The 57,671-nt window shown below is 46.8% G+C and carries 43 protein-coding genes (1 of these 43 only partly in view); 34 read left to right on the plus strand and 9 right to left on the minus strand.

The genetic code is table 11. The features are described from left to right. Positions 1-63 precede the first annotated feature (63 nt). From DFK18_RS01385 to DFK18_RS01520, 27 genes are all read left to right on the plus strand, one after another. Positions 64-1,500 carry a mannose-1-phosphate guanylyltransferase/mannose-6-phosphate isomerase gene (locus DFK18_RS01385; protein ID WP_114416406.1) on the plus strand — a complete coding sequence of 479 codons (1,437 nt, stop codon included), beginning with the start codon at positions 64-66 and terminating at the stop codon, positions 1,498-1,500. Continuing rightward, positions 1,497-2,861 (plus strand): phosphohexomutase domain-containing protein, encoded by a 1,365-nt coding sequence (locus tag DFK18_RS01390; RefSeq protein ID WP_114416407.1) that lies wholly within the window; start codon positions 1,497-1,499, stop codon positions 2,859-2,861. Before DFK18_RS01385 ends, DFK18_RS01390 begins: the two co-directional genes overlap by 4 nt. 14 nt (positions 2,862-2,875) lie before the next feature. Further along, the gene (locus DFK18_RS01395; protein ID WP_114416408.1) at positions 2,876-3,667 is read left to right on the plus strand and encodes an ABC transporter permease; all 792 of its coding nucleotides are present in this window, start codon (positions 2,876-2,878) and stop codon (positions 3,665-3,667) included. Further along, a complete protein-coding gene (locus DFK18_RS01400; protein ID WP_114416409.1) occupies positions 3,667-4,887 on the plus strand; it encodes an ABC transporter ATP-binding protein in 1,221 nt (406 codons plus the stop codon). The genes DFK18_RS01395 and DFK18_RS01400 overlap by 1 nt, the downstream gene beginning before the upstream one ends. Then, on the plus strand, positions 4,887-6,212 hold the full coding sequence (locus DFK18_RS01405; RefSeq protein ID WP_114416410.1) for an FkbM family methyltransferase: 1,326 nt from the start codon (positions 4,887-4,889) through the stop codon (positions 6,210-6,212). Before DFK18_RS01400 ends, DFK18_RS01405 begins: the two co-directional genes overlap by 1 nt. Before the next feature lie 273 nt (positions 6,213-6,485). Beyond that, complete coding sequence (locus DFK18_RS01415; RefSeq protein WP_218563867.1) at positions 6,486-10,145, plus strand: glycosyltransferase family 4 protein; 3,660 nt, start codon at positions 6,486-6,488, stop codon at positions 10,143-10,145. A gap of 25 nt (positions 10,146-10,170) precedes the next feature. After that, on the plus strand, positions 10,171-11,994 hold the full coding sequence (locus tag DFK18_RS01420; RefSeq protein ID WP_114416412.1) for a hypothetical protein: 1,824 nt from the start codon (positions 10,171-10,173) through the stop codon (positions 11,992-11,994). 68 nt (positions 11,995-12,062) lie between these two features. Further along, positions 12,063-13,004: a glycosyltransferase family 2 protein gene (locus DFK18_RS01425; protein WP_114416413.1), complete on the plus strand. Its 942-nt coding sequence runs from the start codon at positions 12,063-12,065 to the stop codon at positions 13,002-13,004. A 625-nt stretch (positions 13,005-13,629) separates the two neighbouring features. Beyond that, a complete protein-coding gene (locus tag DFK18_RS01430) occupies positions 13,630-14,865 on the plus strand; it encodes an oligosaccharide flippase family protein (protein WP_162299648.1) in 1,236 nt (411 codons plus the stop codon). A gap of 15 nt (positions 14,866-14,880) precedes the next feature. Further along, complete coding sequence (locus tag DFK18_RS01435) at positions 14,881-15,978, plus strand: glycosyltransferase family 4 protein (RefSeq protein WP_114416415.1); 1,098 nt, start codon at positions 14,881-14,883, stop codon at positions 15,976-15,978. After that, on the plus strand, positions 15,978-16,841 hold the full coding sequence (locus DFK18_RS01440) for a glycosyltransferase family 2 protein (RefSeq protein ID WP_162299649.1): 864 nt from the start codon (positions 15,978-15,980) through the stop codon (positions 16,839-16,841). Before DFK18_RS01435 ends, DFK18_RS01440 begins: the two co-directional genes overlap by 1 nt. Before the next feature lie 36 nt (positions 16,842-16,877). Continuing rightward, positions 16,878-18,044, plus strand: coding sequence for a nucleotide sugar dehydrogenase (locus DFK18_RS01445; protein WP_114416417.1), 1,167 nt, complete (start codon positions 16,878-16,880; stop codon positions 18,042-18,044). Between the two features lie 2 nt (positions 18,045-18,046). Beyond that, positions 18,047-18,922, plus strand: a complete 876-nt coding sequence (locus DFK18_RS01450; protein ID WP_114416418.1) for an NAD-dependent epimerase/dehydratase family protein — start codon at positions 18,047-18,049, stop codon at positions 18,920-18,922. Positions 18,923-19,004: 82 nt separating this feature from the next. Further along, positions 19,005-20,039 carry a GDP-mannose 4,6-dehydratase gene (gene gmd / locus DFK18_RS01455; protein ID WP_114416419.1) on the plus strand — a complete coding sequence of 345 codons (1,035 nt, stop codon included), beginning with the start codon at positions 19,005-19,007 and terminating at the stop codon, positions 20,037-20,039. After that, positions 20,039-20,941, plus strand: a complete 903-nt coding sequence (locus tag DFK18_RS01460; RefSeq protein WP_218563868.1) for a GDP-mannose 4,6-dehydratase — start codon at positions 20,039-20,041, stop codon at positions 20,939-20,941. Before gmd ends, DFK18_RS01460 begins: the two co-directional genes overlap by 1 nt. A 7-nt stretch (positions 20,942-20,948) precedes the next feature. Next, a complete protein-coding gene (locus DFK18_RS01465; protein WP_114416420.1) occupies positions 20,949-22,106 on the plus strand; it encodes a glycosyltransferase family 4 protein in 1,158 nt (385 codons plus the stop codon). Continuing rightward, complete coding sequence (locus tag DFK18_RS01470) at positions 22,103-23,209, plus strand: glycosyltransferase family 4 protein (RefSeq protein ID WP_218563869.1); 1,107 nt, start codon at positions 22,103-22,105, stop codon at positions 23,207-23,209. Before DFK18_RS01465 ends, DFK18_RS01470 begins: the two co-directional genes overlap by 4 nt. Positions 23,210-23,680: 471 nt before the next feature. Continuing rightward, positions 23,681-24,958 (plus strand): sugar transferase, encoded by a 1,278-nt coding sequence (locus DFK18_RS14615; RefSeq protein WP_114416421.1) that lies wholly within the window; start codon positions 23,681-23,683, stop codon positions 24,956-24,958. 136 nt (positions 24,959-25,094) lie between these two features. Next, positions 25,095-26,486, plus strand: a complete 1,392-nt coding sequence (locus DFK18_RS01480) for an MBL fold metallo-hydrolase RNA specificity domain-containing protein (protein WP_114416422.1) — start codon at positions 25,095-25,097, stop codon at positions 26,484-26,486. Positions 26,487-27,264: 778 nt separating this feature from the next. After that, positions 27,265-28,953: a glucose-6-phosphate isomerase gene (gene pgi, locus DFK18_RS01485; RefSeq protein ID WP_114416627.1), complete on the plus strand. Its 1,689-nt coding sequence runs from the start codon at positions 27,265-27,267 to the stop codon at positions 28,951-28,953. Further along, positions 28,950-30,230 carry a nucleotide sugar dehydrogenase gene (locus DFK18_RS01490; RefSeq protein ID WP_162299650.1) on the plus strand — a complete coding sequence of 427 codons (1,281 nt, stop codon included), beginning with the start codon at positions 28,950-28,952 and terminating at the stop codon, positions 30,228-30,230. The genes pgi and DFK18_RS01490 overlap by 4 nt, the downstream gene beginning before the upstream one ends. 437 nt (positions 30,231-30,667) lie before the next feature. Beyond that, on the plus strand, positions 30,668-31,528 hold the full coding sequence (locus DFK18_RS01495) for a UTP--glucose-1-phosphate uridylyltransferase (protein WP_114416424.1): 861 nt from the start codon (positions 30,668-30,670) through the stop codon (positions 31,526-31,528). A gap of 84 nt (positions 31,529-31,612) precedes the next feature. Continuing rightward, positions 31,613-33,382, plus strand: a complete 1,770-nt coding sequence (msbA, locus tag DFK18_RS01500) for a lipid A export permease/ATP-binding protein MsbA (protein WP_114416628.1) — start codon at positions 31,613-31,615, stop codon at positions 33,380-33,382. Between the two features lie 21 nt (positions 33,383-33,403). Continuing rightward, positions 33,404-33,799, plus strand: coding sequence for an FAD synthase family protein (locus DFK18_RS01505; protein WP_218563870.1), 396 nt, complete (start codon positions 33,404-33,406; stop codon positions 33,797-33,799). A gap of 1 nt (position 33,800) precedes the next feature. Then, a complete protein-coding gene (locus tag DFK18_RS01510) occupies positions 33,801-35,126 on the plus strand; it encodes an O-antigen ligase family protein (protein WP_114416426.1) in 1,326 nt (441 codons plus the stop codon). Beyond that, positions 35,116-35,715, plus strand: coding sequence for a LicD family protein (locus tag DFK18_RS01515; RefSeq protein WP_114416427.1), 600 nt, complete (start codon positions 35,116-35,118; stop codon positions 35,713-35,715). The genes DFK18_RS01510 and DFK18_RS01515 overlap by 11 nt, the downstream gene beginning before the upstream one ends. Beyond that, positions 35,715-36,665, plus strand: coding sequence for a glycosyl transferase family 90 (locus DFK18_RS01520; RefSeq protein ID WP_114416428.1), 951 nt, complete (start codon positions 35,715-35,717; stop codon positions 36,663-36,665). Before DFK18_RS01515 ends, DFK18_RS01520 begins: the two co-directional genes overlap by 1 nt. Here the strand turns inward: DFK18_RS01520 and DFK18_RS01525 are convergent. Genes DFK18_RS01525 through DFK18_RS01535 form a run of 3 tightly spaced genes read right to left on the minus strand, consistent with a single transcriptional unit; the run spans position 36,660 to position 39,405 of the window. Further along, positions 36,660-37,475 carry a glycosyltransferase gene (locus tag DFK18_RS01525; RefSeq protein WP_114416429.1) on the minus strand — a complete coding sequence of 272 codons (816 nt, stop codon included), beginning with the start codon at positions 37,473-37,475 and terminating at the stop codon, positions 36,660-36,662. The genes DFK18_RS01520 and DFK18_RS01525 overlap by 6 nt on opposite strands. A 3-nt stretch (positions 37,476-37,478) precedes the next feature. Further along, a complete protein-coding gene (locus DFK18_RS01530) occupies positions 37,479-38,564 on the minus strand; it encodes a CDP-glycerol glycerophosphotransferase family protein (RefSeq protein WP_218563871.1) in 1,086 nt (361 codons plus the stop codon). Then, the gene (locus DFK18_RS01535) at positions 38,548-39,405 is read right to left on the minus strand and encodes a lipopolysaccharide kinase InaA family protein (protein WP_114416430.1); all 858 of its coding nucleotides are present in this window, start codon (positions 39,403-39,405) and stop codon (positions 38,548-38,550) included. Before DFK18_RS01535 ends, DFK18_RS01530 begins: the two co-directional genes overlap by 17 nt. A gap of 96 nt (positions 39,406-39,501) precedes the next feature. On the opposite strand from DFK18_RS01535, the gene DFK18_RS01540 reads away from it, so the two are divergent. Together DFK18_RS01540 and DFK18_RS01545 are read left to right on the plus strand one after the other, a co-directional pair. Beyond that, positions 39,502-40,317 (plus strand): phosphatase PAP2 family protein, encoded by an 816-nt coding sequence (locus tag DFK18_RS01540; protein WP_114416431.1) that lies wholly within the window; start codon positions 39,502-39,504, stop codon positions 40,315-40,317. 77 nt (positions 40,318-40,394) lie between these two features. Next, a complete protein-coding gene (locus tag DFK18_RS01545) occupies positions 40,395-43,319 on the plus strand; it encodes an insulinase family protein (RefSeq protein ID WP_114416432.1) in 2,925 nt (974 codons plus the stop codon). Positions 43,320-43,388: 69 nt separating this feature from the next. On the opposite strand, the gene DFK18_RS01550 is transcribed toward DFK18_RS01545, so the two are convergent. Together DFK18_RS01550 and DFK18_RS01555 are read right to left on the minus strand one after the other, a co-directional pair. Then, positions 43,389-44,390 carry a GGDEF domain-containing protein gene (locus DFK18_RS01550; RefSeq protein WP_162299651.1) on the minus strand — a complete coding sequence of 334 codons (1,002 nt, stop codon included), beginning with the start codon at positions 44,388-44,390 and terminating at the stop codon, positions 43,389-43,391. Between the two features lie 145 nt (positions 44,391-44,535). Continuing rightward, on the minus strand, positions 44,536-45,372 hold the full coding sequence (locus DFK18_RS01555) for a molybdate ABC transporter substrate-binding protein (protein ID WP_114416434.1): 837 nt from the start codon (positions 45,370-45,372) through the stop codon (positions 44,536-44,538). Between the two features lie 122 nt (positions 45,373-45,494). On the opposite strand from DFK18_RS01555, the gene DFK18_RS01560 reads away from it, so the two are divergent. Both DFK18_RS01560 and serS read left to right on the plus strand, forming a co-directional pair. Further along, complete coding sequence (locus tag DFK18_RS01560; RefSeq protein ID WP_114416435.1) at positions 45,495-47,933, plus strand: Lon protease family protein; 2,439 nt, start codon at positions 45,495-45,497, stop codon at positions 47,931-47,933. Positions 47,934-48,021: 88 nt separating this feature from the next. Continuing rightward, positions 48,022-49,293: a serine--tRNA ligase gene (gene serS, locus DFK18_RS01565; RefSeq protein ID WP_114416436.1), complete on the plus strand. Its 1,272-nt coding sequence runs from the start codon at positions 48,022-48,024 to the stop codon at positions 49,291-49,293. A gap of 278 nt (positions 49,294-49,571) precedes the next feature. Here serS and fghA read toward each other — a convergent pair whose 3' ends face one another. Both fghA and DFK18_RS01575 read right to left on the minus strand, forming a co-directional pair. Then, positions 49,572-50,429, minus strand: a complete 858-nt coding sequence (fghA, locus tag DFK18_RS01570; RefSeq protein WP_114416437.1) for an S-formylglutathione hydrolase — start codon at positions 50,427-50,429, stop codon at positions 49,572-49,574. 8 nt (positions 50,430-50,437) lie between these two features. Then, entirely contained in the window at positions 50,438-51,553 is a 1,116-nt protein-coding gene (locus DFK18_RS01575; protein ID WP_114416438.1) for an S-(hydroxymethyl)glutathione dehydrogenase/class III alcohol dehydrogenase, read from the minus strand. Positions 51,554-51,697: 144 nt separating this feature from the next. Here DFK18_RS01575 and DFK18_RS01580 point away from each other — a divergent pair, with 144 nt between their 5' ends. Continuing rightward, positions 51,698-52,603 (plus strand): LysR family transcriptional regulator, encoded by a 906-nt coding sequence (locus DFK18_RS01580; RefSeq protein ID WP_114416439.1) that lies wholly within the window; start codon positions 51,698-51,700, stop codon positions 52,601-52,603. A 7-nt stretch (positions 52,604-52,610) separates the two neighbouring features. Here the strand turns inward: DFK18_RS01580 and rarD are convergent, their stop codons facing one another. After that, positions 52,611-53,495: an EamA family transporter RarD gene (rarD, locus tag DFK18_RS01585; RefSeq protein WP_114416440.1), complete on the minus strand. Its 885-nt coding sequence runs from the start codon at positions 53,493-53,495 to the stop codon at positions 52,611-52,613. 313 nt (positions 53,496-53,808) lie between these two features. On the opposite strand from rarD, the gene DFK18_RS01590 reads away from it, so the two are divergent. Continuing rightward, positions 53,809-55,560, plus strand: coding sequence for an ABC transporter transmembrane domain-containing protein (locus tag DFK18_RS01590; RefSeq protein ID WP_114416441.1), 1,752 nt, complete (start codon positions 53,809-53,811; stop codon positions 55,558-55,560). A 90-nt stretch (positions 55,561-55,650) separates the two neighbouring features. Beyond that, positions 55,651-56,451, plus strand: coding sequence for a 3'(2'),5'-bisphosphate nucleotidase CysQ (gene cysQ / locus DFK18_RS01595; RefSeq protein WP_114416442.1), 801 nt, complete (start codon positions 55,651-55,653; stop codon positions 56,449-56,451). Positions 56,452-56,544: 93 nt separating this feature from the next. Here cysQ and acnA read toward each other — a convergent pair whose 3' ends face one another. After that, positions 56,545-57,671 carry the 3' portion of an aconitate hydratase AcnA gene (gene acnA, locus DFK18_RS01600; RefSeq protein WP_425451584.1) on the minus strand. The gene runs 1,609 nt beyond the window's last position, so 1,127 of the gene's 2,736 nt are visible here — the last part of the coding sequence; its start codon lies beyond the right edge, outside the window; its stop codon occupies positions 56,545-56,547.

Genomic DNA, 57,671 nt, shown 5'->3' on the forward strand with positions numbered 1-57,671 from the left:
ATAGCTTCAGGGGTATCAAACCAAGTACTAGAAAAAAGACTAATAAGATATAAGGACCCACCAATGAAATTGATTCCGGTTATCATGTCAGGGGGTGTTGGCAGCCGACTTTGGCCTGTATCACGTCAAACTCACCCTAAGCCATTTATGCAGTTGCCTGATGGTGAAAATTTGATCCGCAAAACATTTCGGCGGGCAGCAGATCTGGATAATGTTTCAGAAGTAATGACGGTAACAAATCGTGAGCTTCTTTTTAAAACTGAAGATGAATATAAATTAGCAGATCGAAATGTAGCTCAAAGCTTTATTTTAGAACCTTTTGGACGTAATACGGCTGCTGCAGTAGCTGCATCAGCTTTACTTGCTTCAAATACCTACGGTGGTGATGCCGTAATTTTAGTGTTGGCAGCTGACCACCTGATAAAAGATGAAGAAGCTTTCTCTAAAAGCGTTAATGAAGCAAGAAGGCTTGCTGAACAAGGTTGGCTGGTTACTTTTGGCATTCAACCTCAAGCACCTGAAACTGGGTTTGGTTATATTGAAGCTGATCAATCGAATCCTTTGGGTTTGGGGTTCAAAGTTAACCGTTTCGTTGAAAAACCCGATTTAAAGACAGCAACAAAGTATTTAAAGGCGGGCAACTACCTTTGGAATTCCGGCATGTTTTGCATGCGAGCAGATACCCTGATTAGTGAACTTGAGAAACACTGTCCCGAAGTATTGGAAACCACAAGAGCAACACTTGAAGTATCACGCCTCAGTGAAGCGCATAAACATAACACCCTAACACTAGATGCAGATGCTTTTGGCCTTGTTCCTGATATTTCAATTGACTACGCATTAATGGAACGTTCAGATCAAGTAGCAACGCTACCCTGTAATATAGGCTGGAGTGATATCGGTTCCTGGAATGCAATGAGTGAATTGACCAACGAAGATGATGATGGCAATCGCTTCGAAGGAGAAGTCTTAACCTGGCAAGCACGCAATAACTATGTACAAAGCTCAAACCGTCTAACAGCCCTAGTCGGAGTTGAAAATTTAGTTGTTGTGGATACGCCTGATGCTATTCTGGTTGCTGATAGAAATAACGCCCAGGATGTTAAGCATATTGTCAGCCAGCTTAAAAAGACGGGGCATGATGCACACTTACTTCACCAGACAGTTCATCGGCCTTGGGGAACCTATACCACCCTAGAAGAAGGCGAGCGCTTCAAGATTAAACGCATAGAAGTAAAGCCCGGCGCATCCCTATCATTACAGATGCATCATCACCGCAGTGAGCATTGGATTGTTGTGAGTGGCATGGCAAAAGTCATCAATGATGATAGTGAGTTTTATCTCAATACCAATGAATCAACTTTTATTCTTGCTGGCCACAAACACCGCCTTGAAAATCCGGGCGTGATTGATTTGGTAATGATTGAAGTTCAAAGCGGCGACTATTTGGGTGAAGATGATATTGTCCGTTTCGAAGATATCTATGGCAGAACACAATGACCTTAAACCCCATCGAAACTGAATGCTTTAAAGCTTACGATATTCGGGGGCAAGTACCCGAGCAGCTAAATAATGAGATAACTTACCGCTTGGGTCGAGCACTAGTCTGTGAATTAACAGCTTCCACAGTAGTCGTGGGCCAGGACATGCGCCTAGAAAGTCCTGAGCTTGCAAAAGCTTTGATTCGGGGGATCATTGAAGCCGGTGCTGATGTAATAGATCTAGGGCTTTGCGGAACTGAAGAAGTCTACTTTGCCACCAGCCACCTTAACGCCAGTGCAGGTATCATGATTACAGCCAGTCATAACCCCAAAGGTTACAATGGGATGAAGCTGGTTAGAGAAGAATCTCGTCCAATCAGCAATGACACCGGCTTATTGGATATCCGAAAAAGAGTAGAAAATGGATCTTGTGGTTCTCCAGCTCAAAAATGTGGTTCAGTCGTTATTTCAAGTGATAAAAAAACATATATAGAGCACTTGCTGAACTATGTAAACGTCGAAGAACTCAAACCACTTAAAATTGTGGCTGATCCCGGAAATGGAATGGCTGGGCCAGTTATTGAAGCCATCAAACCCCACTTGCCAATAGAATGGGTTGTCATTAACGGTCAACCGGATGGCCACTTTCCCAATGGGGTACCCAACCCTCTATTGCCATCAAATCGTAGTGTCACAGCCAAAGCTGTCATTGAAAACAAAGCTGACATGGGGCTAGCCTGGGATGGTGACTTTGATCGCTGTTTTTTCTTTGATGAAAATGGCCGTTTTATCGAAGGCTATTACCTGGTCGGGTTGCTGGCAGAATCACTTCTGGCAGAAAACGCTGGTGAAAAAATCATCCATGATCCCAGGCTAACCTGGAACACTCTGGATCAGGTTCAAAAAGCAGGTGGGCAACCCATCCAATCCAAAACTGGGCATGCCTTTATAAAAGAACGTATGCGACGTGAGAATGCTATCTATGGTGGTGAAATGAGTGCTCACCACTATTTCAGAGATTTTGCCTATTGTGATAGTGGCATGATCCCCTGGCTGCTTGTGGCAAAACTGATCAGTCAAACCGGTAAAAGCCTTTCGCAACTGGTTGATCTACGAATGGAAGCCTACCCCTGCAGTGGGGAAATTAACTTTACTGTAGATGATGCCAAAACAGTACTGGAAAGGGTTGAAAGCTATTTTCATGATGAAGCGCCTGTTATCGATCGTACAGATGGTTTGAGTATGGAATTTGAGAATTGGCGTATGAACCTACGCGCATCCAACACTGAACCCTTGCTGCGGCTAAATGTAGAAACTCGTGGTGATACAGAATTACTGGACCGTCTAGTCGATGAAGTAAGTTTACTGATCCAACACTAACATTTGAGGTCCTTGTGGAAACACTAAGAGCACTTTGGAGCTACCGTGGATTTATTATAGGTAGTGTTAAACGTGATTTTCAGTCAAAATATTTAAACTCTATCCTCGGGGTGGCTTGGACGATCATTCAACCACTCTCAATGATTCTTGTTTATACACTGATATTTACTCAAATAATGCAGGCCAAATTGCCAGGGGTTGATAATACCTTTGGTTACAGCATTTATCTCTGTTCAGGGATTTTAACTTGGGGGCTTTTTGCGGAAATTCTTAGTCGTGGTCAGAATATTTTTCTTGAACATGCAAACCTACTAAAAAAGCTCAGCTTTCCGCGACTCTGTTTGCCCATCACCTTGGTTGCAACTGCGCTAGTTAACTTTTCAATTATTCTGGCGCTTTTTTTGATTTTCTTGATAGTAACCGGTAATTTTCCTGGCTGGAACCTTTGGGCCGTAATTCCTCTGTTAATGCTCCAGGTGCTTTTTTCAGTGGGGCTAGCCATAACAGTGGGCGTTTTGAATGTTTTTTTTCGTGATGTGGGCCAAGCCATTGGCGTCATCTTACAGTTTTGGTTTTGGTTGACACCAATAGTATACCCCATATCCATACTGCCAGAAGCTATGCAAAATTTGATTAGCTACAACCCTATGGTGGGCTTGATGGCTGGTTATCAAACGGTATTTGTGACTGGTGAGCAACCGGAGTGGAGTAGGTTACTTCCTATTATTATCTTGACTTGCTTCTTTATTTATACGGGTATGCGTTTATTTAAAAAACATAGTGCAGAAATGGTGGATGAACTCTAATGGGAAGCATAACAGTAACTGATGTGGGCAAAGCCTACAAAAATTATCCTAACCGTTGGTCACGTCTAGCTGAGTGGTTGCTCCCCGGGAATAAAGTGCGCCATAAACTGACTTGGGTGCTTAAAAATATTAATTTTCATGTTAGCCCTGGAGAAGCTGTTGGTATTGTAGGTATGAATGGTGCTGGAAAAAGTACTCTACTAAAAATGATTACCGGCACTACCCAGCCGACCAAAGGTGGCATTGAAGTGAAGGGGCGTCTTGCAGCTTTGCTAGAGCTAGGCATGGGTTTTCACCCGGATTTCACTGGCAGAGACAACGTCTACATGTCAGGGCAGCTTTTAGGGTATACGGTGGAAGAACTTAATCAGTTAATGCCTGATATCGAAGCCTTCGCAGAAATCGGCGATTACATCGACAAGCCGGTGCGTATGTACTCCAGCGGTATGCAAATGCGACTGGCTTTCAGTGTTGCCACCGCACGCAGACCCGAAATCCTGATCGTTGATGAAGCCCTTTCAGTAGGCGATGCCTACTTTCAACACAAGAGCTTTGACCGCATACGCCAATTTCGTAAAGAAGGTACAACGCTACTCTTGGTCGCCCATGATAAAGCAGCCATACAAGCAATCTGCGACCGGGCCATTCTATTGAACCAGGGGACTATAGCGCGCGAAGGTGAGCCAGAGGCTGTAATGGACTTTTATAATGCCATGCTGGCTGATAAAGAAAATCACAAAGTTGAGCAGACGGTAAAAGATGGCGGTAAAGTGCAAACAGTTTCTGGTACCGGTGAGGCTACAGTAGAAGAAATTGCATTATTAAATGAAGCCGGAAAGGAAATTGAAGTGGCCGATGTTGGTCAGTCAGTAGTTTTAAGTATTAAAGTTCGTGCCCTACAGGACATCCCAAAGTTAGTTTTAGGTTACGGTATTAAAGATAGGCTAGGTCAAGTGATGTTTGGTACTAATACCTATCTGACAGAGCAGGTTATAGAGCACATAAAGGCTGGTAGTTCTTGTTGTTTTAAAATAAGTTTCCCTGCTAATTTTGGTGTTGGCAATTATTCAATACAAACAGCTCTTGTAAGCTCCGATACACATCTGGAAAACAATTATGAATGGCGCGACTTAGCATTGGTTTTTAATGTTGTGAATATTTCGAAACAACATTTCGCAGGATGCAACTGGCTGTCATCAAAAATTGAGATAATTAGATAATGAGTATTGTTTCCTACGCACAAAACTTTGAAGACATCATGTTGTGGCGTGCTTTAAAAGATGTTGAAAATGGGTTCTATATTGATGTCGGGGCTAATGACCCAATTGTAGAGTCTGTAACTAAACTCTTTTACGATAAAAAATGGACGGGAATTAATATTGAGCCCGTTAAAAAGCATTATGATGAATTGTGTTTGAATAGACCCAATGACATTAACCTTCACTGTGCAGTAGCTGATCAGTCGGGCACTCTAGACTTTTGGGAATGCAATATCCGTGGCTGGGCGACCGCTGATCAGGAAGTTATGCAAATGCATGAAGCCCAGGGTTATGAAGGTAAACGCTATGAAGTTCCTGTCAGAACTTTACAATCTGTGTGTGAAGAATATGTAACGAGTGATATCCACTTTCTAAAAATTGATGTCGAAGGTTTTGAGAAAGCTGTAATACAGGGGGTTGATTTATACAAATATCGACCGTGGGTATTGGTAATAGAGGCAACAATACCTAATACTCAAGACGAGAATTATGATGAATGGGAAAATTTGGTTCTGACAGCTAATTATAGCTTTGCTTACAGTGATGGTCTGAACAGGTTTTACTTGGCTAATGAACATATCAGATTACTGAAATATTTTCAGTACCCACCTAATGTATTTGATGAGTTTATCCGTATTGAACAACTGAACTCAGAATTGAGAGCACAAGTAGCAGAAGCCAAGGCAGACCGGGCAGAAGCCAAGGCTGAAGAGGCGAATTTTAAAGTTACCGAGGCAGAAGCCAAAGCAGAACAGGCAGAAGCCAAAGCAGAACAGGCAGAAGCCAAAGCAGAACAGGCAGAAGCCAAAGCAGAACAGGCAGAAGCCAAAGCAGAACAGGCAGAAGCCAAAGCAGAACAAGCGGAACAGCAGCTCGTAAATATGCTTGACAGTCGCTCTTGGAAGTTAACAAAACCCCTGAGGCTGATCGGCTCTCTGGCACGCAGGATAAAAGCTGCTATGCGGTCGGTTGCCAAGCAAATACTCAAACCACCATTGATCAAAGCGCAGCACTTTATAAATGCTCATCCACTATTAAAGTCTACATTGCTAGTAGTTCTAAACAGGTTTCCAACTTTTAAAGCCAGGCTGAGTAGGATAGGTCGACCGTGTGATGTGTCAGCACCTGATATTCTGGATAAATCTGCATTTGGTACTAACAACTCTGAGTATGATCACCTTACGCCCAGCGCTAAGCAAGTTTATGCTGAACTCCAAGAGGCCTTAACTAAGTACAGAGGAGCCACCAATGAAAATCCTCATAGACCTCCAGAGGGCACAGACTGAGAGTAGAAGCAGAGGCATAGGTCGATATGCCATCTCGATCACTCGAGCAATCATCAGAAATAAAGAATCTCATGAAGTCCATGTGCTGCTTAATAATATACTTCGGTTAAATATCCACCAGCTCTACAGCGAACTACGGGAACTCCTGCCCACAGAGTGCATACATGTCTGGACGGGCTATGGAGAGAGTGCGCATAGCCAGTCCACCGGCTCGAGAGAGCGGGGGGTTGGACGTTATCCGTTATCGCTTGCCAAACAAAAGGATCCAAGATAATGCGTATAGTTATCGACATGCAAGGCGCACAAACCGAAAGCCGCTTTAGGGGAATTGGTAGATATTCACTCTCTTTGGCAAAAGCAATAGCTAAAAATGCAGGTGAACATGAGATATGGCTAGCACTTAATGGTGCATTTCAGGAGAGCGTGCTATCTCTTAGAGATGAGTTCAGAGAGTTGATACCACAAGAGCGTATCCGAGTTTTTAAAGTACCGCTTCCAGTGGCTGAACTTGACCCTGCCAACTCAAACAGGGCAAGAGCAGCCGAGCTTATAAGAGAGTGCTTTTTAGAACAGCTCAATCCTGATGTCGTGTTGGTCACAAGCCTTTTTGAAGGCTTTGTAGATGATGCTGTGACATCAGTTGGTATGTTTGCGAAAAGTTATAAAGCTTATGTCACTTTACATGATCTTATACCTTTAATAAAAAAAGATATATATTTGAACGATCCAGCATTTCAGAAATACTATTATGAAAAACTAGAAAGTTTAAAAAAGGCTGATTTTTTATTATCTGTATCTAATTCATCCAAAGCTGAGGCGATAGATTACATAGGTTTTGATTCTAATAAAATTGAAACGGTCTATAATGCAGCCGATGAAATTTTTCAACCCAAAAAACTCTCAAGAAAACAGAAGCAAGCTCTTTTTGCAAAATATGGCATCACCAGAAAGATGGTAATGTACGCCCCAGGGGGCTTTGACATACGAAAAAACTTTGAGAATCTTATCATCGCTTTTAGTGAATTACCTAAAAAAATACGAGATACTCATCAGCTAGTCATCGTCAGTAAAGTAGAAGATAGCTATAGACTAAACCTAGAAAATATCGCAATAACAGCAGGTCTTGCAAAAGACGAGCTCATCATCACAGGCTATGTAAGCGATGATGAGCTTATCGCTTTTTATAGTAGCTGCACACTGTTTGTATTTGCTTCGTTTCATGAGGGCTTTGGCTTGCCAGTACTAGAAGCGATGGCATGTGGAGCTGCAGTTATCGGCTCCAATGCTACAAGTATCCCGGAGGTCATAGGCAGGGATGATGCGCTCTTTGACCCCGCAGACCCAGAATCCATGCTCACCAAAATCTTGGAAGTCCTCATGAATGAGCCTTTTAGACAGGCGCTTATACAGCATAGCTTGGAGCAGCACAAAAGGTTCTCCTGGGAGAAAAGCGCGCAAGCCCTTATCAAAGCCATAGAAGCAAGCAATCCATCCGCTCCAGCCAAGCCTATCAGTGCTGATGATGCGAAAGATGCGATACTGGCCTACCTGGCTGAAAATAGTCATCTCTACACGGATGTGGACTTTTTAAACTACGCACAAGCCATTGCGGATAATTTCTCACCGCACTGCAAAAAACAGCTTTTCTTGGACATCTCTGAGTTTATTCAGAGGGATGCTGCCACTGGGGTGCAGCGGGTAGTTCGGTCGTATCTCAAAGAGTTGCTAGAGAATCCACCTGAAGGCTTCAGGGTAGAGCCGGTGTATGCCACGCTGAACCACGGCTACAGATATGCCCGAAACTACAAAGCTAACTTCTTTAGTCTCGATGCTCAGGAGCAGCAAGACACACCAATAAAGCCCAATAGGGGCGATATCTTTTTCGCACTGGATATGCAACACCATGTCCAGCTGGCACATGAAGACTTTTTTCGGCAGATGAAGGAAAGCGGTGTTAATGTTTTCTTTTTAGTTTATGATCTGCTACCGATTCAGCTCAGTGAGTTTTTTGGAGAGTCTGATGCGAAAGCGCTGCATGAGCAGTGGCTCAAGATGATTGCTTTATGTTCCGGGGCGTTGTCAATTTCTAAAGCTACGCAGGATGCTTATTCTCAGTGGCTACAGGACGAAAAGCTATCAACCACTCAGCCTTTTGTGATGGACTATCTGCACATGGGCGCCGACATCGAATCTTCTCTTCCATCCAAAGGTGTGACAAAAAAAGAGGCCGGACTCCTAGAGAAGCTAGCCGGTAGCACGACGTTTCTTACTGTGGGAACACTTGAGCCCCGAAAAGCTCAAGAGCAGATTCTGGATGCTTTTGATCTCCTTTGGGAAAACGGCCAGGAAAGCAACCTCGTCATAGTGGGCAAAAGAGGCTGGAAGACAGAAGAGTTAATCACAAGGATAGAAAAACATTCCTTATTGAATCAGAGGCTTTTCTGGCTAGAAGGGGTAAGTGATGAGCTTTTAGACAGAATCTACAAACAAAGCTCCTGCTTGATCCAAGCCAGCATTAACGAAGGCTTTGGGTTGCCACTGATAGAGGCGGCTCAAAAAAAGATCCCCATAATAGCTAGAGATATCCAAGTTTTTAAAGAAGTAGCCGGAGACTACGCCTACTACTTTAAAGGCACTGCTCCAGAGGATCTGGCCGAGGCTATCACCCAGTGGCTAGAGCTACACCAAAATGGCCAGCACCCCAAGTCTGACGACATGCCCTATTGCACCTGGAGTGACTCAGCCCAAAAACTCAAACATTTGCTCATTGAAAAGCACTATGTAAACAAGCAGCTCCTGGTGGATGTCTCAGAACTGGTACAAAGAGATGCCAAGTCCGGGATCCAGCGGGTGGTTAGGGCGATACTCACGGAGCTGTTTAAAAACCCGCCCAAGGGCTACCGAATAGAACCTGTTTATGCTACCACCGACACGCTGGGGTATAGATATGCTAGGGAGTTTGCGGCCAAGTTTTTAGGCACCACAAGTGTGATCGAAGATGAGTACATAGATTACCAGGCTGGCGACGTTTTTTTAGGGCTGGATTACCAGCCAAGTGTGGTTCCATTTCAAGAGCCTATCTATGATCAAATGCTAATCAAGGGCGTGTCTGTATATTTCGTCATCTATGATTTGTTGTGCTACTTGCTGCCTAACTGTTTTGTGAGCGGTTCTCGAGAGACTCACGAGAAGTGGCTCAGTGTAGTGCTTAAATACAGTGGCGTGGTTGCCATCTCGGGCTCCGTCGCAGCAGAGTTAAAAAGCTACATTGGGACTAAAGGCATAGAGACCGCTAGGGATTTTTCTTTGGGGCACTTTCACTTGGGAGCAGATATCGACAGCAGCAGCCCTTCGACTGGGCTCCCTGAAGACGCCAGCCAGATTCTGGAGCAACTCAGTACGAAAAAAACCTTTCTCATGGTCGGTACTCTTGAGCCTCGAAAAGGCCATAGGCAGGTACTTAAAGCTTTCGAAAAGCTTTGGTCAGAGGGTGCAGAGGTCAATCTTGCTATAGTCGGAAAACAGGGATGGATGATGGATGATTTTGCAGCTCAGCTAAAAGATCACCCAGTCTTGAAGCAAAGACTTTTCTGGCTGGAAGGTATCAGCGATGAATTTCTGGAGAGAGTTTACAGTGCCAGCAGCTGTCTGATCGCCGCGAGCGAAGGCGAAGGTTTCGGTCTACCACTTATCGAAGCCGCCCAGTACAAGAAACCAATCATTGCCAGGGATATTCCTGTCTTTAGGGAAGTAGCAGGGGAGCACGCCTTCTATTTTGATAATACCAACGATCCCCAATCCCTAGAGAATGCTATCAAAGAATGGGTGGCTCTATACGATTCAGATCAACACCCAAAATCAGATGTTATGCCATGGATTACATGGGAAGAAAGTACGAAGAAGTTGATGAATAACTTAATTAAGCACGTTTAACTATGCTTTATCAGAGTATATTGAAATGAGTATTTTGCACGCCAAAAATAAAGTGTTTTTTGATTTTTCTTTGATGCTGGTTATTGTGTTGGTCCTTTTCACACTTTATTATCTTTGGTATATAAACTTTGCTTTGCCAATTATGACATGGGATGAATTTCAAAATGGTTTTAAGTCAGCAGATGAACAGTTAGCTGAAATACTGAAATCTGGCAGGCTATCACATTTTTTGGCATATCCAATAAATGCTATCTTGAAATTTGTAATTCCAGAATTTTCTGCGGTTTTACCACGATATTTTGCACTTATTATGCTGCCCATCACTCTGGTAGCATTATTAATTATTTTGAGAGTTAGTAAAAAAAAGTCATTTGTAGTAGCATTTTTGCCTATTTTGATGCACCAGCTTGACTGGCAGCACAACGGACAGATAGCTTTTTTTGGATCATATAATGTTTATGCAGCCTTATTCATTATTGCTATCATATTAGATGCTTCGCAGAAATTTGATGAATCTATGAGTATACATAAGTGGATCTTTGGATTCATTGTAAGTATTCTAGCATTTGCGAGCGAGCTTTTTTTTATAGCCGCCGGATTTTATATATTCTTAAAAATAATTAATTATAGATGCAGTGTGACGGTTGTAGTAAGAAGCCCGTTGTGCAGCGCTGTAGCTGTGTACGGCGTATTTTTGATTACTGTTATTTTTTATAATTTTAATGCTTCTAATGCAGAGGCAGAAGCTATGGGTAATTATTTATATGGATCTGTAAATACTGCTTCAGTGTATAATCTATTAAAAATCACTCTTCTTTACGCAGTCAACTCAATACCTTACTTAAATACTATGGGTTTTGATGTGTTTGGCAAGCTTGTAATCTCGGTTGTTATTGTTTCTATATTATCGGTTTTCGCATTCCGCGCTATTGTTTCAATTATCAATAAGACTGCCACACATAAAAGTATAATATTTTTGGTTTCTTTGTTAATCTATTTTGGCTCATCATTCCTATTGTCACTTCAGCCGATTAAATCGCAATGGATGCTCGACAATCACAATACGAGATATGTGTTTAATTTTTACGGATGGTTAATACTGTATCTGATTTTATTCTTTGCTATTGATAGGTACTGTAAAAATGTAAAATCCAGTATACCTTTCAATATTTTTGTCGTGGCAAGTATAGTCTTTGCTGTATATTCTATAAATGAGAATATAAAATTTGTAGATCGTTATTCAGAATCTAAAGATAAATGGATTGCTATCGATCAGATTGCAGAGAACTCTATTGCAAATAATCAAAAAGAGGTGGGGTTTCATATTGATTACTTGGTGCATCCAGATATTGTAAGTTTTTCTCGTGATTCATTTTCTAGGTTTATTGATTTTGAATATAACCTTGACGCAAAATATTGTTACGCTAAACAAGGCAGTAGGCTTAATCTTTATGGTGTATTGCCGAGATACTTTTCAATTGAAGGATTTTATTCGCCTGAAATAAATTGGGTATGGGTTGGATCAAGCTCAATGATAAGAATTGACAAAGAATATCCGGCTGGGACAATTTTCGATCTTGAGTTAGGAGATGTCTTTCCTGGAAAAACTCCTAAAAATGTTAGGTTTTTATTTAATGGTGAACCGGTTAATAAGCTGATTTCGGGACAACAAATAATTAGATTTCAAACTGATTCAGATTCAAGTTATATTGAAATAAAAATTCAATCTCCTGAGGAAGCTTCGCCATTAGAATTGGGTTATGGAGATGACTCTAGGAGATTGTCATTACAGTTGATATCACTTGGAGTTATATTGCCTGATGGTAGTATGTCAAGTTTTTGTGAGTAAGAATATGCGTCAAAATTACAGTCAAAATATAAATTTTTATTAATTAGAAATGCAAGTCTGGTGTTATAATGAAAAATATTTCGGTTGTTGTTCCGGTTTATAAAGAAGAAAGAAATATATGTTCTTTCTATGAAAGATTAAACACTGTGCTTAGTAAACTTAATGAGTATAGCTTTAGAGTCATCATGGTTAATGATGGAAGCCCTGATAATTCAATGCAAGAGTTAAGAAAACTATGTACAGTTGATAACCGCGTAAGTGCTATTGGATTATCTCGTAATTTTGGTAAAGAGATCGCATTATCTGCAGGTGTTGCTGAGGCAGCTGATTCAGATGCTGTGATTTGTATTGATGCAGATTTGCAGCATCCACCTGAACTAATACCAGAACTGATTGATAAATGGAATGATGGATTTGATATAGTAGCAACTGTAAGGCGTACGATCGATGAGCAGCCTCTATTCCGTAGACTCGGATCACATTTTTACTATTGGGTTATGCGTAAAATCAGTGGTCTTGACATGGTTTCACAAACTACTGACTATCGACTTTATGATAAAAAAGTAATCAATGCTTTTCTACTTGCGACAGAAAGAGAAAGAATGTTCAGGGGTATCATGGATTGGATGGGGTACGATAAAGTCTATGTTGAGTTTGATGCTGCTGCGAGAGAAAGTGGCGAAGCCGGCTACTCCTATGCAAAGCTTATTAAGCTTGCATTAAATAGCATTACTTCATTTTCTCTGTTGCCTCTTAGGGCTACAGCTTACTTAGGTTTTCTTATCACTATTTCTACATCTCTTTTGCTTCTTTGGATGGGTTTTAGTTATTTGCTTAACGAAGAACCAATATATACAGCGCTTGCCTTTGTTGTTGTCTTTAATACTTTTCTTATTGGTATTGTATTAAGCTGCCTTGGTCTGGTAGCTCATTATATCGGTGCTATACACACTGAAGTTATAAATAGACCTCTGTATTTGATAAAAGAAAAAATAAATACATATAAGTAACTGATAAATGTAAAGGTAACTTATAAGTAAATGTTCTATCTTGCTACTGAATCTGTGCGTTAAAGGCATACCGACAAGCTTGTAGATCAGAATTCGGATGCGTGCTAGATAAGACTTTAACAAAACAAATACATACTTGATTTGCTTGGGAAAGCATTATGAAAAAAATATATATTCATCGTAGGTGGTATGAAATCAACTTCTACATAGGGATGTGTAGGATCTGAAGTGATTGTTATCAAGCACATCGGTACGGCTCCACATAATTGTTTTTTGATAGCGATACCCGTGGTGCATTGGTAAACTGTCGATGGATATTGCCCAGGTGTACATCGCAAGAAAGATAAGATGAAGATTGGATGCCGGGATCAGAATCTGATCTTTGGTTATGCAAAAGGGTAGAGCCGAGAATTATAGCTTACTCAAGAATAGCTGCTTTCCATGTATGATAGAAATTGCTCACTGTATTACTGGTTAGGCTGTTTAGCATCAATCTAAAATTATGCGAGAATGCTGACATAATAAAATAGCTGGCTAACTGACCATTATCACAAAGCTTTACAAGTTGGTCAGTATTGCATTTAATATTGGTTTTTAATTTATTTTGATAAATGAGAGAACAGCATTGATTTCAGCAAGTATTGTACTAACATTTACAAATCTTTTAACTGGGATGTTAGGGTATATATATCAAATTCTAATGGGGCGAAATTTATCTCCGCTTGAGTTTGGAGCATTTAGTGCAATCATGGCAGCTTTTATGTTTGCATCTTCACCACTCGGTGCTGTAATGATGATTCTTTCTAGAAGAGTAACCGAGCTTTCAGTGCTTTGTGAAAGAGAAAAAATTTTCCAGCTCCTAAAAAAAAGTTATATTGTATTTATTTGTGCTGCTATAGCATTGTTTTTTGCCGGCTATTTTTTTACAGATAAACTCGGTATTATTTTCAAGGTGAATGACGACTACGTTATATATGCTTTTTTTGCATTGCTTGCTGCGAACTTTTTCTTTGTGATTAATAATTCTTTTTTTCAAGGACTAAAACACTTCAATTTTCTTGCAGTAACAGCTCTTAGCTCTATTAGTATGAAGATTCTTTTTAGTTTGATTTTGATATATGTAGGTTGCGGAATTTTTGGTGCGATTGCTGGTGGTGTTGTTTCACTTATTTTTATAGTTTTTTCGGGCATTTATCTAATCTATAAGCGAATAAACTCCATACCAATTTCTAGTAACAATAATAATGATGGAAATTGGCTAAGCTTAAATAGTATAATTCCAGTGTTAGTTGCTAATGTTGCATTTGCAGGAATGACGCAACTGGATATGGTAATAGTAAATCATATGTTTTCAACAGGTAGCGCAGGAGTTTATGCTGCTGCATCAGTGCTTGGCAAGGCTATTCTTTATATACCTGGTGGTATTGTTCTTGCACTATTTCCATACGTTGCTGAGAAACACGCAAATAATTTATCATCAAACGTTATACTTATACAGTCACTTTTTGCAGCTTTTGTTTGTTGTGGATTTGCTGCTATGCTTTATTGGTTTTTTTCTGATTATTTGATTGTTTTTCTATATGGTGATGCGTATGCAGATGCATCAAAGCTTCTGGCTTGGTACGGATTAGCAATTATGCCCATGGCGCTCGTTTTAGTTGTAGAGCACTATCTTATTGCCAAGAAAGAAGTCTTATTTACTTGGTTGTTTTTGATTTTTGCACCCGTTCAGGTTTTACTAATTTACTATTTTTCAACAAACTTAGTGTCTGTGATATTTATATTTGGTGCTAGTGGCTTCGCACTTCTAATACTAGGGCTTCTATTGTTGCTTAAAAGAAGTTATAAAACAGCTGAATAAACTAGGAGTAATATCTTGAATATTCTTTGGTTTTCATGGAAGGATGCTCAGCATCCCCAGTCAGGAGGTGCCGAAGTTGTTAAGTCAGAGATATGCAGGAGGCTGCTGAATGATGGACACAGTGTCGCTGTTCTGACAGCTCATTACCCAGGTGCTAAGCGCAATGAAATTGTTGATGGCGTTCAAATAATCAGGGTTGGTGGTAAGTTTAGCGTTTACTATCATGCTTGGCGTTTTTATAAAAAAAATCTTAAAAACTGGCCTGACTTTGTTATTGACGAATGCAATACTATTCCATTTTTTTCTTTGTTATATTCAAAAAAACCTGGTGCAGTGATTATTTATCAGCTTGCAAGAAAGGTTTGGTTCTACCAGATGTTCCCACCTCTCTCATGGATTGGCTATTTTATTGAACCACTTTATTTGCGAATTCTTAAAAGCAAGAATGTTATTACTATATGTAATAGCACTAAATCTGAATTGATTGATTTGGGCTATATTGAAAAGAATATATCTATTATTAGAATGGGTAGCAACTGTAAGCCTGTAGAATCACTTGATGGTATCGAAAAGTTCCCAGATCCTACGCTTCTTTATTTTGGTTCTATACGCCCTATGAAAAGACCGCATCACGTACTGGATGCTTTTAAAGAAGCACATAAACATTTGCCATCATTAAAGCTGATAATTGCTGGTAGTGGTTCGGGTAAATATTATAATAAATTATTAAAAGATATTGCTAATAGCCATTTATCTTCTTCTATTACTATGGTTGACAATGCTACTGATGATGAGAAAAGTCTGCTGATGCAACGTTCTCACTTGATTGCTGTGACTTCCGTTAAGGAAGGGTGGGGCCTGATTGTTACTGAGGCTGCAAGTCAGGGAACTCCAGCAGTTGTTTACGATGTTAGCGGTTTACGTGATAGTGTAGCTGACAATAAGAGTGGCCTGGTTGTCTCTGAAAACCCTGTGAAACTTTCAAAAGCAATTTTAGATATCTTGCATGATAGTGCAACGTATGAAGAGTATCGGAATAATGCCTGGCAGCTTAGTAAAGATTTAACATTTGATAACTGCTATAGAGATTTTAAAAAAAATTTGGAGTTATGATGAAGCCAATTAAACCTATTGTTTCTTTTTTAGTATCGACTTATAACTCGTCCAGGACGCTTGAAGCTTTACTTAAATCAATTTCTTCACAGAGTTACCAATCTTGTGAGATTGTTGTTGTTGATAATAATAGCAATGACAGTACACTGGATATTGCTAAAAAATATACTGATCATATTTTTACTAAAGGCCCTGAGCGTAGCGCTCAAAGAAATTATGCAGCTGAAATGTCTTCTGGTGACTACCTAGTTTTTCTTGATAGTGATATGGTGTTATCAAACAATATAGCACAGGAAATTGTTGATAAATTCTCTTTAGATAACTCACTTTTAGGTCTAGTAGTACCTGAAGAGTCTTTTGGATATGGTTTTTGGTCTCAATGTAAGAAACTTGAACGCCAGTTTTATGTAGGTGTTAAGTGGATGGAAGCTGCTCGCGCATTTAGGAGGTCGGTCTTCTTTGATATCGGTGGATATGATGAAGATAATACAGGAACTGAAGACTATGATCTTCCTCATAGAATTGAAGAGAAGTACGGTATTGACTCTATTTCAAGAATTACATCATTTATTAAGCACGATGAAGGGAGTTTAGATCTATGGCGTACATGTAAAAAGAAGCTGTATTATGCGAGAGCACTTGATGTGTATACAGCTAAACCCGTGAATAAAGAGTATTTCACTTCTCAGTCTAATCCTTTAAAACGCTATGGTCTTTTTTTGCGATCACCCAAGTTGCTTTTCAGGAACCCCATTTTTGGATTTGGTATGTTGTTTATGAAATCTTGTGAAATGTTGTTTGGAGTTCTAGGCTATTTATTAAGAAAATCAGACGATAATGTAAAAGACAAAATATATAAATAGAACTTCTCCACGAGTTTGATTTGTAATGGGTAATATATGAATATAACTATTGCTGGAACAGGTTATGTTGGGCTTTCAATGTCTGTTCTACTTTCCCGGCAAAATAATGTCATAGCTTTCGATATTGATCGGGATAAGGTCGACCTAATAAATTCTGGTTTCTCACCTATTAGTGACAAGGGAATACAGGATTTTCTGTCAAAAGAAAGTTTAAATCTAAAGGCTACAACTGATAAGAAAATCGCATACAATGATGCTGATTTTTTGATTGTTTGCACGCCTACTGACTATGACATAGAATCTGGCGAATTTAACACTGCATCTATTGAATCTGTTATTGGTGATGCTATCTCTATAAATCCAGATTTAATAGTTTTCATCAAGTCTACTATACCAGTTGGGTATGTAGAGAGAATAAGGAAGAGGTTTTGTTATAACAACATAATATTTTCACCCGAATTCTTGCGCGAAGGGCAGGCGCTTAATGATAACCTATATCCTTCGAGGATTGTAGTTGGTGATAAATCTGATCATGCAAAACAATTTGCTGATATTTTAGTCAATGCTGCTGTTAAAAAAGACATGCCAGTTATTTTTACCAACCCTACTGAAGCTGAAGCTATTAAGCTGTTTGCAAACACCTATTTAGCTATGAGGGTTGCGTATTTTAATGAGTTAGATAATTATGCTGAATTAAATCATCTTGACTCAGATCAAATTATAAAAGGTGTTTGCCACGATCCACGAATTGGTATGCATTATAATAACCCATCATTTGGTTATGGTGGTTATTGTTTACCCAAAGATACACGGCAGCTTCTTGCAAACTATAGCGATACCCCGCAGAGGCTTATTTCTGCAATTGTTGAGTCAAATGATGTTCGTATGAGTTTTATAGTTGATCAAATTGTTGCAAAAAATCCATCAAAGGTGGGTGTCTATAGACTGGTAATGAAAGCTGGCTCAGATAATTTTCGTGCATCAGCAATACAAAATATTATGATTCGTCTGATAAAATTTGGTATTGAGGTTGAAGTATATGAGCCTGATTGTAATAAAGAATCTTTTCTTGATGTTGTTATAAATAACGATTTCGATAATTTTGTCTCAGGGTGCGATCTGATTATTGCTAATCGAGTTGATGATAAAATATCGGCATTTAAAAGAAAGATTTATACACGTGATTTGTATGGTATGGATTGATTATGTCTTGTAAAAGAATCCTTGTTACTGGTGGTGCTGGCTTTGTTGGCAGTCATTTATGTGAAAGGTTGGTAGGTATCCCCGAAAACTCCGTCTATTCACTTGATAACTATTTTACAGGTTCTGTTTCAAATCATGTTTCTGGTGTGACCTATATAAAAGGTGATACGGCGAATATTTCTGATTTGGTAGATTTTAAGCCTGATATTGTTTACCATTTGGGTGAATATTCGCGCGTTGAGCAAAGTTTTGATGATATGGAAAAGGTCTGGCATTTCAATAAGGATGGTATTTTTGCCGTTCTTGAATTTGTGCGGAAGGCCGGATGCAAGATCGTTTATGCTGGTAGTAGTACGAAATTTGGCGATGGTGGATTAGGTCGTAGTGCTAGCCCTTATGCGTGGACTAAAGCATCAAATACTGAGCTGGTAATGAATTACGGTGATTGGTTTGATGTTCCTTATGCTATTACTTACTTTTATAATGTTTATGGTCAAAGAGAGATTTCTCATGGTAAGTATGCTACTTTGATAGCTTTGTTTACTGAGAAAATGAAGAATCATGAAGCTCTTACCGTAGTAAGCCCAGGTACTCAACAGCGTAATTTTACACATGTTGATGATATAATTGATGGCTTAATACTTGTGGGGGATCATGGCTTTGGTGATGAATTTGGTATTGGAAGTGATGAATCCTTTTCTGTTCTAGAAGTTGCTGAACTTTTTGGTGGCAAGATTGAAATGTTACCTGAACGCAAGGGCAACCGAATGACAGCAGATGTTATCAGTGATAGAACCAAAGGCCTTGGCTGGTCACCTAAACGTTCTCTTAATGATTATATTGAACATTTAAGAAATAATCATTGGGTTGAAAACTAGTCGCGTAATAATTTTTTGCTGTGTTGGTCGCCTTGATTGTTAGGCAAAAGTGGCTAACTTCTTGTTAAGTGTGGAAGGTAAAATGAAAAAAGCAATCGTTACAGGAATTACTGGCCAGGATGGCGCTTACCTGGCTCAACTCCTTTTGGAAAAAGGCTATACGGTTTATGGTACCTACCGTCGTACTGCTTCGGTTAACTTCTGGCGGATTGAAGAACTGGGGGTGGACAGGCATCCTAACCTACACTTGGTTGAATATGATCTGACAGATCTCTCGTCCAGCATCCGTCTTTTGGAGCAAACCCAAGCAACGGAAGTATACAACCTTGCTGCCCAGAGTTTTGTTGGTGTGTCTTTTGACCAGCCTCTGACAACTGCTGATATTACTGGATTGGGGCCTGTAAACCTCCTGGAAGCCATTCGAATTGTTAATCCCAAGATTCGTTTCTACCAGGCTTCAACTTCAGAAATGTTTGGTAAGGTTCAGGCCATTCCTCAGAAAGAAGATACACCTTTCTACCCTAGAAGCCCCTACGGTGTTGCTAAACTCTATGCTCACTGGATGACTATTAACTATCGTGAATCCTATGATATTTTTGGCACCAGTGGCATTCTCTTTAATCACGAATCTCCTCTTCGTGGCCGTGAGTTTGTCACCCGTAAAATTACTGATTCCATTGCTAAAATCAAACTGGGTAAGCAGGAAGTGCTGGAATTGGGCAATATGGATGCCAAGCGCGATTGGGGTTATGCCAAGGATTATGTCGAGGGTATGTGGCGGATGCTGCAGGCCGATGAGCCTGATACCTATGTTCTGGCAACCAATCGAACAGAAACCGTTCGTGACTTTGTCAGCCTGGCTGCGAAGGCTGCTGACATCAGTATTGAGTGGCAGGGGCAGGATGAGCAGGAAAAGGCCATAGATACTGCTACTGGCAAGACAATTGTTCAGGTTAATCCTAAGTTCTACCGCCCAGCTGAGGTTGATTTGCTGATTGGTAATCCTGCACTGGCAAAAGAAAAGCTGGGTTGGGAACCAAAAACCCAACTTGAAGACCTGTGCAAGATGATGGTCGAGGCGGATTTGCGTCGCAATCAACAAGGATTTTCTTTCTAATGATGGAAATAGGTTCAGGTCAACGTGTTCTCGTTACCGGAATCAATGGGTTTACTGGCCGCTATATGGCGGCCAGTTTACGTGATGCTGGTTACGAAGTGTTTGGGACAGAAACAACTTTTTCTAATACTAAGGGTGTTTTTCAGCTGGACTTGACTGATTCATCTGCGGTTAGTCAGTTGGTTGGAGAAATTAAGCCTCATAAAGTGGTGCATCTGGCTGCTTTGTCTTTTGTTGGTCATGGTGACCCCGCTGCTTTCTATGCGGTTAATCTTGTCGGGACGCGTAATCTGCTTGCTGCTTTGGCCTCACTTGATGCTACTCCTGATTCAGTTTTACTGGCAAGCAGCGCGAATGTTTACGGTAATGCACAGGAGGGTGTATTGGATGAGCGGGCGCTAGTCCAACCTGCCAATGATTATGCTGTCAGTAAGCTATCAATGGAGCAGATGGCTGCCTTATGGATGAAGGATTTGCCACTTATTATCACCCGCCCGTTTAACTATACTGGTGTCGGGCAGGATGAGAAGTTTTTAATTCCCAAAATTGTGCGTCACTTTAATGATCGAGCTCCCATTATTGAGTTAGGCAATCTTGATGTCTGGCGTGATTTTAATGATGTACGTTCGCTGATTTTTGCATATAAAGAGCTTTTGTCTACTCCTGAAGCGATAGGCATGACCTTTAATGTTTGTTCTGGAAAAACTCTGTCATTGCGTGAGATTTTAGCGCAGTGTGAGGCTATTTCCGGCCATAAGATTAAGGTTGAAGTTAACCCTGCCTTTGTTAGAGCGAACGAGGTGAAGTCGCTCTGTGGTGATCCTTCGCGGTTAAAAAATTTGATACCCGAATGGAACCCTTTGCCATTCAAACAAACACTTAGCTGGATGCTTAGAGCATAGTGTCTTGATGAAAATCATAATCTCTATAGATCCGATTCGTTTTCCTTTGACGGGTATCGGGCGCTACACTTATGAACTGGTTCGACATCTGCAGTCTAGTAATCAGATTGATAATTTGATTTTTTTTACTGGCCGCAAAGCAATTTCAACTCTACCGAATTACGATGTAGCTGGAGTAGTAGTTCCAAAATCTACTTTTCCTTTAAAACGTTGGGTGCAATCAAGTCGACTAGCTTCGGAAGCTTATCGTCAGCTTTTGCCTTTAATTCAGGGTTTTAATCTGCGTGGCTATGAGAACTACTTATATCATGGTCCAAATTTCTATTTACCGTCCTCTCTTGGTCCCAAGGTGGCAACCTTTCATGATCTATCTCCTTTTACTTGGACGCATTGTCACCCTGCTGAACGGGTTCGTTTCATGCAAAAAGAGCTATCGAAGACGCTACGTACTGCTGATGCACTGATCACTGATTCTGAGTATACGCGTAACGAGTTAGCAAATTATTTTTCCTGGCCCTTAGATCGTGTCCATGCGGTGCCTTTAGCAAGCTCTCCTGAGTTTTACCCGCGCTCAGAAGCTGAGGTTAGACCTACGCTTGACCGTTATGGATTGCGGCCAAATGCTTATAGTCTTTATGTAGGGACTATTGAGCCTAGAAAGAATTTGATAGCCTTACTTGATAGCTATTCGCGATTGCCACTTCACACGCGTCAGAAATGGCCGCTGGTGCTTGCTGGCCATCCTGGTTGGAATAGTGAAGACATACATGCTCGCATTAATCAGGCTAAGCAGGAGGGGTGGGCCCACTATCTGGGTTTTACTCCAGCTGAAGATTTGCCAATGCTTTTTGCTGGTGCCCGCTTGTTTGTTTTTCCTTCTCTATACGAAGGGTTTGGTCTGCCTGTATTGGAAGCAATGAGTTCTGGAATACCCGTGGTTTGCTCAAACACTTCATCCTTGCCTGAAGTGGCAGGAAATACTGCTTTAATGACTTCCCCTGATGATATCGAAGGTTTTACTGATCTGTTTGGAAGAGGCTTAGAGGACGCGTCCTGGCGTGAACAGGCAGTAGCTGAAGGTTTATTACAAGCATCAACTTTTTCTTGGGCTAAATGTGCTGAATCCACAATTGATGTATATCGTTCTGTTCTGGAGTCTAGGTGAAAGTACTTCATTTCTATAAAACCTATTATCCGGATTCAATGGGAGGAGTAGAGCAAGTAATCTTCCAGTTGGCCGAAGGAATTAGCTTGCAAGGTGTTGATACAGATGTACTCTATTTGAGTAAGCGTGGTCGTGCCCGTGACGAAATACTCGGCCATCATATAACCCATCGATCTAATCTAGACTTCGAGTTAGCATCGACAGGCTTCTCATTTTCTGCAATCCGAGATTTCATAGAGCTCGCAAAGACTGCTGATATCATTCACTATCACTTTCCTTGGCCTTTTATGGATTTGATCCATTTTATAGCAAGGACGGGTAAGCCATCGGTTGTTAGTTATCATTCAGATATAGTGAAGCAGAAATACCTTCTAAAAATTTATCAACCACTTATGGACCGCTTTTTATCCAATGTTGATGTGATTGTTGCAGCATCTCCTAATTATGCAGAATCAAGTAAAGTGCTTCAGCAGTATAAATCGAAACTAAAGATTATTCCCTATGGCTTAGATGAGTCAACTTATCCTGAAGTGTCTAAAACTCGCCTTGAAAGCTGGCGTCAGCGCTTGGGGGAGAATTTTTTCCTGTTTGTTGGTGCCTTACGCTACTATAAAGGTCTAACTTGGCTACTTAAAGCCGCTGCTAAAAATGGCTTACCTGTCGTTATTGCTGGTGGTGGTGGCATAGAAGAAGAGCTGAAGGTTGAAGCTGCTAAACAAGGTTTAAGTCAGGTTTTCTTTGTCGGTCGGGTTGATGATGAGGATAAGTCTGCACTTTTGACCTTGTGCTATGCAATGGTTTTTCCATCTCATTTACGTTCTGAGGCTTTTGGGATTTCTTTATTAGAAGGGGCAATGTATGGAAAGCCTCTAATATGTTGCGATCTGGGATCAGGTATGACTTACATTAATCAAGCAGATGTAACTGGTTTGGTCATACCACCTGCCGATGCCGATGCTCTTTCCGAAGCCATGCTTGATTTGTGGAATAATCCTGAAAAAGCAAGACGTATGGGTTGCAATGCGCGACTCAGATTTGAAAGTAAGTTTAGTTCCAAAACAATGGTTTTATCTTATTTGGATCTTTACAAATCTTTGGTTTGAGATTAAGTGAATAGCAGTTTGTAATGGTAGTTAAACTTTATCATCCAGTTAACTAATATGGTTCCATTTTATTTCTTGCTGATGCACTAACAGGTTCTGCTTTTAAGGGGATGCGCACAGGCAGTGATTAGACTGTTGGTTTTGAAGACTGGTAATTAGTTGATTTAGGCTTGGTTTTTTCTTTATGATGTTCATGCTAGATTCTACTTTATGAACTTGCTTGAAATAATGATCATAATGCAGCTCTGGATCACGTCGCAGGTAGAATTTCTTGCAAAACCGAGAGCTGCTTTGCGTTGAACGGGGCTGTGAATGGATCAGCTTCGTGTTTTTTTGCATCAGTTAGACGTTGAAATCAGCCGATTAATTCGTCGACTTTAGTCACTGTATCTTCTTGGGCTAAGATAGAACCTTTCCTAGATAAGCTGCGTTTCAGGTATACTGTCGCAGCTTTTTTTTAGTGGAGTCTTTGTGAAGTATCAATTTGAACGTCGACATTCTCGTTGGTACGAGCAGTTACTGTTTAGTGCGCTCTTCCAGTTTTTGTTGGGTTGCCTCTTCGTTATTTTTCTGCCTGGCTGGCTACGTTGGGAAGCCATTACATTTTTTGATCCTTTTGGCGGTATCCAGCTGAACACGCTGTTAGCTAACCTTGGTGCTTTCGTTATTTCGTTTGTTTCCTTGCGCCGCTTGCGTCGGTATCCGGGTGCCCAGACACAAGCTTTCATCTTGCCAACCATCACTTTTACCTATTTGCTGGCCGTCGCTTGTCTACTTTTCTTGCGTGAGGAGTATTCTCGACAAGTCCTTCTCAGCTCTTTTATCGCTGCCAATTTCTGGTTTTTTGCTGGATACTTTTTGGGAAGAAAGTACCGGGTACCTAAACTTGCATTAGTTCCTTTCGGCAGAGCTTTAGAATTGGTGAACCATAAAAATGCAATGGTCTGTATGTTGGAAAACCCTGATCTTGAAGGTCGCCGCTATGATGCTGTAGTAGCCGATCTTCATTCCAAGGAGTTGCCTCCTGATTGGGAGCGCTTTTTAGCTCGCTGTACACTTGCCCATGTACCTGTTTGGCATTTCAAGCCTGTAGGCGAATCCTTATCAGGTCGAGTTCGCATTGAGCACTTGTCTGAGAATGATTTTGGTTCACTTCTGCCCCCCTTGTTTTATCTCGGTTTTAAGCGATTTGTCGATACTCTTGCAACTCTACTTCTCCTTCCAGTTTTTGCTCCGATCATGATTGTTACTGCGATCTTGATCAAACTGGATTCTTGTGGCCCCATTTTTTTTGTGCAGAAGAGAATGGGGTATCGTGGAGCAGCCTTTTATGTCTATAAATTCCGTAGTATGTGTCATGATGTTAAAGGGAGTGATTTTACAGAAGCTATCGATGATCCGCGTATTACCCGCGTTGGTCGGGTTATTCGAAAGTATCGTATTGATGAGCTACCCCAAATTTTTAATGTCATCAAGGGAGAAATGAGTTTTATCGGGCCCCGCCCTGAATCTGTCGAGTTATCGGATTGGTACGAAAGAGATGTCCCTTTCTTTAGTTATCGCCATGTGGTTCGTCCCGGAATTTCTGGCTGGGCACAGGTAATGCAAGGTTATGCTGCTGAAGTTGATGGCATGACGGAGAAGCTTCAATATGACTTTTACTATATCAAGCACTTTTCCTTGTGGTTGGATATTCTGATTGTTTTCAAAACCATTCGGACTATTTTGACAGGCTTTGGAGCAAGGTAGATGTCTGAGCGAGTTACCTTGCTCAGTGATTGATATTTTTGCTCTGGCGTAGAGACTGCACTCCATTCTCGATATCAACCTCCTTGTTTGAAAACTACTGCTACACTCCCTTGTAGTTTTTAAACAAGGAGGTGTCATGTCTTTCCCTGATTTCATTCATCATGGCGGTCGTTCTGGAGTGACGGGTTCTTGCCATGAGTTGGTGGCTTCTTCAGATACTTCGCTGCTGGTCGATTGCGGCCTTTTTCAAGGTGAGGATCAAGAGGGTGATTCCTTTGATCAATTGCAGATTGATTTTGATATCACCCACATTAAAGCGCTGGTAGTAACCCACGTTCATATTGACCATATTGGTCGCTTGCCTTATCTCTTGGCTGCCGGTTTCAGCGGCCCTATTCTGTGCAGTCAGCCTTCCGCTCATCTACTCCCCCTTGTGATTGAAGATGCTCTGCGGATTGGTTTTACCCGTGACCAGCAGCTGATTGAGCGCTTTCTGGTGCAGGTGCAAAAGCAGTTGCTGCCCTTGGATTACAACAGCTGGCATCCTTTGGTGAATACCTCAGAACTGGGAATGCAGGTTAAGCTCAAGCGGGCGGGTCATATTCTGGGTAGCTGTTATCTTGAGGTGGGCCTGAATTACAAGCAGGAAAAGCGTAAACAAAAAGTGGTTTTTTCCGGAGATCTGGGGGCTCCCTGGTCGCCTTTGTTGCCTGCACCTCAATCTCCTTATCAATGTGACACCCTGGTACTGGAAAGTACCTATGGTGATCGCCTGCATTTAGGCCGACAGGATCGAGCCAAGCGTTTACAACAAGCCATTGAAAAGGCCCTGCGTAATGATGGTACGGTGATGATCCCCGCTTTCAGTATTGGTCGCACTCAGGAGCTCCTTTATGAGCTGGAAGGCCTGGCCCATGACAACAAGGGGCTCTGGAAGGATCTGGAAATTATTGTTGATTCGCCTTTGGCTTCACGTTTCACCCAGGTTTATCGGCAGTTAAAGCCTTATTGGGATGCAGAAGCGCAAAGGCGTTTGCGAGCCGGGCGACATCCCTTGAATTTTGACAATCTTTATACCGTTAACTCTCATGAAGAACACGAAAACACTGTGGCTTATTTGGCCCGTTCCGGTCGGCCTGCGGTGGTGCTAGCTGCCAGTGGTATGTGTGCTGGTGGTCGAATTGTTAATTACCTGAAGGCTCTATTGGGTGACGAGCGTCATCAGGTACTTTTTGTTGGTTATCAGGCCTCGGGCACACCGGGGCGGAAAATCCAGAAATATGGCCCTTCCGGTGGTTGGGTGGAACTGGATGGCCAGCGTTATACCATTCGGGCAGGCGTGGAAACCCTGAGTGGTTACTCGGCGCATGCTGACCAGAAGGATCTGATTAATTTTATCAAGCGGATGCGCCGCTGGCCGCAACAAATACGCCTGGTGCATGGGCAGCAAGAAGCCAGGGAAGTGTTAAAGGGCAAGATAGAAGAGCTTTATTGGAATAAAAATCAAAAAGTTGAAGTGGTAGTCTAGAAGTTTATGGGAGCTTTCTTCGAAAGCGATGATCGCGCACGGAGTGCGCTCCCACGGGATTGGGCTACCAGATTGAAGTCTCTCCAAGAGCAGTAATCATGTAGAGATGGTGCTTCCCAATTGGAATAAAAACCAAAAGGTTGAAGTGGTGCCCTAGGAGTTTTTTGTGGGAGCTTTCTCCGAAAGCGATGATCGTGTACTGAGTGCGCTCCCACGGGACTCTACTCTCAGGATGAAGTCTCTCCAAGAGAGATAATCATGTAGAGATGGTGCTTCCCAATTGGAATAAAAGCCAAAAGATTGAAGTGGTATTCTAGAGGTTTATGGGAGCTTTCTCTGAAAGCGATGATCACGCACGGAGTGTGCTCCCAGACGACTCTACTTCCAGATTGAAGTATTTTTGTTGGAATAATCTGCCGCTAAGTAGCCTTCTAGGTCTGGAAGCAGGCCGAGCCGGAGATGTTGGGGTGAAAGGTGATCAAGGTGCTGGGTTATCCGGGCTATGAACTGACTATTCGAGATATGTCATCTTTTCCTACCTTGGAAGAAGTAAGAGCAAACTCAAGATGACTCCTTCAGTTAGCCAGGTTTTTTGTGTTCGTACTGCTGGTTGATCTGAGGGGTTGTTGTTTAGTGAAGAGGACCAAGGGGTTCTCAACTATCGCTCTGAAGATCAAGCCGATTTTTCCCTTGCGATGCCTCTACGGAAACGGGATTATGTGCATTCTTGACTGTACTCCCGCGCGATTAGCAATAATTAAATATTAATTGGAAGTCTATGTCTCAGGAATTTCTAACCGAACGCCCTGCTTTTGCTAGGTTGCAAGCCTTGGCTGGTCAGCAAAAAACTCTGGTGAATTTATTTAGTGCTGACCCTTATCGGGCACAGAAAATGCAAATTGCCGCTGGGCCTTTGATGCTTGATTTTAGTAAACAGCGGGTAGATGCCAGGGTTCTCTCTGAGCTTGAGAAACTGGCTGTAGAGGCTAATTTGCCTGGCCGAATTGAACAGCTTTTCACTGGTGAAGAAGTTAATACCAGTGAAAAACGGGCTGCCTTGCATACCGCATTGAGAGCGCCTGCATATAAACGCTTACCTGGTCTGGAAGCGGTGGATACCCAGCTGGATCGCATGGAAAAGCTCGTGAATCAGGTGCAAACCGGTTGCTGGCGAGGTTTTTCTGGGAAAAAGATTACTGATGTGGTCAATTTGGGGGTTGGCGGCAGTGATCTGGGGCCTTTGATGGTGACCCAGGCTCTTAGAGAATACACTTTGCCCATTGCCAAGCATCTCAGGGTTCACTTTGCTTCTACTATCGATGGCAGTCAGCTTTTTGATCTTTTGGATTATTTAGATCCGGAAACCACGCTTTTTGTCATTTCCTCCAAGTCTTTTACTACCATCGATACTCTATCCAATGCCGACACAGTGCGCTCCTGGTTGTCGAGTTATTGTCAGGATCGGAAATTGCTCCATCGCTGTCATTTTATTGGGGTTTCAGCCTCTAAAGACAAGATGACTGCCTGGGGGTTACCTGAAGCGAACCAGCTGTATTTTTGGGATTGGGTCGGGGGACGTTTTTCTCTATGGTCGACGATTGGTTTGCCTATCGCCTTGTCGCTGGGAATGCCGGTTTTTCGTGAGCTCCTGGCTGGTGCCCACGCCTTGGATGAGCATTTCCGCACCGCAGCCCCGCTAGAGAATTTGCCCATGATGTTGGCCCTCTTGGGGGTTTGGAATGTGAACTGCCTCAACATCAAGGCTCATGCCATTCTTCCTTATGATGGCCGTCTCAAGGCTTTTCCTTCTTATCTTGAACAGCTGGAGATGGAAAGCAATGGCAAGTCAGTCACTGCTTCGGGTAAGCCCTTGGATTATTCCACCTGCCCGGTGCTTTGGGGTGAGATCGGGGCCAATGCCCAACATGCTTTCTATCAGTTGTTGCATCAGGGAACTCAACCTGTTGCCTCTGATTTTATTGTTGCCGCCCGCCGTTACGATAACGCCTGTGACTATGCGCATTATGAAGAGTTGGTGGCTCAGCATGAACTCAACCTGGCTAACTGCTTGGCGCAGTCCCGGGTACTGGCACTGGGTAATGCAGCCGTAGAGCCCACGGATAACCCCTACCGTCAATATCCGGGCAACCAGCCATCTTCCACCCTTTTGCTGGATAGACTAGATCCAACCAGTCTGGGGGCCTTGATTGCAACCTATGAACACAAGGTGTTTGCTCAGGCTTGTCTTTGGGGGATTAATCCTTTTGATCAGTGGGGCGTTGAACTGGGCAAGCAGGTTGCCAAGGAACTTCAGCCCTACCTGAATCTTGAGAGTTCACTGGATTCATCTGATTTGGATTCTTCAACCCGTGAGCTTCTGCAGCGGGTCGAATGCTTGCGCTCAGCATCTCAATTAGTTCGGCAGTTGGATGCCCCGGATGCTGTAAGCCAGGAGGTGAAGCGATGAAAACCCTTATTTTAGGTGAGGACCTGGTAGCCTGGACACTGGCTGCTGCCTTGTCATCAACCGGTTGTCGTGTCTACATGCAGGCTGGCCGTTTGCCGGATATGGCTTCCGAGGCCGTTGAGCCTGACGTTTTGGTATTGCTTGAACAGCAATTGGAAGCAGGGCGTTTATCCTTGCAGGCTTTTTTTTGGCAAGCGGCAGAAGAAGGAGTGGAGCTTTTACTGGATGCCAGGGATTTTGTCGGGCTGGATACTTTGCTAAGAGATATAAAGGCTTCGGGGTTGCCAGCCTTGGTTGCACTGGTGCAACCTGCACCCTTGGGAACGACCGAAGCTCTGCAGGAAGAACTACACGCTTTACCCGAAGCAAGTACCGAGGTGGTTTTCTGGCCTAATTTTATTCAGGCAGGCCGGGCGCTGGAAAGTTTTACCCGTATTGAGCAGCTGCTGCTGGGCAGTAACAGCGAAGATGCAACGCTTAAAATCAAGCGCCTGATGCTGCCTTTTAATCGCAGTCAGGATCGCTTCAAGGTGGTCACCCCCAGAGAAGCAGAGCTGACCAAACTGGCAATTAACGGTATGCTGGCAACCCGGGTGAGCTTTATGAATGAGCTGGCTCAATTGGCAGCCAGTCATGGAGTGGATATTGAAGCGGTTCGCCAGGCCATGGGGGCGGATACTCGTATTGGTTACCAGTATCTTTACCCGGGTTGTGGCTTTGGTGGTGAAGCCTTTCTTCAGACTCTGGAACAGTTGAATCGGGAGTTAAATTCCACAAGGCCTGTAACTGACCGAACAGCAAGCCTTTTGGGAGAAGTACAAGCAATTAATGACCAGCAGAAGGACCTGCTGTTTCAGAAGTTGTGGCGCTATTATCGAGCTGAGGTCCAGGGGCGGCGCGTTGCACTTTGGGGTTGTGCTTTTAAACCCAATACAGCCAGTGTCTCGGGCAGTCCTGCCTTGCACCTGATACGGGTGCTGCTGGAGCATCAGGTTCAGGTGGTGGTTTATGACCCGCGTGCAGCGGTTAATCTGGCCGGTTACTTTGATCATCCCGAAGGCCTGGAGATTGCCGAGTCACCTGAAGAGGCCGCGCAGGGTAGTGATGCAGTCTTGGTAGTGACGGAGTGGAAGGAGTTTTGGAATCTGGATTTGCCTGCCTTGCGCGATCAAATGAAAGAACCCCTGTTGCTGGATGGACGCAATATCTATGACCCTGACGAAATGGCGGCTGCCGGCTGGATATATTCCGGGGTGGGGCGAGGGAAGGTCATCTGACTTCGTTAATTACACCCTAAATGATCGCGCACGGAGTGCGCTCCCACTAGGGTAGGGCTGTAAGATTTTTTAGTGGGATTGCTCTCTGAGCATAAGATTTAAGACGTGGTAGCCAGTTGACTGTATCGCGCACGGAGTGCGCTCCCACCAGAGTAGGGTAGCAAGAGTTTTTTGTAGGAGTGCTCTCTAAGCACGAGATTTTAAGACCTGGTGGCCAGTTGACTGTATCGCGCACGGAGTGTGCCCCCCACCAGAGTGGGTCAGCAAGAGTTTTTTGTAGGAGTGCTCTCTGAGCACGAGATTTTAAGACCTGGTGGCCAGATGGTTGTATCACGCTCGGAGTGGGCTCCCACTAGGCTAGGGTGCAAGAGTTTTTTGTAGGAGTGCTCTCTGAGCACGAGGTTTATACGGTTTTATTGAAAAGTGTTGGAGTTTGAATGTCTTCAAAATTGAAAAAAGCCATTATTCCTGTAGCCGGTTTGGGTACTCGTTTGCTGCCTATCAGTAAGGCTATTCCCAAGGAAATGGTGCCTGTGGTGGATCGCCCTCTGATCCAGCATGTGGTGGAGGAGGCTCTGGAAGCCGGTCTGGATGAAATTATTCTGGTTACTCGGGGCGGCAAGTCGGCCGTGGAAGATCATTTTGATGGTCACTATGAGCTGGAAGCCGAACTGGAGCGCAAGGGTAAGACGGCTTTACTGGAAAAGCTGCGTGCCATGGCTCCACCCGAGCTGAAAATCACCAGTGTACGTCAGGATAAGGCCTTGGGTTTGGGTCATGCGATTCATTGTGCCGCTTATCTGGTGCAGCCGGATGAGCCTTTTGCCGTTATTTTACCGGATGTCTTGGTGAAGCCTGCTCAAGGAAAGACTCAAGCCGATCTGAAAACCATGGTTGAGGTTTTTGAACAGCAGCAGGCTGCACAAATCATGGTTGAAGAAGTTCCTCTGGAAAGAGTAAATCAATACGGCATCGTTGATTGCCAGGGTGTCGAGTTGAAAGCCGGTGAATCAGCCTCCATTGTTTCCATGGTCGAGAAGCCTGCACCGGAAGAAGCTCCCAGCCGCTTGTCCGTGATCGGGCGCTACATCCTGCCTGGTGAAATCATGCCGGTTCTGGCCCAGACTCAACCGGGTGCCGGCAACGAGATTCAGTTGACCGATGCGATAGCTGAGATCATTGCCCAGGGTAAACCTGTCGAGGCTTTTCGTATGCAGGGGCGTACCTTTGATTGCGGCTATATCCAGGGCTGGCTGCAGGCGAATCAGCAGTTAGGCAAGGAAGCAGGCTTGCTGTGACCGACTGCCGCAGTGGAAGACACTTGGGTGACAGGCAGGTTACAATGATTGTTTTTCGTTTTTCATTTGACTGTGAGAGTCCAGGTGACCAACCCGCAAGCTACTCCCAAAGAAGCCAGTAGTTGGGCTTCCTATAAACGACTGTTGAGTTATGTGCGCCCCTATTGGGGTGCCTTTATGCTTTCTGTTTTTGGTTATGCAATCTATGCAGGCTCAAGTACCGCCTTTGCTCAAATCCTGAAGATGCTCGTGGATTCCATTGAGCAGGGGATGGAAGACAAGCGTCTTTTCTTTCCTTTGGTCGTTGTCGCTATTTTTGCGTTAAGAGGAATAGGTACCTTCCTGGGGACCTATTTCATGGCACATGTGGGGCGCCAACTGGTTCATTACCTGCGCTTGGATTTGTTTAATCGTTTTCTGGTGCTACCGGCCGCCTTCTATGATCAACACTCATCCGGACACCTGGTTTCACGCCTGACCTACAATGTCGAACAGGTTACCGGTGCCGCAACACGAGCTGTCACAGTGATTCTGCGTGAAGGCTTATTTGTGATCGGCCTGATGGGTTATCTGCTTTGGACGAACTGGGCTTTGGCCTTGATTTTTGTAGCCATCTCTCCGGTTATTGGCTTGGTGGTGAATTATGCTAGCAAGCGTTTTCGTAAAATCAGTCGCCGCATTCAAAACTCCATGGGGGATGTGACCCATGTGGCTTCTGAAGCCATCAGTGGTTATCGGGTTGTACGTAGTTTTGGCGGCAGTGATTTTGAATACCAGCGTTTTCATAAGGCAAGTGATTATAATCGCCGTCAAGCCATGAAAATGGCTTTGACCAAAGCAATTAATACGCCCGTTGTGCAGTTGATTGTTGCTTCAGCATTGGGCTTTCTGGTTTGGTTGGCCTTGTCTCCCAACTTGATGGGTGATATGACGCCGGGTGAGTTCATTGCTTTCCTCACAGCGGCTTCGCTGATGGCTAAACCACTCCGCCAATTAACTGAAGTGAACAACATCGTGCAAAAGGGGTTGGCAGCTGCGCAGGATGTTTTTGTCTATCTGGATATGCCGCAAGAACCGGATAAGGGCACGAAAACTCTGGAACGCGCAGAGGGAGAAGTGGTTTTTGATAATGTCAGTTTTCGCTATGGTAAAGACCAGCCCCAAGCATTGAAAAATATCACTTTTCAGGTCAAGCCCGGAGAAATGGTGGCCTTGGTCGGCCGCTCAGGTAGTGGTAAGTCCACGCTGGCGAGCTTGATTCCGCGTTTTTATGAGGTTGAAGAAGGCCAGATCCTTTTGGATGGTATTCCTTTGCCTGATTTGACGCTGGCCAGTTTGCGTGAGCAAATTGCTTTGGTGACTCAGCATGTGACTCTGTTCAACGATACCCTGGCGGCCAATATTGCTTATGGTTTGAAAAATCCAAGTAGAGAGGCGATCGAAGCTGCAGCTAAAGCTGCCTATGTAATGGATTTTGTCGATAAGCTCCCCGAGGGTTTGGACACCCTGGTGGGGGACAATGGTGTCTTGCTATCCGGTGGGCAGCGGCAGCGAATTGCAATAGCTCGAGCAATTTTGAAAGATGCTCCTATCCTGATCTTGGATGAGGCAACTTCTGCACTTGATACCGAGTCTGAACGCTATATTCAAAAAGCCCTGGAGCATGTGATGCAGGGCAGAACCACTTTCGTTATTGCACATCGCCTCTCGACCATTGAAAATGCAGACCGTATTCTGGTCGTAGAGGACGGTCGCATCCTTGAAGAAGGCAAGCATGCTGAACTCCTTGAGAAGCAGGGTGCCTATGCTAAATTGCACCAGATGCAGTTTCATGAACAAGTGACTCCCCAGTGATTACTAAACAAGGGTAAGATTTTGAGAATAATAACGTTCGGTTCCTTTGATATTTTACATTATGGGCATATTCGCCTGCTTAAGCGGGCGCGTGAGCTGGGTGATGAGCTGCTGGTTGGTGTTTCCTCTGATCAGTTGAATTTTAATAAAAAAGGCCGAACTCCTGTTTACTCCGAGTTTGAACGTATGGAAATCCTCAAGTCCTTACGTTTTGTCGATGCGGTTTTTTTAGAGGAATCCCTGGAAAAGAAACGCGAGTATCTTCTTGAGTATCGGGCAGATATGCTGGTTATGGGCAATGACTGGGAAGGCAAATTTGATGAGTTCAGGGATATTTGCCAAGTGCATTATCTTGAGCGCACCCCTTCCATTTCCACAACTTCAATTATTGAAGTTGTTAAGGAAATGAAACACTGAAATGCTTAAGTGGGATCAACTTTGGCAGGCTCCATCCAACTGGTCAGCCCCGCGATACTGGTATTGGTTACTGGTATTTCTATCGCTGTTTTTTGCTGTTGGGCAACTGGGATTAAAGGATGAGATCAAACCGCTAGTCTACCTTCTGACTTTAAGCGGTCTCTATGTTCTCTGTCGTTATCATCCGGAGCTTAGATTTTCTCCCTTGCCCCTGATGGGGTTGGCCGCCTTGATAATCCCCTTGATTAGCTGGGGGTTGGTGGTTTGGCAAAATCCCGATCTGGCGAGTAGTTCGCCAAGATCAGAAGACTTGGCTGATAAGTTCCTTTTTATCTTCCCCGCCTTGGTGCTGGCTGGTAGCAGCCGTAATACCCTTATCTTCTGGGGAATGGGGCTGGTGGCTGCCCTCAGCTTACCCTGGGTTGAGGGTTCAGGTTTTTCAGAACTGCAAGCAGCAGCGGAAGGTCAGCGAACGGGTTTCGGTCGCCATATTATTTCTATGGGGATCGTTCATGGCACTTTTCTGTTAGGGCTTTTTGCTTTCTTTTCCCGCTTGGTGATGCGTCCTCGTTTCTCCTGGTGGCGTTTTTTGCTTTGGGCTTTTCTCGTTGGCTACCTGACCTTTACACTCTTGGCCAGTCAGTCTCGTGCTGTCTATCTAGGTATGCTTTTAGCACTATTTTTGGGTTTGTTGATGCTGGCTTGGCATTACTGTAAACAGTCCAAACAGTTGCTCCACCATGGCAAGGTATATGCCTTAATTCTTTTGGTGGCTATAGGTTCGGTCAAACTGTTTGAAGAGAATGCCTTAATTAAATCGAGCTGGGAGCGAACGCAAAAAGAGATAGAGGTATATCAGCTAGTCTTGGCTGGTGACTGGGATCAAATTCCTCAAAATAGTGCAGGCCTGCGTATCCATTTCTGGAAAGATGTATTGGCCTGGTCTCAGGAGCGCCCAATATTTGGCTGGGGTTATGGCGCAGGTCAAAAAATGCACCAGGAGGCTGACAACTGGTTTGGTGACCGCTATTTCATTACTGTACATAATGATTTTTTGGAGTTGCTGATCACTTACGGCTTGGTCGGTGTCGGGTTTATTCTATTCTTTTATGCTTATGTTTTTTGGAGCTTGTTTAGGGCTTGGAAACATCAGTTAATGGATTCAGATTTTTTTGCCTTTTTTATATTGTTCTTTGCGTTCTTTCTGATTAATGGTGTTTTTTTAACGAACTTCCTGTTTCGGGACACCATCTACCTTTTTAATCTAATCATGGCAGGTGCAGCAGGCTACATAATAAGAATGAGGTGGTTAAGAGATGGCGGGTAATGTGAAGCTTGAAGGAGACCTTGGCAACCGAGCATTAGAAATGCTGGCAGAAGTGACTAGTGTCCTGGAAAAATTCGGGGTTGACTATGCTCTGGATTGTGGAACTCTGCTGGGCTTCGTTCGTGAGAATCGTATCCTGCCTTGGGATAATGATATGGATGTTTGTACCTCGGCTAGCGAGATCAAGAAGTTAAAAAAGTGTGCGCTCCACCTTTGGTTCAAGGGTTACCGTGTTCGTTTTGCCCGTGCTACCTATGACTATGGGCCAATTAAAAAGGGTGATCCGCGAGCCTTAAAAATTCGAAACCGAAAAGGACTACTGCACCGAGGTGATTTGTTGTTGGATATTTTTATTAAATATCCGGATGGAGAAGGCAAGATGTATCTTATGGTTGGAGCTGCTGAAGAATCGATCGTTCAGTCTTTTTGTGCCAGCCACCTTGAAGAGAAAACTCTATATCGTCTAGGCGAGCAAGAATACCCGATTCCGGCTGATTATGATAAATACCTGACTTCACGTTATGGTGATTGGCGGACCCCAGTCAAAGACTGGGATTTTCATAATGATGATCAATCTAGGGTTAGCTGATGGGAATTGCCAAGCTATCTAAAGCCTTGCACAAGGCAGGTTTTTATTTAAAGGGCAGTCTGACCGCCAATCTGCCCGACCAGCTTTTCCGTCCTTTTCTTGAATCCCGGTTAGCGCGCTTGGCATCTTATGACCAGGAACAGATCCTTGATCGAGTTAACTACTATAATAAGTTGAGCGATTCATTTTCTCTGGATGAATCAGCAATCAGAATAGATCAATTCCAAAAAGATGGTAGTCGTGCTTACTTTCTGGATATGAAAGAGTTGGTGCGTTTCTTTCCCGGTGACTTGCGAATTCAGTATCTCTTTGGTGATATCACCGAGGTTCCTGCATCTCCTGCTTTTTTAAAGAGTCGTCCAATCACTGATAGCAACCAGAATTCCATTCTTTTAAAGCTTAATAAGGTCAGGCATTACTTTACAGAGGAAGACCCCTTAGGATTTGATGAAAAACTGGATCAGATTGTTTGGCGGGGTAAGGCCTATATGCCTTGGCGTAAAGTCGTTGTCGACCGTTATCATGATCACCCCCTGTGCGATATTGGTCAGGTTGATAAGAAAGCTCAAGGTACGTCTACCTGGCGACCCTTTATGAGTATTCGTGACCAGCTACGATATAAGTATATTTTAAGTATTGAAGGTCATGATGTGGCGACGAACCTTAAATGGATTATGTCTTCAAACTCCTTGTGTATGATGAAGAAGCCCAGGTTTGAGACCTGGTTTATGGAGGGGAGGCTCGAGCCAGGCGTTCACTACGTTGAATTAAATGAAGACCACTCGGATCTTGAAGATAAAGTGAATTATTACAATGCCCATCCTGAAGAGGCGAAAGCAATTGTCACTAAGGCCCGTGAGCATGCCGCACAATTTCAGGATCCCAAGCAGGAAGAGCTCGTATCTCTCTTGGTTATGAAGAAGTTCTTTGAATTAAGTGGTCAGCTATAGTTTTAATTGGAAATACTCACTCAAGGCTAACCACTGCTTTCTATTAAGGTCTTCATCAATATTGGCTTTGGATAGAGAGAAAGTTTGGCTGCCTATCACATGTAGAGGCCTGGGTGCTTGCTGTTTGGGTTTTCGAATGGCTGTGCCTTTAAGTTCTGCCATTGCCTTGAACCAGAGGTCGTCGGCTTTAGGGGCAAGTTTTAGAAAAAGTGTGCTATCCGATACTTTGGGATCCAAGCTGTTAGGTGGATAGAGGACTCCTGCGAATCCAATCGGAACATAATCCGGTTGGCTGGCATCTTTTTCTTTGACTACTTCCCAGTCTTTGTAGGGCAAGAGTTCTTTGTTTGAATAAGTCACTCTTCTACATGAGTTGGCTAAGATGTAGCCAGGATTTTGCTCATGATCTTGATACATCAGTTTTAACCAGTCTGGGTGGTAGATAAGATCATCATCGCAAGTCACCAGGGTTTTCTCAGGGTACTCTTCTAAAGCAAATATGAGTTTTCTGTGGGACGAAGTTAGTCCTCTATACTTGATTCCAAATGCATCGCTTTCCAGTGATTGTAGCTGGCTAGGTACCCTGTTTTTAAGTTCGTCATTTAGCCATAAAATGATTTTCTCAGCTCTATGCTTCTGATTGAGCAGGCTGCGGATAGTTATATCGACACTTGAAATTCTATTGGGAATTGTTGTCAGGGTTACAGTAACGGGTAATATCTTTTCAGCTGGATTAGTTAGCTCTTCCCAGCTTTGTCGGCGAAGCTGCCATGTCTTTAGAGCTGAGCGAATAAAGTTCTTTGGTTTCATATACTAGCTTTTATCAAGGAGAGTGGTTGCAATTCTTACGGAGACCTGTCCATCCAGATCGCCTATTAGCTCTTGTGTAGTTTCAGCCCTTTGTTTTTGCCGCTTAAGGGGTTCCTTAAGTTCCTGCTTCACTATTTTAGCAAGCTCTGAAGGCTTGTTAACATGCGTTGCTACCTGGCGATATTGATGAATGGTTTGATCCATGCGTTTTTCAAAACGGAAACGTAAGGGACCGCGATAGCTCCATCTGAGTTTAAGGAAATCTAGCCAGATAACAGGCTTGTCCAGAGCCGCAAATTCAAAGAGAGCGGATGAGGCTTCACTGATTAGAAGATCTGCAGTTGCCATGTAGGGTAGCAGAGAGATTTCTTCAGCTGGTGCCAGGTAAACATTGTCAAAATTAGCCCAGTGGTGGAAGCGCTCTCTCTGTTGTGCATACTTCTTGTGGGTATAGCTAATCAAGTGGGGTTTGATGATGATATTGCAATCATTCAGCTCCTGAGGCCAATTGATGGGGAGGCATTCGATAGAGCTGGGGTAAAAGGTGGGCGCATAGACCAGCGTTGGCTTGTTCGGATCAAGCCGGTGGCTGGCCAAATCAAAAGCCTTGGAATAAGGCCGATTGACTTTCGCCAGGGGATCCAGCTTGGCAAAGCCTGTTTGCACGAAATATGCTTGAGGATAGAGTTGTTGGAGTTGTTCCTGTCTGAATTGGCCTTCTGTAAAGCGCAGATCAAACTCGGCAAGTTCAGGGTCGTAGTAGCAGGATTTAACTCCGATGCCGTGATAGAGCAGTGCCGTTTTGGTATGCGGGTCCAGCTCTTTTAGGTAGCTGCAACCATTGCCAAAAAGAATCCAGTCAGGTTTGCAGTCTTGGTAATAATCTAGAACTTCATCGCTATCAATAATCTGAAAGGGTAAAGAGGTGGTTGCCGTATAGCTATCTAACAACAGTTGATTGTCAGGCTTTTTATGTATAACCAGTTCGCAATTGACACCCCGTTTCTCCAGCTCTTTCAGAACTGGTTCATATTGTGGAATATAGTAAAGGCTGGGGGTATCAAACTTGATATTAGGATTTTTTTGCATGTCTTTTGCGAAGCTTTCTCTTCATCCATTTGAGGGGGTTGGCTTGGATGTTTCTTAAAGTGTACCAGCTGTTAACTGCCGATTCTGTGTCCTCTTCAGGCCAGTGTTTTGCCATGAAGCGAAGGCTTAACTCATGGTTAGGTTTCAGTCTTCTGAGGTTCCAGAGCTTAATCGCCTTTTGAAGTTTTGCGGGCAACCAAGGCCAGTGTTTGCTGTGAGAAAGGATAACATCATCGGTATCGATTAAGACCAGCCGAAAACCCTCTGAATTTTCTTCGACCAGTATATTGCTCATTTTCAGGTCGGCAAAGTGATAGCTGGAAGCTTCCAGCGCACGGGTAATGCAGGCTAATTGCTCTAGACTGGCTTCGGTGACTTCTGGTGTCGGTGAGCCTTCCAGCCAAGTTTTCAGACTCTGCTGAGCCGCTACGCTTTTATAGATAAACAGGCCGCGGCGGTGAAGGCCAAAGCGGCCATTCAGGCAGGCAATCGGTTGTATTGCAGGGATTTCTAGCTGCTGAAGCCTTAATGCCCCGTGGTAGCTGCGTTGCGCCGGATTCTGCAACCAGCTTTTGATAAAGAAATCCAGGCGTCGCCCCAGACCATGCTGTCCCAGGTCAGCAAAGACTTTGAAAATGTATTCCTGTCCCTGATAGCTGACAAAATGTAGCTGATGGCCGGCCCTTAAAACTTTATTCAGGCTTTTGGTGATTTGCGGGCCCGGAGTATCTGAAGCAAGTTGTTCCGGATCTTCGGGGTGAGCCAGAAGCCGGGCACCAAAATCGATCAAGGGTTGTTGATCTGCCTGATTTGAGCAGGTTTCTATCTGCAGGCCCGCCATCTTCTCTCCGTTCTGGACTAGCTTTTAAGGTCGCCAAGCTTACCTCTTGCTGTATTTTCTGTAAAATGATCCTTTTGTTTTGACAGGAGTCTTGCGGTGTCTTTTTCCACTTGGTGGCGTTTAGGTGTTTTGTTACTGCTTGCCTTGCCAGTTTCCGTGTTGGCTGACGAGGAAGCTGGTGGCCAGCAGGATGAGTATGGCTACTGGTCCAATTTTTACCGTATTCCTGCAGCGGCTTTTAGCGAAGAAATTTTCACTCTTGATGGAGACAAGCTGCAGCGTAATGCCCTGGCTGTGGGTGCCGTTGCGCTGGTCTATACCCAGGATGAAGAAATTCGTGATTACTGGATGGATCACCTGAAAAGTGATGATATGGACGACGTCACAGGTTTTTTGGATGATCTGGGTTCACCTGAAGGGGGCGCTGTTATTCATGGTGTCACAGCACTCTCAGCCTGGGTTCTGGATGATGATTACCTGATGGATACCACTGCCTTGTCGGTTCAGTCGGTTTTATTAAGTCAGGCCTTTGCTGAAACCAGTAAGCGGCTAACAGGGCGGGAGCGTCCACGCGATTCCGGTGGGGATTCAACTCTCTGGGGCGAGAAGGGGATGTCGTTTTTCTCCGGACATGCTTCGGGTGCTTTTGCTGCCATGACGGTTTTTGCTGAACGCTATAAGCATCGTCCCCTGGTTTACTGGAGCACCTACGGCGTTGCTGCTGCTACGGCCTTAAGCCGAATCAATGAAGAGGCTCACTGGGCTTCGGATACCCTGGCGGGCAGTTTGGTCGGTTGGGGGCTGGGCCATCTTACCCTGCGCTATAGCCCCTTTGAGACCTCTGAAAATACGGTTCTATTGCCCAGTGTGGGTGAGGATCAGTTGGGTTTAATGCTGCATCATTCTTTTTAACAGCCTCTTTTGAAACCTGCTTGTCTTCTTGCAGTCAATAAGAGACTTTTTTCATTATTTTTTAACTCAAGGTGTTTATGTCAACTAGCCAAGTCGATGCATATTCCAGTTTTCGTTTTGTCGGTTCCCAAGCGGTTCCTTCACTGAATATTGAAGTCCAGGAATTTGAACACCGGGAGACCGGTGCCAAGCATTATCACTTGGCCGCTGATCAGGATGAAAAGGTTTTCCTCCTGGCTTTTCGTACCCTGCCGCAGGATTCCACCGGGGTGGCGCATATTCTTGAGCATACGGCCCTTTGTGGGAGTGAGCAGTTTCCGGTGCGCGACCCTTTCTTTATGATGCTGCGCCGTTCTTTGAACACTTTTATGAATGCCTTGACCAGCAGTGACTGGACGGCTTATCCCTTTGCGACCCTAAATGATAAGGATTTTGACAACCTGCTCAGGGTTTATGTCGATGCAGCTTTTTTCTCCAAGCTGGACCCCATGGATTTTGCCCAGGAAGGCCATCGGGTGGAATTTGCTGAAGCGGGTAATCCCGAGTCGGACCTGGTTTACAAGGGCGTGGTTTACAACGAGATGAAAGGGGCGATGAGTTCGCCTGTAGCGACTCTCTTTCAAACCCTGACCAAGCATTTGTTTCCCACCACCACCTATCATCACAACTCGGGTGGTGATCCTGATTGCATTCCGGATCTGACCTACGAACAGCTGTTGGCTTTTTATCGCAGCCACTATCACCCATCCAATGCCATCTTCATGACCTTTGGTCGTCTGGATGTCGTGAGCTTTCAGCAGCAGCTGGAAGAGCTGGCATTGCACCGTTTTGAGCGTCTGGAGCGAGAATTCAGCGTTGCTGATGAAAAGCGCTATTTTGCCCCTGTCCGGGTTGAAGAAGCCTATGCCCTGGATCAAGAAGACCTTAGTCAGCAAACCCACCAGGTGCTGGGCTGGTTGTTGCCAAGATCCATCAATCTGGAAGAGCTACTGCAAGCCAATCTGCTGTCGCGGGTGCTGCTGGATAACTCCAGCTCACCGCTCTTGGCGGCTTTGGAATCCACTGACCTGGGCACCGGTCCTTCGCCCATGTGCGGTCTGGAAGATTCCAACCGCGAAATGAGTTTCCTTTGCGGTCTGGAAGGCAGTGAGCCGGACAAGGCGGATGCTTTTGAAGCCTTGATTCTGGATACTCTGCAAAAAGTGGTAGATGAAGGGGTTGATCAGCGCAGTGTCGAAGCCCAGTTGCACCAGCTGGAGCTGAGCCAGCGTGAAATTACCGGTGATGGCATGCCTTTTGGCCTGCAGCTGATGCTGGGGGGCTTGTCGGCTGCCGTGCATCGCGGGGATCTGGCCGGTCTGCTGAATATTGACCCGGCCCTGGAAAAACTCAGGGAGCAGGTGGCTGATCCTGATTTTATTCCCAGCCTGATTCGTCGCTGGTTGCTGGATAATCCTCACCGGGTGCGTTTGACGCTGCGTCCTGATAATCAATTGACTGCAAGGCGAGAAGCGGCAGAAGCCGCGCGTCTGGAGCAGATCAAGGCGGCGATGGATGCAGACCAGAAACAGGCAGTGATTCAACAGGCCAAGGATCTCGAAGCCCGCCAGCAGCAGGTGGATGACGATGCGCTTCTGCCCAAGGTAACTCTGGAAGATGTGCCGCTGCAATTGCACCTGCCGGAATCGCATGAATTGGCCCAGGGGCAACTGCCCGCTACCTGGTACACGGCAGGCACCAATGGTCTGGTGTATATCCAGACTCTGGTTGATTTGCCCCAATTGACCGAAGAAGAGCAGCAGCTTCTGCCACTTTATAGCCATTGCCTGACCGAACTGGGCTGTGGCGAGCGTGATTATCGGGCCAATCAGGCGCTCCAGAGTGAAGTTACCGGTGGTTTGAGTGCCGGGGTGACGGTGAAAGCGGGTATTGAGGATGTTCAGCAGGTTAAGGGCTACCTGGTACTTTCCGGTAAAGCCCTGGCTTCGAATCAGGCGCGACTGCAGGCACTGATGGCAGAAACCCTGGATCAGGCCCGTTTTGATGAATTGCCCCGAATTCGTGAAATTATTGCTCAGCAGGCTTCACGCCGGGTGCAATCCATCACCGGCAAAGGCCACCTGCTGGCCATGCTGTCAGCGGCTTCAGGCTTTAGTCCCGCTGGGCATTTTGCTCAGATTACCCGAGGGCTCAAGGGGATTCAGGCCAGCAAGGCGCTGGATAAGCGCGTCAAGGACGATCAGGCTTTGCAGACTGTCAGTCGGCAACTGGTCGAGTTGCATGCAAAAATCCAACAGGCCCCCCGCCAGTTCATGTTTGTCGCTGAAGAAAGCGAGCAAGCCGATTTGCAGCAAACTCTGGATACCACCTGGTCTGCTTTGCCTACTGGTGGGGATTACCAGGCCTTTAGCCTGCCGGCCACGCGACAAGCAGTGCGTCAGGCCTGGTTGACCAGTACTCAGGTTAATTTCTGCGCCCTGGTCTTTCCCAGTGTTGCCTCCAGCCATCCTGATGCAGCGGCTCTGACGATTCTGGGTGATTACCTGCGCAATGGCTATCTACATCGCGCCATTCGTGAGCAGGGCGGGGCCTATGGCGCTGGTGCAGCTCAGGATAACGGCGATGGAGTCTTCCGCTTCTTCTCTTATCGTGATCCACGTTTGCAGGAAACCCTGCAGGATTTTGAAGCCTCGGTGGACTGGATTCTCAACCAGGAAGAAGACCCGCAAAAACTGGAAGAAGCCATTCTGGGGGTGGTCTCTTCCATCGATAAGCCCGGCTCACCGGCTGGCGATGCCCGCCAGACTTTCCACTCCAGCCTTTTCGGGCGCACGCCGGAGCAGCGCAAGGCCTATCGTCAGCAGGTACTGCAAGTGACCTTTGCTGATCTGCAGCGGGTCGCCAAGACCTACCTGCAGCCGGAAAAAGCCAGTGTCGCTGTAGTCACCAATAGCAAGCAGGCAGAAAGCCTGGATTCCAGTTGGGAGCGTTTAGAGGTTTAGGCAGAGCCGAGGCCACTAGGCAGCTTGTTAAAACCAACGGTGGGCTTGCCTGCCGTTGGTTTTTTGTTTTCAGGCGACTCGGTAACTATCCCGCCCTTCGCTCTTGGCCTGATAGAGGCATTCATCGGCTTCATGCAGCCAGAGTGACCAATCCGAATAGTTTTTACTGGCTGTTGCCAGACCTGCACTGGCCGTTACTTTAAGGCCTTCGGCGAAGGTGGTTTCGCGCAGGGTTTGCAAGAGCCTTTCTGTCGCGGCCAAGGCATCCTCGCGGCCCGTCTGATCCAGTAATACCAGAAACTCTTCGCCGCCCAGACGAAAGAGCTTGTCCTGACTTCTCAGGGTCTTGCGAACTGTGTCGCAAAAACCCTGCAATAAGAGATCCCCCCGGTGATGACCATAGCGATCGTTAACGGCCTTGAAATGATCCAGATCCAGCAACAAGAGGGTTGCGGGGCTGCCTTTCTTCTTGTGATCCTTCAGGGCTCTGCTGAGTAAGTCTTCCAGCTGGCTGCGATTAAGGCAGCCGGTCAGGGGGTCACAGGTTGCCAGTTTGACCAGATTCTTGTGCAGGCGGATGACGACAAAAGCAAAGTAGCTGATCAGTAGGGTACTCATCCCCAGTGAGAAGATAATTCGTAGGGCTTCCTGGGGCGGGAATCTGAGTCCAACCAGAGGGATAAACAGCGCCAGAAAAATAATCGCAGCAATGCGTGAGGTTTCCGGCTTGAGCATAAAAAAATAAGTGGCGATCAGTGGAAAGGCCCAATAGATTCCCTGATGGCCATTCAGCCAGGTGGAATAGAGCACGCAACCACTGGCCAGAATAATAAAGGCCAGGCCCTGGTAGTTTTGCAGGGGTTGTTTGCGGGCCTGGATCAGATTGAAAACCAGCAGGGCGATAAAGCTGCCAATCAGTCCGGTCAGCAAGAGGTTTTGCTGAAGAAACTGGATCACGACCAGAGGTAGCATCAGCAGCAGGCACCAGAGTTGGACATTGAATGTCAGCTGGTTGCGAAACAGGAAGAGGGTCTGTTTAGGGTTCTGCGCTGCTTCTTCTTGTAGTTGCATGGGACTCCGCCTATACATTGCTATTAACTGCAACTTTAGGCGATACCCTTAATTTAAACAAGTGTTTGTTTGTTGCTCTGGTTTGATTAGCAAGCTTGGGGAGATTGGCTAAAGGGGAAGCCTTTCCTGGTGATCGGGAAAGGCTTTAATCGAAACCAGCTTCCTGAAAAATCTGTGCTGCTTCTTCTGAAAACAGAAAATTCCAGAACTGGGATACCGCAGGTCGACCCTGGCCCTTGCGCATCAGGGTTGCCGAATGCGTGATGGCACCATGAAACTGGACGGGGATCTTCATGACGGCCCGGCGTCTTTGGATACCCGCTTCCACGACTCGGTGATAGGGCAGGAAGGCTGCAGGAAGTTCACCTCCATCTACCTTGTCATAGAGGCTTTCACCCAGACGCACGGCTTCCAGTCGATGCTCATAATCTTCCAGCAGTTCATGACGCTCCAATACTTCTCGGGCGGCACGATGATAGGGGTAGTTTTCCGGAGTCAGGCCAATGGGATCATCGCGAAGAGAAAGTACGTTGAGGCTGCGAACCGTTTCCAGGGGTGCCCAGAGGGCCAAGCGGCCCAGTGCCAGAACTCGCGTTTCTACTGCCCAGCCATCTTCGACGCGGGCCATACCGCGACTGATTTCACCATCCAGCAGAATATCGAAATCATAATTGTCTTCGAGCAGATCCAGAAGGTCGTTCTGGGTGCCCTGATGGATGCGAAAATGTGAATCAGGATAGCGGGCCTGGTAGGCATCCAGCAGCTGGTCGGTCACCCAGGTCAGGGAAGGGTGCACCATCAGGCGGACCAGGTTGGGGTCCTGATCCAGCGGATTGCTTTCATTGCTATCGGGAACAAAGCCCTGAAAGTTGTGCTGACTCATGGGCAGCTCGGACTGGTTGAGTGCACTGGCCGCCAAGGGGCTGCTCAGGGCCAGAGCGGCAAAGAAACCTAGGCAGATTTTCAGGGTCTTTTTCAACATTGCTTTTCAAATCAGATCGAATGAAGGATGAAGCAAATCTTACCTGTTGAAACTGCATTTGCCTATCGCTCTTTTGCAGTCAGGCTGTTAACCTTTAGCGTTTTTAATCGCCAAGGACATCAATGAGAACACCCAAACCTCTGCCTCTCAGCAAACTCTACAAAGCCTGTCGGGCCGGTGATTTCAAATTTGAAGATACCCGCCAGATTGCCCCCCTGGATACCTTTATTGGCCAGCAGCGCGCTGAAGAAGCGCTGGAGTTTGCTACCTCGGTCAATCGCAAGGGCTATAATCTTTTTGCTGTCGGCCACGCAGGTTTGGGAAAGCGCACCATGCTCAAGCGCTTTCTGGAGAAAACTGCTGAGCAGATGCAGCCACCTGCTGACTGGTTGTACCTGCAGGATTTTTCCAATGTTCGCAAGCCCTGGGCCGTGAGCCTACCCTGCGGACAGGGTCAGGCCTTCAAGGAAGACCTGCAGGAACTGCTGCTGGATCTGAAGCAGGCGATCCCCGCGGCTTTTGACAATGAAGGCTTTTTCGAGCGAGCCGAAAAGATCAAGGATCATTTTGCCGATCAGCAGAGCACGGCACTGAAGGCCCTGGCAGAAGAAGGTGGCGAGCTGGGCCTGAAACTGGTTCTGCAAACACCGGGCGGTTATTCCTTTGTTCCTGCTGATCAGGATGATCAGCCCATGGATGCCGGAGAATTTGCCAAGCTGGACGATGAGCTGCGTCGTGATTTTCGTGAAAAAATCGAAAAGATGGAAAAGAAGCTGCGTCTGGCGCTGCGTGAGCTGGCTCAGTTGGAAAAGCAAAGCCGTCAGGAACAGCTCAAGCTGAATGAAGAAGTCACCGATGATGCTATCCAGGAAGGTCTGCAGTCGATTCGGGAAAAGTACGCTGATTTTGCGCGTATTCAGGAATATCTGGAAGCCCTGTACCAGGATATTCAGGACAATGTTGCCCTCTTTCTGGAAGACGAGGATGACGAAAGCGAGGCAGTGGCCAGTGTCTCGCCGGATAAACGCATACCCACCCGCTATCAGGTGAACCTCCTGGTCAGCCATGCCGACCGGGATCATGCCCCGGTGATTGAAGAATCCATGCCCACCCACAATAATCTGGTTGGTCATATCGAAAATGTTACCTACCAGGGCACGGTTGCCACGGATTTCACCCTGATTCGTCCCGGTGCGCTGCACAAGGCTAACGGTGGTTTTCTGCTATTGGATGCCGAACGGCTACTGGGCCATCCCTATGCCTGGGAAGGGCTCAAGCTGGCGCTGAGAACCGGCACCCTGAGAATTGATACCCTGGAGAGACAGCTATCCGTATCCGGCAGTGTCAGCCTGGAACCGGACCCCATTCCGCTCAAGTGTACAGTGGCTCTGATGGGCGACTATGAATTGCTGCATGCGCTTCAGGACCAGGACCCGGAGTTTGTTGAGCTCTTCAAGGTGGTCGCCGAATTTGAAACGGAAATGCCACGCACGCCAGCCAATACCAAGCTGTATACCCGCCTGATTGCCAGCATGGCTGCCCGCGAAGCCCTGCTACCCTTTACGCCTTCAGCCGTGATGCGGGTGGTGGAAGAAGCCTCGCGGATGGCGGATCACCAGAACAAGCTGTCCCTCAATGCCGCTGATCTGAATCATCTGCTGCGTGAAGCGGATTACCGGGCCCGGCGTGCGGCCAGTGACCGGGTTGAAGCCGATCACCTGCGTGAAGCCTTGGCTGCACGACGTCGTCGAGCCGGACGCTACCCTGAGCAGGTACTGGAGTCGATTGAAGAAGACTTCATCATGATTGCCACCCAGGGCGAGAAGGTCGGTCAGGTCAATGGCCTGACTGTGGTGGGCAGTCATGACTTCCTGCACGGTCAACCCTCACGGATTACGGCCCGGGTCCACTATGGTCAGGGCGAAGTGCTGGATATCGAGCGCAGCGTGCACCTGGGCGGCTCCATGCACTCCAAGGGCGTCATGATTTTGACCGGCTATCTCTGCGGTCTCTTTGGTGCCGAGGATACCCTGCCTCTGGATGCCAGCATTGTTTTTGAACAATCCTACGGTGGCGTCGATGGTGATTCAGCTTCACTGGGCGAACTAATCTGTCTCTTGTCGGCCATGTCCGATTTACCCATTGCACAAAGTCGCGCGGTGACCGGCTCGATTAACCAGATGGGTGAAGTTCAGCCCATCGGCGGGGTAAATGAAAAAATCGAAGGCTTCTTTGAAGTCTGCCAGCTGCGTGGTCTGGATGGCACCCAGGGGGTAATCATTCCCCAGCAGAATGTTACCCAGTTGATGCTGCGTGAAGAAGTCCGCGAAGCCGTGGAAGCCGGTCAGTTCCATATCTGGGCAGTGAGTCAGGTCGAAGAGGCCGTTCAACTGCTGCTGGATAAACCGGCGGGGCAGCTGACTGAAAAAGGCGAATGGCCCAAAAACAGCGTTTATGGGAAAATCGCGGCTCGTCTGGATCACTTGCGGGAGAAGGATTCCGATAAGGACAGTGAAAAATCATCCGATGACTCAGGTGATAAGAAAACCAGTAAGGATTAATACCGCTTGCGGCCCTATCAGGGCCGCAAGCGGTCAGACCGCATTATCTTGAATCTGAATACAAAGCTTCTTGGAAACAGGATTAACTATGTTAGACCCCAAACTACTTAGAACTGAACTGGATGCGGTGGCTGAAAAGCTGGCGACCCGTGGTTTTGAACTGGACAAGGCCGCTTTTTCTGCTTTGGAAGAAAAGCGCAAGGCGCTGCAGGTAAAAACTGAGCAGCTGCAGGCAGAGCGCAATGCCCGCTCCAAGAATATCGGCAAGGCCAAGGCCGCCGGTGAAGATATCCAGCCGCTGCTGGATGAAGTTGCTGATCTGGGTGGCCAGCTGGATGCTGCCAAATCCGAACTGGCCGGTCTGCAGGAAGACTACCAGGCGCTGCTGGCGACCCTGCCCAATCTGCCCCACGAATCGGTTCCTGTGGGGCAGGATGAAGACGAGAATGTAGAAATCCGCCGTTGGGGCGAGCCTCGCAGTTTTGAATTTGAGGTGAAGGATCATGTCGATCTGGGTGAAATCAGTGGCCTGCTGGATTTTGAAACCGCAGCCAAATTGACCGGTTCACGCTTTAATCTGATGCGTGGCGGGATTGCCCGCCTGCATCGCGCCCTGGCCCAGTTTATGCTCAACACCCAGGTGGATGAGCATGGTTACCAGGAGTGCAATGTCCCCCTGATCGTTAATGACGATAGCCTCTATGGCACCGGCCAGCTGCCCAAGTTTGCCGAGGATCTCTTCAAGCTGAACGTGGATCATGACTACTACCTGATACCTACGGCGGAAGTGCCCCTGACCAATATCCTGCGGGACCAGATTGCCCAGGCTGCTGATCTGCCGATTAAACTGACGGCCTTGAGTGCCTGCTTCCGCTCCGAAGCTGGTGCCTACGGCAAGGATACCCGCGGCATGATCCGCCAGCACCAGTTTGAAAAGGTGGAAATGGTACAGCTGGTGCATCCTGAGCAGTCTTATCAGGCGCTGGAAGAAATGACCGGCCATGCCGAGGCTATTTTGCAGAAACTGGAACTGCCTTACCGGGTATTGAGCCTCTGTACCGGCGATATGGGCTTTGGTGCGGCCAAGACTTATGATCTGGAAGTCTGGATTCCCAGCCAACAGACCTACCGTGAGATTTCTTCCGTGTCCAACTGTGAAGACTTCCAGGCGCGCCGGATGCAGGCTCGTTTCCGCAGTCCTGATGCCAAGAAGCCCGAGCTCTTGCACACCCTGAATGGTTCCGGCCTGGCTGTGGGCCGTTGTCTGGTGGCGGTGATGGAAAACTATCAGCAGGAAGACGGACGCATTCAGGTTCCAGAAGTGCTGAAGCCCTATATGGGCGGTGCTGAATACGTCTAGGTTATTTGATCGGCAATTGGCTGCTCGATAAGGCCCTCGTTTCGGCAGGAAGCGAGGGCCTTTTACCGGGAAACCTCTGATTAACTATTGCGCTTATTTATGCAGCGTTGAAATTGGCCTCGTAATGCTCATTTACTCCTTGTAAATTCCGCTTTCTCGTTCAATTTCGCTGGCGACCTACATGGATGTAGAAAGTGTTGGAATTCATCAGGAATGAATTCAGCCCTAAACTTCGCTCATAACGTTGATCAGAGGCTCCCTTGGTTAAGCAGGGCTGGCTAGGGAGCCAGCAGCCCCAAAGCCCGAGCATGATGCTGCAGGTGATCATCGATAAAGCTGGCGATGAAGAAGTAGCTGTGGTCATAACCCGGCTGAAGACGCAGCTCCAGCGGATAGCCTGCTGCCTGACAGGCTGCTTCCAGGGCTTCCGGTTTGAGTTGTTCGGAAAGGAAGTTGTCGGCTTCGCCCTGATCCACCAGAAGCGGTAACTGCTCTTCGGCCTGGGCAATCAGCTCACTGGCATCCCAGGCTTTCCAACTTTGCCGATCTTCACCCAGATACTGGCTAAAGGCCTTCTCACCCCAGGGGCAGTTGACCGGATTGCTGATAGGCGCAAAAGCCGAGACCGAACGATAACGTCCCGGATTCTTCAGCGCCGAAATCAGAGCTCCATGCCCACCCATTGAATGGCCGCTGATCGAGCGCTGGTCCGTGACCGGAAAGTGCTGTTCGATCAAGTCTGGCAATTCCTGAGTGACATAGTCGTACATCCGGTAATTTTCGGACCAGGGCTCACGCGTGGCATTGACATAAAAACCGGCACCTGAACCCAGATCATAGCTTTCATGTTCTCCCGGCAGATCAGTGCCGCGTGGGCTGGTATCCGGAGTGACCAGTGCCAGCCCCAGTTCAGCCGCCAGGCGCTGGGCACCGGCTTTTTGCATGAAGTTTTCATCGGTGCAGGTCAGGCCGGATAGCCAGTAGAGCACGGGCACCTTTTGCGTTTGCGCCTGGGGGGGCAGGTAGATGGCAAAAACCATCTCCGTGCCCGTCGCTGTCGAGGTATGCCGGTAGCGTTTCAGCCAGCCGCCAAAGCATTTATTGCTGGCAACCAGCTCCAGGGAAGTGCTTGTCATTGCTGACCTCATTGATCAAAAAGAATGACGGAACGGATGCTCTTGCCTTCGTGCATCAGATCAAAAGCCTTGTTGATGTCTTCCAGTCCCATGGTATGGGTAATGAAAGGATCGATCTCGATTTTGCCGTTCATATAGTCTTCCACGTAACCGGGCAGCTGGCTGCGACCCTTGACGCCACCAAAGGCAGAGCCTTTCCAGACGCGGCCGGTGACCAGTTGAAAGGGGCGAGTTGAGATTTCTTCGCCGGCACCGGCAACACCGATAATGATGGATTCACCCCAACCCTTGTGACAGCATTCCAGGGCTGAGCGCATGACCTGCACATTACCGATACACTCGAAGGAGTAGTCGACACCACCATCGGTCATGTCCACGATCACCTGCTGGATGGGATCGGAAAAGTCTTTGGGGTTCACACAATCGGTAGCACCAAACTGGCGGGCCATCTCGAATTTTTCTTCATTGATATCGATGGCAATAATGCGTTCAGCACCGGCCATGCGTGCGCCCTGGATACAGGAAAGACCGATGCCGCCCATACCGAAGATGGCTACGGTCGAGCCCGGCTCAACCTTGGCGGTATTCAGTACTGCGCCAATCCCGGTGGTGATACCACAGCCCAGCAGGCAGACTTTTTCCAGGGGCGCATCGACGTGGATTTTGGCCAGGGAAATTTCCGGTACCACCGTGTATTCGGAGAAGGTCGATGTGCCCATGTAGTGGTAGAGGGTTTTGCCACCCACGGAAAAGCGGCTGGTGCCATCCGGCATCAGGCCCTGGCCCTGGGTGGCGCGCACGGCCTGGCAGAGGTTGGTTTTACCGGAAAGGCAGAATTTACACTTGCCGCATTCGGCGGTGTACAGCGGAATCACATGGTCGCCGGGCTTCAAGCTGGTTACACCCGGACCGACTTCCTGCACGATACCCGCGCCTTCGTGACCCAGAATCGAAGGAAAGATGCCTTCGGGGTCTGCACCGGACAGGGTAAAGGCATCTGTATGACAAACACCCGTGGCCACGATGCGGACCAGCACTTCGCCGGCCTTAGGGCCCTGAACATCCACTTCTTCGATTGTCAGGGGTTGGCCAGCACCCCAGGCCACAGCAGCACGTGATTTCATGATTTCTCTCCAAGGTTGTGATTTAAGTGGCTGCCAGTTTATAGAAGTTTAAGCTCATCATCTCAGCACAGGTTGCAAATGATCTTTGCCATATAACAATAATCCTGGTATTTATACAGGTTATTTTTATTCATGAGGTATCCAATGCGACCCTGGGATGCAGTAGAGGCTTTTGTCACGGTAGTGCGTGAAGGCAATTTCAGTGCAGCTGCCCGCAAACTGGATGTCTCTCCTTCACATATCAGTCGGCAGGTTGCCGAGCTGGAAAAACGTCTGGACACACCGCTTCTGTATCGAACCACGCGATCCATCCGTTTGAGTGAGGCGGGAGCCCAATATTTCGAGCAGTGTCATCAGCTACTGGAAGGCTTTTTTGCTGCCGAAGAAGAAATACGCCAAACCCAGGCCGAACCAGCCGGACAGCTCAGGGTTACCTGTGCCACTACCTTTGGCGAGCGTTTTCTGGCTCCGGCACTCAATGATTTTGCCATGCAATTCCCACGCATCCGTCTGGATTTGCATTTGACCAACCGCCAGACGGATCTGGTGACCGAAGGCTATGATCTGGCTGTACGCATGGGCTCAATGAAGGATTCTTCTCTACTCTCCCGGCGTTTATGCGATCGACGTGAATACCTGTGTGCCAGCCCCGATTATTTACAGCGACAGGGCATGCCGCATACTCTGGCCGAGCTTTCCGGGCACAATTGTCTTCTGGGCTCCAACCCCTGGTGGCTGTTCAGTGATCAGGGACAGCGGCGCGAACTCAAGGTGACGGGCAGCTGGCGCTCCAATTCAGGACCGGCGCTTTTGGATGCGGTCTGCAAAGGCTTGGGGATTGCTCAATTGCCGGATTATTACGTCGAGCCTCTGTTGGCCGAGGGGCGGCTTATTTCCATGCTGGAAGCCTATCGTTATCCTTTTAGCGGGGTTTGGTTGGTCTATCCTCAGGCCCGCCAGAAGTCCATGAAGCTTCAGGTCTTAACCGACTTTCTGGTTGAAAGATTCCGATCCGGTTTGCCCTGGCCACAAGCGGCAAACCGGCGATGATGTGGGCTTATTGATGGGCCGTTGTGGCTGATTGGCGGTACTGGCGCCAGACGCCTCCCATAAACAAAATCATGGCAATCCAGATAAGAGCAAAGGTCACCAGGCGCTGGGGAGAGTAGCTCTCACCCAGGATCCAGACGGCAGTGATGAACTGCATCATGGGATTGATATACATAATAAAACCGACAATCGATAGGTTCAGGCGACGGGTGGCTGCTGCAAATAACAACAGGGGAGAAGCCGTCATCAAACCGGAAGCAACCAGCAGCCAAGTTTCTTTTGTACTGCGGCCAAAAGCAACCGGGTAGTCGGCTACCTGCATCCACAACAGCCAACCCAGGGCTAAGGGTAACAACCAGAGGGTTTCGACGGTGAGTCCTTGAAGGGAGTCCACCGGCTGGCGCTTGCGAACCAGGCCATAGCAGCCCACCGTCATCGCCAGAACAACCGGAATCCAAGGAAGTTTGCCCAGGCTGAACACTTCCCAGGCAATTGCCAGGGTGGCAAGAAAACCCGCGGTGAGTTGCAGGGGGTGCTGTTTTTCCTTGAGCAGCAGCCAGCCCATCAGCAGGCTGACCAGAGGCGAAATAAAATAGCCCAGGCTGGCTTCAATGACTCGTCCCTGGCCCACGGCCCAGATAAATACCAGCCAGTTGGAACTGATCAGCAGACCGGAAACGGCAAGCCAACCCAGGGCCTTGGGTTGCTTCAGGAGTTGCAGGAAGGCGCGCCCCTGGCGTAGTAGCAGGAGGCTGGCCAGGGTGAAGGTGAGCGCCCAGATGACCCGGTGGGCCAGAATTTCCGAAGGCGGGATAGTATTCAGCTGGTGGAAGAAGAGTGGAAAACAGCCCCAAATCATGTAAGCAGCCAGGGCCAGGACCAGGCCTTGCATCGTTGAGCCTCCGGATAAAAAGGCAGTTTACCAGTGTTTTTTACTTTGGCCAGGGACGGCTGTGTTAGGGTTCATTTAGGAAACTTCTGATTAACTATTGCGCTTGGTTATACTGCGTTTAAATTGGCCTCAAAATGCTCATTTACTCGCTGTAAACTCCGCTTTCTCGTTCAATTTAGCTGGCGACCTACATGGATGTAGGAAGTGCTGGAATTCATCAGGAATAAATTCAGCTCTTAACCAGCGCTCATCACGTTAATCAAAAGCTCCTTAGACTCTCAGGTATAACCGCTTTTTTCTTGCAAGGTACTTTATGTCCGCATCCCGACCTCATCCGCGTATTCTCCTGCGTCTGCTGGGTTTTTTACAGCCCTACAAGTTGCGCTTGTTTCTGGCTGCTCTGGCCTTGATTGTTGCGGCCAGCGGTGTGCTCTTGTTGGGCCAGGGCTTGCGACTGGTGGTGGATAAAGGCTTTGCTTCCGGGGATTCCCAGTGGTTGAACTGGGCCTTGGTGGGGACTCTGGGCGTGGTGGCAGTTATGTCGCTGGCATCAGCCTGTCGTTTCTACTTGGTGAGCTGGATTGGTGAGCGTCTGGCCGCAGACTTGCGACTCAAGGTCTTTGCCCATCTGCTTACGCTGGAACCCGAGTATTTTCACCGCAATGGGGCCGGGGAAATCCAGAGTCGTCTAACGGCTGACACCAGTGTGCTGCAAAGCCTGTTTGGCTCCTCCCTGTCGATGGCCCTGCGTAACCTGCTGACCTTGACCGGGGCGGTGATTCTGCTGTTGATTACCAGCCCCTGGCTGACGCTGATGGTGCTCCTGGGCATTCCCCTGACCGTGGTGCCGGTGATCTGGTTTGGCCGTCGGGTGCGTAAGCTGTCACGCTCCAGCCAGGATCAGGTGGCCGAATTAGGCAGTTATGCTGGTGAAGCCTTGCAGGGCATAGAAACCCTGCAGGCATTTAATCATCAGCAGGAAGACCGCAAGCATTATGGCCAGCGGGTTGAAGAGGCTTTTTCAGTGGCCAGAGCCCGTGTCTTTCAACGCGCTCTTCTGACCGGTTTTGCCATGCTGGTGGTTTTTGCTGCCGTGGGTATTATTCTCTGGCAGGGCGGACAGGATGTCTTGGCCGGACGTATGTCGCCCGGCCAGCTCACTGCGTTTGTTTTCTATGCACTCATCGCGGCCGGGGCGGTTGCCACTCTGGCCGAGGTGGCGGGTGAGGTGCAAAGGGCAGCTGGAGCTGCGGAGCGCCTGCTGGAGCTGCTGGCAGCCCAACCCCGGATTGCCGCACCGGAACAGCCATTACCCCTGCCAGCCAAGCTGCAGGGAGAAGTAAGCTTAGAAGCGGTCAGCTTTGCTTATCCAGCTCGCCCTGATCAGCCAGCCATCAAGAATTTGACGCTAAAGCTTAGGCCGGGTGAGCGAGTCGCCCTGGTTGGCCCCTCGGGTGCAGGAAAATCCAGTCTCCTGAAGCTGCTGCTGAGATTTTATGATCCCCAGGAAGGTCGCATCTGTCTGGAAGGTCAGAATCTGAAATCCCTGGCACCCGAAGCGGTTAGAGCCGCCATGGCTCTGGTGGCCCAGGAGCCGGTACTCTTTACCGGGACTGCCGAAGATAATCTGCGTTATGGTCGCCCCCAGGCCAGTGAAGAAGAGGTGATCAAAGCGGCCGAACAGGCTCAGGCACTGGGCTTTATTCAGGCCTTGCCCGAGGGCATGAAAACCTGGCTGGGCCCCGGTGGTGTCCAGCTATCCGGAGGTCAGCGCCAACGCCTGGCCATTGCTCGTGCGCTCCTATGTGATCCACGGGTGCTGCTTCTTGATGAAGCCACCAGTGCTCTGGATGCCGCCAGTGAACATCTGGTTCAGCAAGCCCTGGATCACTTGATGCAAGGGCGTACCTCCCTGGTGATTGCGCATCGCTTGTCCACCGTAATCGCTGCTGATCGGATACTGGTGATGGACCAGGGATGCCTGGTGGCTGAAGGTACTCATCAGGAATTAATGCAAACCTCCGAGCTCTACCAGCAGCTGGCGCGTTTGCAGTTTCAGAATTAATGATTCAGATAGGTCCACTTAGAAGCTAAACTTCGTGGTCAGTAATGACCTAGGGTTTGCGGGATTAAAAAAGGATGCCGGGGTGGTGTTATGCAGAATTCTGAACTTTTGTCAGCCATTGAAGGCTTGGCTCGTCAGGCAGGACAAGCCATTATGAAAATTTATAATCGGGAATTTGAAATTACCCAAAAGGAGGATGCCAGTCCGTTGACAGAAGCAGACTCCGCTGCCCATCACTTGATTGTTGAAGGCTTGGAAGCCTTGGGTCTGGGAATACCGATTCTTTCTGAAGAAGATTTGGCCGCTTTTTCTGGTACGGATCAACAGGGACGCTACTGGTTGGTCGATCCTTTGGATGGCACCAAGGAGTTTATCAAGCACAATGGTGAATTTACCGTCAACATTGCCTTGATCGAAAAGGGCAAGCCCTTGTTGGGCGTTGTGGATGCACCCGCTTGTCAGTGGGCCTACTCTGCTATCGTGGCAGAGGGAGCCAATAAGATAATTTATAATGCTGAGGGTGAAGAGTTAGAACGCCAGGCAATTCAAGTCGAAACTTTATTACCTAAACGCTGGCGGGTGGTAGGCAGTCGCTCTCACCTTAGTGATTCAATGAAGGAATGGTTGGAACGTTTGCAGGATTTTGAAATTCTGCCTATGGGCAGTTCACTAAAGCTTTGCCGGGTTGCTGAGGGTTTGGCCGATATTTACCCCCGTTTGGGGCCAACGAGTCTATGGGATACTGCAGCTGCCCAGGCAGTGGTCGAAGCGGCCGGTGGCGTTGTGGTGACCCTGAATGGGAAGCCACTAGATTATTCGTCGCCTCAGGAAACCCTGAATCCCAGCTTTTTGGTTGTAGCGAAAAATAATCTATCCAGCGTTATCAATTGATTATTTCCATAAAAACCCCTCCAAAAGTGGCTGTTTCGCTTTTGGAGGGGCTAGGCAAAGATTTGGCACCAGCTTCCTTGCCAGTGCTAATGATCAGGCTGTGCCGATCATTTTTCGCAGAACATAATGTAGGATGCCGCCGTGGCGGTAGTAATCCATTTCCTTGTCGGTATCGATCCGGCATTTAGCCGTGAAGCTTTCACTGCTACCATCCGGGCGGGTCAGGCTGACCTGGACGTCACCCTGGGGTTTGAGCTGATCCAGCCCGGTGATGGTGAAGTTCTCTTCACCGGTCAGTTTTAAGTTCTTGCGATCCACGCCTTCAGCAAACTGCAGGGGCAGAACACCCATGCCCACCAGGTTGGAGCGGTGGATGCGCTCGAAGGACTCGGCAATCACGGCTTTTACCCCCAGCAGGCGTGTCCCCTTGGCAGCCCAGTCACGTGAGGAACCGGTACCATATTCCTTGCCGGCAATCACCACCAGAGGTTTACCTTCTTCGGCATAGCGCATGGCGGCATCATAGATGGCCATTTGTTCACCGGAAGGGTAGTGGCGGGTCTCTCCCCCTTCGACGCCATCCAGCATTTCATTGCGGATGCGTACGTTGGCAAAGGTACCGCGCATCATCACCTCATGGTTACCCCGGCGCGAACCATAGGAGTTGAAATCCTTGGGTTCGATGCCCTTGTCCTGCAGGTAGCGGCCCGCGGGACTGGAGGGTTTGATGGAACCGGCCGGGGAGATATGGTCGGTGGTAACCGAGTCCCCCAGAAGGGCCAGAACCCCGGCTTCCTTGATATCGGCAATCGCTTCGGGTTTTCTCTGCATGCCCTGGAAGAAAGGAGGATGCTGAATATAGGTGGATTCCGGCCAGGTATAGGTCTGGTCACTGGGAACCTCCAGCTGCTGCCAGGCTTCATCTCCGGCAAAAACTTCAGCATATTCCTTGCGGAACATCTGGGTTTTGACCTGTTCAACTGCTTCAGCGATTTCCTGGTTGGAAGGCCAGATGTCCTTGAGGTAAACCGCTTCCCCGTTTTTATCTTGACCCAGGGGTTCATTAGTCAGATCCGTTTGCAGGTTGCCGGCCAGGGCATAGGCCACCACCAGGGGAGGCGATGCCAGCCAGTTGGTTTTGATGGCCGGATGGATGCGGCCTTCGAAGTTACGGTTACCGGAAAGCACCGAGGCCACGGTCAAGTCACCCTTGTGAATGG

It is taken from the genome of Marinospirillum perlucidum, from assembly GCF_003336805.1.
Classification (GTDB): domain Bacteria; phylum Pseudomonadota; class Gammaproteobacteria; order Pseudomonadales; family Halomonadaceae; genus Marinospirillum; species Marinospirillum perlucidum.

What these genes read in the sequence shown, in the direction of transcription:
- DFK18_RS01415 (WP_218563867.1), top strand. Translation starts at nt 6,486, where the DNA reads ATGCGTATAGTTATCGACATGCAAGGCGCACAAACCGAAAGCCGCTTT.
- DFK18_RS01390 (WP_114416407.1), top strand. Translation starts at nt 1,497, where the DNA reads ATGACCTTAAACCCCATCGAAACTGAATGCTTTAAAGCTTACGATATT.
- cysQ (WP_114416442.1), top strand. Translation starts at nt 55,651, where the DNA reads ATGCAGAATTCTGAACTTTTGTCAGCCATTGAAGGCTTGGCTCGTCAG.
- DFK18_RS01555 (WP_114416434.1), bottom strand. Translation starts at nt 45,372, where the DNA reads ATGTTGAAAAAGACCCTGAAAATCTGCCTAGGTTTCTTTGCCGCTCTG.
- rarD (WP_114416440.1), bottom strand. Translation starts at nt 53,495, where the DNA reads ATGCAAGGCCTGGTCCTGGCCCTGGCTGCTTACATGATTTGGGGCTGT.
- DFK18_RS01525 (WP_114416429.1), bottom strand. Translation starts at nt 37,475, where the DNA reads ATGAAACCAAAGAACTTTATTCGCTCAGCTCTAAAGACATGGCAGCTT.
- DFK18_RS01550 (WP_162299651.1), bottom strand. Translation starts at nt 44,390, where the DNA reads ATGCAACTACAAGAAGAAGCAGCGCAGAACCCTAAACAGACCCTCTTC.
- gmd (WP_114416419.1), top strand. Translation starts at nt 19,005, where the DNA reads ATGAAAAAAGCAATCGTTACAGGAATTACTGGCCAGGATGGCGCTTAC.
- DFK18_RS01440 (WP_162299649.1), top strand. Translation starts at nt 15,978, where the DNA reads ATGAAGCCAATTAAACCTATTGTTTCTTTTTTAGTATCGACTTATAAC.
- DFK18_RS01450 (WP_114416418.1), top strand. Translation starts at nt 18,047, where the DNA reads ATGTCTTGTAAAAGAATCCTTGTTACTGGTGGTGCTGGCTTTGTTGGC.
- fghA (WP_114416437.1), bottom strand. Translation starts at nt 50,429, where the DNA reads ATGACAAGCACTTCCCTGGAGCTGGTTGCCAGCAATAAATGCTTTGGC.
- DFK18_RS01480 (WP_114416422.1), top strand. Translation starts at nt 25,095, where the DNA reads ATGTCTTTCCCTGATTTCATTCATCATGGCGGTCGTTCTGGAGTGACG.
- DFK18_RS01590 (WP_114416441.1), top strand. Translation starts at nt 53,809, where the DNA reads ATGTCCGCATCCCGACCTCATCCGCGTATTCTCCTGCGTCTGCTGGGT.
- DFK18_RS01535 (WP_114416430.1), bottom strand. Translation starts at nt 39,405, where the DNA reads ATGGCGGGCCTGCAGATAGAAACCTGCTCAAATCAGGCAGATCAACAA.
- DFK18_RS01510 (WP_114416426.1), top strand. Translation starts at nt 33,801, where the DNA reads ATGCTTAAGTGGGATCAACTTTGGCAGGCTCCATCCAACTGGTCAGCC.
- DFK18_RS01465 (WP_114416420.1), top strand. Translation starts at nt 20,949, where the DNA reads ATGAAAATCATAATCTCTATAGATCCGATTCGTTTTCCTTTGACGGGT.
- DFK18_RS01445 (WP_114416417.1), top strand. Translation starts at nt 16,878, where the DNA reads ATGAATATAACTATTGCTGGAACAGGTTATGTTGGGCTTTCAATGTCT.
- DFK18_RS01420 (WP_114416412.1), top strand. Translation starts at nt 10,171, where the DNA reads ATGAGTATTTTGCACGCCAAAAATAAAGTGTTTTTTGATTTTTCTTTG.
- DFK18_RS01515 (WP_114416427.1), top strand. Translation starts at nt 35,116, where the DNA reads ATGGCGGGTAATGTGAAGCTTGAAGGAGACCTTGGCAACCGAGCATTA.
- DFK18_RS01520 (WP_114416428.1), top strand. Translation starts at nt 35,715, where the DNA reads ATGGGAATTGCCAAGCTATCTAAAGCCTTGCACAAGGCAGGTTTTTAT.
- DFK18_RS01575 (WP_114416438.1), bottom strand. Translation starts at nt 51,553, where the DNA reads ATGAAATCACGTGCTGCTGTGGCCTGGGGTGCTGGCCAACCCCTGACA.
- DFK18_RS01405 (WP_114416410.1), top strand. Translation starts at nt 4,887, where the DNA reads ATGAGTATTGTTTCCTACGCACAAAACTTTGAAGACATCATGTTGTGG.
- pgi (WP_114416627.1), top strand. Translation starts at nt 27,265, where the DNA reads ATGTCTCAGGAATTTCTAACCGAACGCCCTGCTTTTGCTAGGTTGCAA.
- DFK18_RS01495 (WP_114416424.1), top strand. Translation starts at nt 30,668, where the DNA reads ATGTCTTCAAAATTGAAAAAAGCCATTATTCCTGTAGCCGGTTTGGGT.
- DFK18_RS01425 (WP_114416413.1), top strand. Translation starts at nt 12,063, where the DNA reads ATGAAAAATATTTCGGTTGTTGTTCCGGTTTATAAAGAAGAAAGAAAT.
- DFK18_RS01385 (WP_114416406.1), top strand. Translation starts at nt 64, where the DNA reads ATGAAATTGATTCCGGTTATCATGTCAGGGGGTGTTGGCAGCCGACTT.
- DFK18_RS01460 (WP_218563868.1), top strand. Translation starts at nt 20,039, where the DNA reads ATGATGGAAATAGGTTCAGGTCAACGTGTTCTCGTTACCGGAATCAAT.
- DFK18_RS01560 (WP_114416435.1), top strand. Translation starts at nt 45,495, where the DNA reads ATGAGAACACCCAAACCTCTGCCTCTCAGCAAACTCTACAAAGCCTGT.
- DFK18_RS01530 (WP_218563871.1), bottom strand. Translation starts at nt 38,564, where the DNA reads ATGCAAAAAAATCCTAATATCAAGTTTGATACCCCCAGCCTTTACTAT.
- DFK18_RS01490 (WP_162299650.1), top strand. Translation starts at nt 28,950, where the DNA reads ATGAAAACCCTTATTTTAGGTGAGGACCTGGTAGCCTGGACACTGGCT.
- DFK18_RS01545 (WP_114416432.1), top strand. Translation starts at nt 40,395, where the DNA reads ATGTCAACTAGCCAAGTCGATGCATATTCCAGTTTTCGTTTTGTCGGT.
- serS (WP_114416436.1), top strand. Translation starts at nt 48,022, where the DNA reads ATGTTAGACCCCAAACTACTTAGAACTGAACTGGATGCGGTGGCTGAA.
- DFK18_RS01400 (WP_114416409.1), top strand. Translation starts at nt 3,667, where the DNA reads ATGGGAAGCATAACAGTAACTGATGTGGGCAAAGCCTACAAAAATTAT.
- DFK18_RS01580 (WP_114416439.1), top strand. Translation starts at nt 51,698, where the DNA reads ATGCGACCCTGGGATGCAGTAGAGGCTTTTGTCACGGTAGTGCGTGAA.